The 56,383-nt window shown below is 62.6% G+C and carries 53 protein-coding genes and 4 pseudogenes (1 of these 57 cut by a window edge); 37 read left to right on the top strand and 20 right to left on the bottom strand.

The features are described from left to right. On the bottom strand, nt 1–288 hold the 5' portion of the coding sequence (locus BN32_RS07745) for a xanthine dehydrogenase family protein molybdopterin-binding subunit (protein ID WP_040426125.1). Its footprint begins 2,082 nt before the window's first position; only the first 288 of its 2,370 coding nucleotides appear in the window; its start codon is at nt 286–288; the stop codon falls past the left edge of the window. Nucleotides 289–493: 205 nt separating this feature from the next. Between BN32_RS07745 and BN32_RS07740 the strand changes: the two genes are divergently transcribed. Together BN32_RS07740 and BN32_RS07735 are read left to right on the top strand one after the other, a co-directional pair. After that, nucleotides 494–1,561, top strand: coding sequence for a Ppx/GppA phosphatase family protein (locus BN32_RS07740; RefSeq protein ID WP_019197579.1), 1,068 nt, complete (start codon nt 494–496; stop codon nt 1,559–1,561). Nucleotides 1,562–1,648: 87 nt separating this feature from the next. After that, nucleotides 1,649–2,344, top strand: a complete 696-nt coding sequence (locus BN32_RS07735; RefSeq protein ID WP_019197578.1) for an RlmE family RNA methyltransferase — start codon at nt 1,649–1,651, stop codon at nt 2,342–2,344. 215 nt (nt 2,345–2,559) lie between these two features. Here the strand turns inward: BN32_RS07735 and BN32_RS07730 are convergent, their stop codons facing one another. The 4 genes and pseudogenes from BN32_RS07730 to BN32_RS07720 all read right to left on the bottom strand — a co-directional run bounded on the left by BN32_RS07730 (nt 2,560) and on the right by BN32_RS07720 (nt 6,111). Beyond that, nucleotides 2,560–4,038, bottom strand: a complete 1,479-nt coding sequence (locus BN32_RS07730; RefSeq protein ID WP_019197577.1) for a DHA2 family efflux MFS transporter permease subunit — start codon at nt 4,036–4,038, stop codon at nt 2,560–2,562. Nucleotides 4,039–4,246: 208 nt separating this feature from the next. Next, on the bottom strand, nt 4,247–5,425 hold the full coding sequence (locus BN32_RS07725; RefSeq protein WP_040425562.1) for an MFS transporter: 1,179 nt from the start codon (nt 5,423–5,425) through the stop codon (nt 4,247–4,249). After that, nucleotides 5,418–5,764, bottom strand: a pseudogene (locus BN32_RS27610) (aquaporin family protein); the annotation flags it as partial. The gene BN32_RS07725 and the pseudogene BN32_RS27610, both read right to left, overlap by 8 nt. Further along, nucleotides 5,761–6,111 (bottom strand): ArsR/SmtB family transcription factor, encoded by a 351-nt coding sequence (locus BN32_RS07720; protein ID WP_019197575.1) that lies wholly within the window; start codon nt 6,109–6,111, stop codon nt 5,761–5,763. The pseudogene BN32_RS27610 and the gene BN32_RS07720, both read right to left, overlap by 4 nt. Before the next feature lie 124 nt (nt 6,112–6,235). Between BN32_RS07720 and BN32_RS26060 the strand changes: the two genes are divergently transcribed. From BN32_RS26060 to BN32_RS07705, 4 genes are all read left to right on the top strand, one after another. Next, nucleotides 6,236–6,400, top strand: a complete 165-nt coding sequence (locus BN32_RS26060; protein WP_082773591.1) for a helix-turn-helix domain-containing protein — start codon at nt 6,236–6,238, stop codon at nt 6,398–6,400. A gap of 391 nt (nt 6,401–6,791) precedes the next feature. Continuing rightward, nucleotides 6,792–8,288, top strand: coding sequence for an IMP dehydrogenase (guaB, locus tag BN32_RS07715; protein WP_019197574.1), 1,497 nt, complete (start codon nt 6,792–6,794; stop codon nt 8,286–8,288). A gap of 188 nt (nt 8,289–8,476) precedes the next feature. Beyond that, on the top strand, nt 8,477–9,100 hold the full coding sequence (locus tag BN32_RS07710) for a hypothetical protein (protein ID WP_019197573.1): 624 nt from the start codon (nt 8,477–8,479) through the stop codon (nt 9,098–9,100). A 137-nt stretch (nt 9,101–9,237) separates the two neighbouring features. Beyond that, complete coding sequence (locus tag BN32_RS07705; protein WP_019197572.1) at nt 9,238–10,272, top strand: NADP-dependent oxidoreductase; 1,035 nt, start codon at nt 9,238–9,240, stop codon at nt 10,270–10,272. Nucleotides 10,273–10,394: 122 nt separating this feature from the next. Here BN32_RS07705 and BN32_RS07700 read toward each other — a convergent pair whose 3' ends face one another. Beyond that, nucleotides 10,395–11,096: a hypothetical protein gene (locus BN32_RS07700; protein WP_019197571.1), complete on the bottom strand. Its 702-nt coding sequence runs from the start codon at nt 11,094–11,096 to the stop codon at nt 10,395–10,397. Between the two features lie 159 nt (nt 11,097–11,255). Between BN32_RS07700 and BN32_RS07695 the strand changes: the two genes are divergently transcribed. The 4 genes from BN32_RS07695 to BN32_RS07680 all read left to right on the top strand — a co-directional run bounded on the left by BN32_RS07695 (nt 11,256) and on the right by BN32_RS07680 (nt 16,381). Beyond that, on the top strand, nt 11,256–11,678 hold the full coding sequence (locus BN32_RS07695; protein ID WP_244438107.1) for an MAPEG family protein: 423 nt from the start codon (nt 11,256–11,258) through the stop codon (nt 11,676–11,678). A gap of 24 nt (nt 11,679–11,702) precedes the next feature. Next, a complete protein-coding gene (locus tag BN32_RS07690; RefSeq protein WP_019197569.1) occupies nt 11,703–13,001 on the top strand; it encodes an RsmB/NOP family class I SAM-dependent RNA methyltransferase in 1,299 nt (432 codons plus the stop codon). Nucleotides 13,002–13,237: 236 nt separating this feature from the next. Then, complete coding sequence (guaA, locus tag BN32_RS07685; protein WP_019197567.1) at nt 13,238–14,833, top strand: glutamine-hydrolyzing GMP synthase; 1,596 nt, start codon at nt 13,238–13,240, stop codon at nt 14,831–14,833. Between the two features lie 291 nt (nt 14,834–15,124). Continuing rightward, nucleotides 15,125–16,381, top strand: coding sequence for a tyrosine-type recombinase/integrase (locus tag BN32_RS07680; RefSeq protein ID WP_019197566.1), 1,257 nt, complete (start codon nt 15,125–15,127; stop codon nt 16,379–16,381). Here the strand turns inward: BN32_RS07680 and BN32_RS26055 are convergent. Next, nucleotides 16,335–16,631 carry a helix-turn-helix transcriptional regulator gene (locus BN32_RS26055; protein ID WP_019197565.1) on the bottom strand — a complete coding sequence of 99 codons (297 nt, stop codon included), beginning with the start codon at nt 16,629–16,631 and terminating at the stop codon, nt 16,335–16,337. The genes BN32_RS07680 and BN32_RS26055 overlap by 47 nt on opposite strands. A gap of 116 nt (nt 16,632–16,747) precedes the next feature. Between BN32_RS26055 and BN32_RS07675 the strand changes: the two genes are divergently transcribed. Continuing rightward, nucleotides 16,748–17,062 carry a type IV toxin-antitoxin system AbiEi family antitoxin domain-containing protein gene (locus tag BN32_RS07675; RefSeq protein WP_019197564.1) on the top strand — a complete coding sequence of 105 codons (315 nt, stop codon included), beginning with the start codon at nt 16,748–16,750 and terminating at the stop codon, nt 17,060–17,062. Nucleotides 17,063–17,112: 50 nt separating this feature from the next. On the opposite strand, the gene BN32_RS26050 is transcribed toward BN32_RS07675, so the two are convergent. The 3 genes from BN32_RS26050 to BN32_RS07655 form a co-directional block, all read right to left on the bottom strand. Continuing rightward, nucleotides 17,113–18,059, bottom strand: a protein-coding gene (locus BN32_RS26050) for an IS630 family transposase (RefSeq protein WP_430641896.1) whose coding sequence is annotated in 2 segments (ribosomal slippage) — nt 17,113–17,724 and nt 17,727–18,059 — 945 coding nt in all. Because the reading frame shifts where the segments join, the coding sequence is not laid out codon by codon here. Nucleotides 18,060–18,147: 88 nt separating this feature from the next. Beyond that, the gene (locus tag BN32_RS07660) at nt 18,148–18,909 is read right to left on the bottom strand and encodes a DUF4336 domain-containing protein (protein ID WP_244438106.1); all 762 of its coding nucleotides are present in this window, start codon (nt 18,907–18,909) and stop codon (nt 18,148–18,150) included. Nucleotides 18,910–18,911: 2 nt separating this feature from the next. After that, a complete protein-coding gene (locus tag BN32_RS07655; RefSeq protein ID WP_040426118.1) occupies nt 18,912–19,358 on the bottom strand; it encodes a MerR family transcriptional regulator in 447 nt (148 codons plus the stop codon). An 85-nt stretch (nt 19,359–19,443) separates the two neighbouring features. Between BN32_RS07655 and BN32_RS07650 the strand changes: the two genes are divergently transcribed. Continuing rightward, nucleotides 19,444–19,869, top strand: coding sequence for a mercuric transporter MerT family protein (locus tag BN32_RS07650; protein ID WP_019197559.1), 426 nt, complete (start codon nt 19,444–19,446; stop codon nt 19,867–19,869). Nucleotides 19,870–19,891: 22 nt separating this feature from the next. Continuing rightward, nucleotides 19,892–20,188: a heavy-metal-associated domain-containing protein gene (locus BN32_RS07645; RefSeq protein WP_019197558.1), complete on the top strand. Its 297-nt coding sequence runs from the start codon at nt 19,892–19,894 to the stop codon at nt 20,186–20,188. 23 nt (nt 20,189–20,211) lie between these two features. Here BN32_RS07645 and BN32_RS26745 read toward each other — a convergent pair whose 3' ends face one another. Continuing rightward, a complete protein-coding gene (locus BN32_RS26745; RefSeq protein ID WP_019197557.1) occupies nt 20,212–20,379 on the bottom strand; it encodes a hypothetical protein in 168 nt (55 codons plus the stop codon). Between the two features lie 49 nt (nt 20,380–20,428). Here BN32_RS26745 and merBA point away from each other — a divergent pair. Continuing rightward, nucleotides 20,429–22,692 (top strand): annotated as a pseudogene (gene merBA / locus BN32_RS07640) (bifunctional organomercurial lyase/mercury(II) reductase MerBA). 326 nt (nt 22,693–23,018) lie between these two features. Here merBA and BN32_RS07635 read toward each other — a convergent pair. The 5 genes and pseudogenes from BN32_RS07635 to BN32_RS07620 form a co-directional block, all read right to left on the bottom strand. After that, nucleotides 23,019–24,155, bottom strand: a complete 1,137-nt coding sequence (locus BN32_RS07635; RefSeq protein ID WP_019197554.1) for a cysteine desulfurase family protein — start codon at nt 24,153–24,155, stop codon at nt 23,019–23,021. A 232-nt stretch (nt 24,156–24,387) separates the two neighbouring features. Then, complete coding sequence (locus BN32_RS07630) at nt 24,388–24,567, bottom strand: DsrE family protein (RefSeq protein ID WP_244438159.1); 180 nt, start codon at nt 24,565–24,567, stop codon at nt 24,388–24,390. A 131-nt stretch (nt 24,568–24,698) separates the two neighbouring features. Continuing rightward, nucleotides 24,699–24,980 (bottom strand): annotated as a pseudogene (locus tag BN32_RS28125) (rhodanese-like domain-containing protein); the annotation flags it as partial. 114 nt (nt 24,981–25,094) lie between these two features. After that, nucleotides 25,095–26,315, bottom strand: a pseudogene (locus BN32_RS07625) (MFS transporter); the annotation flags it as partial. A gap of 3 nt (nt 26,316–26,318) precedes the next feature. Then, nucleotides 26,319–27,059, bottom strand: a complete 741-nt coding sequence (locus BN32_RS07620) for an MBL fold metallo-hydrolase (protein ID WP_040426115.1) — start codon at nt 27,057–27,059, stop codon at nt 26,319–26,321. A gap of 70 nt (nt 27,060–27,129) precedes the next feature. Here BN32_RS07620 and BN32_RS07615 point away from each other — a divergent pair, with 70 nt between their 5' ends. The 15 genes from BN32_RS07615 to BN32_RS26040 all read left to right on the top strand — a co-directional run bounded on the left by BN32_RS07615 (nt 27,130) and on the right by BN32_RS26040 (nt 43,740). Beyond that, nucleotides 27,130–27,798: an ArsR/SmtB family transcription factor gene (locus tag BN32_RS07615; RefSeq protein ID WP_040425560.1), complete on the top strand. Its 669-nt coding sequence runs from the start codon at nt 27,130–27,132 to the stop codon at nt 27,796–27,798. Nucleotides 27,799–27,823: 25 nt separating this feature from the next. Further along, the gene (locus tag BN32_RS07610) at nt 27,824–28,687 is read left to right on the top strand and encodes a nucleoside phosphorylase (protein WP_019197548.1); all 864 of its coding nucleotides are present in this window, start codon (nt 27,824–27,826) and stop codon (nt 28,685–28,687) included. A 568-nt stretch (nt 28,688–29,255) separates the two neighbouring features. Further along, entirely contained in the window at nt 29,256–30,551 is a 1,296-nt protein-coding gene (gene blh, locus BN32_RS07605) for a bifunctional sulfur transferase/dioxygenase Blh (protein ID WP_019197547.1), read from the top strand. A 4-nt stretch (nt 30,552–30,555) separates the two neighbouring features. Continuing rightward, nucleotides 30,556–30,900, top strand: a complete 345-nt coding sequence (gene bigR / locus BN32_RS07600; RefSeq protein ID WP_040425559.1) for a sulfite-sensing transcriptional repressor BigR — start codon at nt 30,556–30,558, stop codon at nt 30,898–30,900. Beyond that, on the top strand, nt 30,897–31,310 hold the full coding sequence (locus tag BN32_RS07595) for a YeeE/YedE family protein (protein ID WP_019197545.1): 414 nt from the start codon (nt 30,897–30,899) through the stop codon (nt 31,308–31,310). The genes bigR and BN32_RS07595 overlap by 4 nt, the downstream gene beginning before the upstream one ends. Continuing rightward, nucleotides 31,307–31,741: a YeeE/YedE family protein gene (locus BN32_RS07590; protein ID WP_019197544.1), complete on the top strand. Its 435-nt coding sequence runs from the start codon at nt 31,307–31,309 to the stop codon at nt 31,739–31,741. Before BN32_RS07595 ends, BN32_RS07590 begins: the two co-directional genes overlap by 4 nt. Next, nucleotides 31,738–32,514, top strand: coding sequence for a sulfite exporter TauE/SafE family protein (locus BN32_RS07585; RefSeq protein ID WP_019197543.1), 777 nt, complete (start codon nt 31,738–31,740; stop codon nt 32,512–32,514). Before BN32_RS07590 ends, BN32_RS07585 begins: the two co-directional genes overlap by 4 nt. Before the next feature lie 684 nt (nt 32,515–33,198). Beyond that, nucleotides 33,199–33,429 (top strand): hypothetical protein, encoded by a 231-nt coding sequence (locus BN32_RS26740; protein ID WP_152343654.1) that lies wholly within the window; start codon nt 33,199–33,201, stop codon nt 33,427–33,429. Nucleotides 33,430–33,543: 114 nt separating this feature from the next. Next, nucleotides 33,544–33,828, top strand: a complete 285-nt coding sequence (locus tag BN32_RS07580; protein ID WP_040426113.1) for a PepSY domain-containing protein — start codon at nt 33,544–33,546, stop codon at nt 33,826–33,828. A gap of 700 nt (nt 33,829–34,528) precedes the next feature. Beyond that, on the top strand, nt 34,529–35,863 hold the full coding sequence (locus tag BN32_RS07575; protein WP_019197541.1) for a TolC family protein: 1,335 nt from the start codon (nt 34,529–34,531) through the stop codon (nt 35,861–35,863). An 11-nt stretch (nt 35,864–35,874) separates the two neighbouring features. Then, nucleotides 35,875–37,056 carry an efflux RND transporter periplasmic adaptor subunit gene (locus BN32_RS07570; protein WP_040425558.1) on the top strand — a complete coding sequence of 394 codons (1,182 nt, stop codon included), beginning with the start codon at nt 35,875–35,877 and terminating at the stop codon, nt 37,054–37,056. A 73-nt stretch (nt 37,057–37,129) separates the two neighbouring features. Then, the gene (locus BN32_RS07565) at nt 37,130–40,387 is read left to right on the top strand and encodes an efflux RND transporter permease subunit (RefSeq protein WP_019197539.1); all 3,258 of its coding nucleotides are present in this window, start codon (nt 37,130–37,132) and stop codon (nt 40,385–40,387) included. Between the two features lie 360 nt (nt 40,388–40,747). Next, nucleotides 40,748–42,694, top strand: coding sequence for a cytochrome c/FTR1 family iron permease (locus BN32_RS07560; RefSeq protein WP_019197538.1), 1,947 nt, complete (start codon nt 40,748–40,750; stop codon nt 42,692–42,694). Between the two features lie 11 nt (nt 42,695–42,705). Further along, a complete protein-coding gene (locus BN32_RS07555) occupies nt 42,706–43,482 on the top strand; it encodes a class I SAM-dependent methyltransferase (RefSeq protein WP_321175232.1) in 777 nt (258 codons plus the stop codon). 30 nt (nt 43,483–43,512) lie between these two features. Continuing rightward, nucleotides 43,513–43,740 carry a signal peptidase II gene (locus BN32_RS26040; RefSeq protein WP_082773420.1) on the top strand — a complete coding sequence of 76 codons (228 nt, stop codon included), beginning with the start codon at nt 43,513–43,515 and terminating at the stop codon, nt 43,738–43,740. On the opposite strand, the gene BN32_RS07550 is transcribed toward BN32_RS26040, so the two are convergent. After that, the gene (locus BN32_RS07550) at nt 43,679–44,107 is read right to left on the bottom strand and encodes a MerR family transcriptional regulator (RefSeq protein WP_019197536.1); all 429 of its coding nucleotides are present in this window, start codon (nt 44,105–44,107) and stop codon (nt 43,679–43,681) included. The genes BN32_RS26040 and BN32_RS07550 overlap by 62 nt on opposite strands. A gap of 76 nt (nt 44,108–44,183) precedes the next feature. Here BN32_RS07550 and BN32_RS07545 point away from each other — a divergent pair, with 76 nt between their 5' ends. From BN32_RS07545 to BN32_RS07510, 8 genes are all read left to right on the top strand, one after another. After that, nucleotides 44,184–45,557 (top strand): phenylacetate--CoA ligase family protein, encoded by a 1,374-nt coding sequence (locus BN32_RS07545; protein WP_019197535.1) that lies wholly within the window; start codon nt 44,184–44,186, stop codon nt 45,555–45,557. A 351-nt stretch (nt 45,558–45,908) separates the two neighbouring features. Beyond that, nucleotides 45,909–48,974, top strand: coding sequence for a heavy metal translocating P-type ATPase (locus tag BN32_RS07540; protein WP_019197533.1), 3,066 nt, complete (start codon nt 45,909–45,911; stop codon nt 48,972–48,974). 191 nt (nt 48,975–49,165) lie between these two features. Then, on the top strand, nt 49,166–49,591 hold the full coding sequence (lspA, locus tag BN32_RS07535; RefSeq protein ID WP_321175239.1) for a signal peptidase II: 426 nt from the start codon (nt 49,166–49,168) through the stop codon (nt 49,589–49,591). Further along, on the top strand, nt 49,588–50,325 hold the full coding sequence (locus BN32_RS07530) for a cytochrome c biogenesis CcdA family protein (RefSeq protein ID WP_019197531.1): 738 nt from the start codon (nt 49,588–49,590) through the stop codon (nt 50,323–50,325). The genes lspA and BN32_RS07530 overlap by 4 nt, the downstream gene beginning before the upstream one ends. Nucleotides 50,326–50,452: 127 nt before the next feature. Further along, nucleotides 50,453–51,382 (top strand): lipid kinase, encoded by a 930-nt coding sequence (locus BN32_RS07525; RefSeq protein WP_019197530.1) that lies wholly within the window; start codon nt 50,453–50,455, stop codon nt 51,380–51,382. A gap of 10 nt (nt 51,383–51,392) precedes the next feature. Beyond that, nucleotides 51,393–52,265 carry an undecaprenyl-diphosphatase UppP gene (gene uppP, locus BN32_RS07520; protein WP_019197529.1) on the top strand — a complete coding sequence of 291 codons (873 nt, stop codon included), beginning with the start codon at nt 51,393–51,395 and terminating at the stop codon, nt 52,263–52,265. Nucleotides 52,266–52,287: 22 nt separating this feature from the next. Beyond that, on the top strand, nt 52,288–52,926 hold the full coding sequence (locus tag BN32_RS07515) for a cation efflux transmembrane domain-containing protein (RefSeq protein ID WP_019197528.1): 639 nt from the start codon (nt 52,288–52,290) through the stop codon (nt 52,924–52,926). A gap of 321 nt (nt 52,927–53,247) precedes the next feature. Further along, nucleotides 53,248–54,210 (top strand): LysR substrate-binding domain-containing protein, encoded by a 963-nt coding sequence (locus BN32_RS07510; RefSeq protein ID WP_051488445.1) that lies wholly within the window; start codon nt 53,248–53,250, stop codon nt 54,208–54,210. Here the strand turns inward: BN32_RS07510 and BN32_RS07505 are convergent. The 3 genes from BN32_RS07505 to trbG all read right to left on the bottom strand — a co-directional run. Beyond that, entirely contained in the window at nt 54,205–54,468 is a 264-nt protein-coding gene (locus tag BN32_RS07505; RefSeq protein WP_019197525.1) for a DUF2274 domain-containing protein, read from the bottom strand. The genes BN32_RS07510 and BN32_RS07505 overlap by 6 nt on opposite strands. A 3-nt stretch (nt 54,469–54,471) precedes the next feature. After that, the gene (locus tag BN32_RS07500; protein WP_019197524.1) at nt 54,472–55,710 is read right to left on the bottom strand and encodes a TraB/TrbI/VirB10 family type IV secretion system protein; all 1,239 of its coding nucleotides are present in this window, start codon (nt 55,708–55,710) and stop codon (nt 54,472–54,474) included. Continuing rightward, the coding region (gene trbG / locus BN32_RS07495) for a P-type conjugative transfer protein TrbG (RefSeq protein ID WP_040425556.1) at nt 55,707–56,383 on the bottom strand (677 nt) is incomplete at its 5' end. The genes BN32_RS07500 and trbG, both read right to left, overlap by 4 nt.

Genomic DNA, 56,383 nt, shown 5'->3' with positions numbered 1-56,383 from the left:
GCCGACGCTGAAGGGCGTGTATCCGGCAAGATCCTTGCCGGTCCACACACCGAGCACGCCGGGCATCGCGCGCGCGGCCTCAACGTCGATGTCCTTGATGATGCCGTGAGCGTGGCTGCTGCGGACGATCCAGGCATAAGCCTGGCCCGGCAGGTTAATGTCGTCGGTGTAAGTTCCCTTGCCCCGCACCAGGGTGTCGTCTTCCTTGCGCCGGACAGGCTGTCCGACGCCGAATTTTTGCAGTGCGATATCGTTTTCGGAAGTAACGCCGAGTGGATGATCGAGCATGAAGAATCCGCTGAAATCCCGGCCCAAGCGGCAGAAAACCGCGCTTTGACCTGATGTGTGGGCTGCATATTAAACTTAAGACGTCTGAATCGCAGTCACAATGCGTGATTGAGTATGCTTCGGTTGCGCCACGCACGTACGCTGTTAGACTTTGTTTGAACAGAGTTGCCGCGGCGCAGGGCTGACGCTGCAGGGATGGAATTGCATGACTGAGGACGTGCGGCTGCACGATGGTTCCGGACCGTCTGTCAGCCCGCTAGCAGCGACGGCCGAGGAGGCGCACGGACGCGGGGAGCCCCGCGTTCACGGTGCGGCCTATGCCGCGCTCGATCTCGGAACCAACAACTGCCGGCTGCTGATCGCGCGGGTCTCGCACGACGGATTCCGCGTGATCGACTCGTTTTCACGCATCATCCGGCTCGGTGAGGGCATCTCGACATCGGGCCGCATCAGCGATGCCGCGATCTCGCGTGCGGTCGGCGCGCTCGGCGTGTGCGGCGACAAGATTCGCGCCAAAGGCGCGAAACGGTTGCGCACGATTGCGACCGAGGCGTGCCGTGCGGCCGACAATGCCGATGCATTTCTCGATCTGATCGAACGCGAGACCGGCATCAAGCTTGAGGTCATCGATCGCGAAACCGAGTCGACATTGGCCGTAATCGGCTGCTCACCGCTACTCGACGCCCGTGCGAAGGGCGCGATCCTGTTCGACATCGGCGGCGGCTCAACGGAAGTGGTGCGGATCGAGCGTCCGGCTGGCAGCCCGCACGCTGCGCCGGCCAAAGGACCGTGGATCTCGTTGCCGCTGGGGGTGGTCACTCTGGCAGAGCGGTTCGGCGGAATGCATGTGACGCGCGAGTCCTACGGCACGATGGTCGATGAGGTCGCGGACCACCTTGCGCCGTTCGCGGCACAACACGGTCACGATTTGTCCGGCATGCATCTGCTCGGAACGTCCGGAACCGTGACGACGGTGGCCGGCATTCACCTTGGTCTGTCGCACTACGACCGGCGACGGGTGGACGGTCTGTGGATGAACGATGCCGACATGGACCGCGCCATCGCGCGACTGCTCGGCATGACCTATCAGGACCGCGCGCGAAACGCCTGTATCGGGGCCGAGCGGGCCGATCTCGTGCTCGCCGGATGCGCCATTCTCGATGCCATCCGCAAGGCATTTCCGCTGCCGCGTCTGCGGGTTGCGGACCGTGGCCTGCGTGAGGGCATGCTGGTTGAGATGATGCGGGCCGACGGCGCGATCGCGTCCTTCTGACGTCCGTTCAGATATCGTGACGGCACCGCGAAAACGTCGTAAGGGGTGCACGAGTGCGCGCCTTTGCGCGGCTGGAAGGCAATTCCTATGGCGAAAGACACCACCGGGCGACTGCATGTGACGGTGAAGTCCGGCGGCAAGCGCAAGCTGTCGTCGAAACTCTGGCTGGAACGTCAGCTCAACGATCCTTACGTCATGCAGGCCAAGCGCGACGGATTCCGCTCGCGCGCGGCTTACAAGTTGCGCGAGATCGACGACAAGCAACGCTTTCTCAAGCAGGGACAGGTCGTGGTCGATCTCGGCGCCGCACCCGGCGGATGGAGCCAGATCGCAGCGAAGCGCGTCGGCGCGCTGGAGGGTCGGGGCAAGGTCGTTGCCATCGACCTTCTGGAGATGCCGGAACTGCCCGGTGTGATCTTCGCGCAAATGGACTTTCTCGACGATCGCGCGCCCGAGAAGCTGCGGGCGATGATCGGCGGCGGCGCGGACGTGGTGATGTCGGACATGGCGGCGAATACCACGGGGCATCGGAAGACCGACCAGTTACGCATCATCGGTCTGGTCGAAAGCGCGGCGGCGTTCGCCTGCGAAATTCTCAATCCGGGCGGCACGTTTCTGGCGAAAGTCTTTCAGAGCGGCGCGGAAGCGGATTTGCTGGCGCAGCTCAAGCGCGATTTCACCACGGTGAAGCACGTCAAGCCCGCCGCCAGCCGGCAGGATTCATCCGAGCGATATGTGATGGCGCTTGGGTTTCGGGGAGATAATACGCGAACGGAAGCGTAATCTCTCCACCGGTCGTCCCCGCCAACGGGTCCGGCTTCGCCGGCCCGATGACAGGCTCCGGCGGGCACCCATACTCCCTGTTTTCGATTTGTGGGAGATGCTGAAGCGATCTTTCTGTGTTCACCGCGACATTCGGTGGTTATGGGTCCCCGCCTTCGCGGGGACGGTCGTGTGTGCTTCAATATTCCGCCTTCCCGGCCATGACAGCATAGAAATCACCCCAGTTTCTGGTCGCGCGCGTCGTGGGTGGACTCTGCGGCGGCGGCTTCGGCGGCTTGCGGGCTTTCCACTACCGGAACCCGGTGTCCGGAGATTTCGTGACCCGCATCCTCCGGCAATTTCCAGAAGGACCAGGCCGACAATGCCGACAGCACGGCGACGATCAAAAACGCCGGCCAGAAGTCGTTCGCGCTGAGTTCCGTGGAATGGTTCGCGGCCATCGTCGCCTCGACGGCAAATGCACCGACCGCGACGCCTGCCGAGATCGCAAGCTGCTGGTTGACGCTGACCAGCGTCGTCGCGCGGCTCATTTCTCCGGGCGAGACTTCCGCATAGGCCAGCGTATTGATCGCGGTGAACTGCAGCGAGCGGAAGAAGCCGCCGACAACCAGAATGATCATGATCAACAGCAACGGTGTCGCCGGTGTGAACAGTGCGCAGGCGGCGAGAAAAAACGAACTCACGACCGCGTTGATGACCATGATGTTGCGGAAGCCGAAGGTGCGGATGATCCGCGCCGCCAGCGCCTTCATGCCCAGTGCTCCGACTGCGGAGGCAAACGTTACGAGCCCCGACTTGAATGGCGAGAGGCCAAACCCGACCTGCATCAGCAGCGGCAACAGGAACGGCAGTGCGCCGATGCCGAGGCGATACATGAAACCGCCGGTCAGGCTGGCGCGCAATGTCGGATGCTTGATCAGCGTAAAATCCAGCACCGGCGAGGCGGTGCGTTTGGCGTGCCAAAGGTAGAAACCCATCGCGATGCCGCCGCCGACGATCAGCGCTGTTACGACTTCCCACGACAACAAGCCAAGCCCGGCAACCGACAGGCCAAACGCGAGACCGGCCACGCCCAGTCCCGCGAGAACCAGCCCGACAACATCGAAGCGTTCGGGATTCTCGCTCTTGATCGGGTCGATGTATTTCAGCGCGAGCCAGATGCCGAGCAGCCCGATCGGAATGTTGATCAGGAAGATCCAGTGCCATGAGAAGTAGGTGGTGATGAATCCGCCAAGCGGAGGCCCGATCACCGGACCGATCAGCGCGGGCATGGTGACCCACGCCATCGCGTTGACCAGCGCGCTCTTGTCGATGGAACGCAGCAGCACGAGCCGCCCGACCGGCGTCATCATCGCGCCCCCGATGCCCTGGATGATGCGCGCGATCACGAAATGTGTGATCGATGTGGACAAGGCGCAGCCGATGGAGCCGACAATGAACACGCCGATGGCGACGCTGAACACGGCGCGCGCGCCGAAGCGGTCGGCGGTCCAGCCGCTCGCCGGAATGAACACCGCAAGCGACAGCAGGTAGGATGTGATCGCGAGTTTCAGCGTCAGGGGACTGGTGCCGATGTCCGCGGCGATGGCCGGCAGCGACGTCGCGATCACCGTGGAGTCCATGTTTTCCATGAACAGCGCACAGGCGACGATCAGCGGAATTAAGCGCTCTCTATTCAATGCTTTAGCCGGCATGCCCACATAACATACTCGCTCCTATCAGCATGTTTTGGCACCAATCGGCACACAAATGCGGGCAAAATCCATGCACAATCCAGGGAGCAAGGTCGCCTTTTCAAGAGAGGGACGGGGTACGTCCAAACTGCATGGCTGAAAACCGCAGCGCCGAGTTGCCGACCCCTCACCGCAAACCTTAAAAGTAAGTCCCGCGTGCCTGTCAGCTTTAGGCTGAAGATTGGCTTGAGACGGGTTTTGTTGAAAATAGCATCAGCGCGACAAATGCTGAGAGTGAGATCGCGCTGGTTATCCAAAGCACGTGGATGCCGAAATGCTCGATAGCAAGGCCAAGTGTCAGCGGCGCAGCTGCGCCAGTGATACGCGCAGGCATGGCGAGCAGGCCAACACGCCGTCCGTAGCCGGCTGGACCGAAGACAGCGAGAGGCAGTGTCCCGCGAGCAATCGTTAGAACGCCATTGCCAGCGCCATACAGCACGGCAAATACCGGCGCGACAACCGGACCGCCAAAAGCAACCAAAACTGCGCCAAGAGGATGGGCCAGCGTAGCTATTCTCGTGGACGTTACGGGGTGAAGCTTCTTCAACAGGCTCGCCTCGACGATGCGCGCGGCAACCTGCGCCGGGCCAACCAATGTTGCCGACAGCAATGCAACCGCAGGGGTGGCACCGAGTTCGATGAGGAGTAACGGCAGCAATGCCGACAGCCCGACACTGATCAAACCCGTAGCGGCGAATACATACCCTATAAGCACCATGGCGCGCAGCTCCGTCGCCTTCGTGTGGACAGGGCTATCATCGGCGATCGCTTCGACATGCGCCGTTTTCGTAAAGCGCGGCAGCCAAAGATTCAGTGGCAGCGCGAGCACAATATGCACGCAGGCCCACGAGAAGCAGGCAACGCGCCAGCCATAATGGGATTCAATAACGGTTGTAAGCGGCCATCCTACCGTGCTCGCGAAGCCAGCAATGATGGTGATGCCGGTAATTGCTGAACGTGCCTGTGAACCGTAGTACCGCGTCAAGGTTGCGAACGCGGCTTCGTAGAGACCGAGCCCCATACCGACGCCGAGCAGCGCCCACGCCAGCACCAATAGCAGCGGCCCGTGCGATAAGCCGAGAACTAGCAGGCCCAGAGCAAACAAGACATTGGAGATGCACAGCAGTTCGCGGCCTCCAACCCTGTCAATCGCGCCGCCAACCCGGGGCCCAAGCAGGCCCGCGATGATAAGCGCGCCGGTTAATGCTGCGTAGATGTAGCTTGAAGGCACATCTAGCTCAGTCGCTATTGGTCGAGCCAGAATTGCAGGTAGATAATAGGTCGATGCCCAAGCGATTGTCTGTGTGAGGCCTAGTGGCAAGATGACGGCGAGCTTTTGCTTATCCATCGAAGGTTGCTGCGTTGAGGAGCCAGTTTGCCAACATGAGCGCGACAACAGCGCCGATTATCCCGGCGGTGACAAAACCCGGAAGGTCGAGAGGTCGAATACCTGCAAAGGTATTTGTCAGGCTCCGCGCGACTGCTGGGTTTGCAAACGAGGTTGATGCTGTGAACCAGTAAGCAGCAACCATGTAGAGGCTAACGAGCCACGGCAATGCAGTACGCCGAAAGCGAAGGCTGCCCAAAATTGTTAGCATTCTAATGCGGCCACGGCTTCCGCGAGCCATTGCGCGTGGCCTGTGCGCACCTTTAGGGAAAGCGCTAGCAGTGGGAGGTCGAACATCAGGTCGCGCTTGTTGCATCGGCAGGGCAGCACGGGGCTGTGAGCGGTGGCGCGCAAATGGCGGGATGACCCGAGCAGCAGTCCTGCATCAGAAAGCGGATGAGGTCGCCGATACCGACATAGGCAGCGGCGTAGATAATGGAACGAGCTTCACGGCGCTGAGTGACGAGGCCCGCGCGTTCGAGTTCTTTCAAATGAAAGGACACGTTCGAGGCGGACACGCCGACAGCGTTTGCAATGTCGCCAGCCGCGCGACCGTCAGGCCCGGCTCGCACCAGCACGCGCAGAATGCGCAGGCGGGTTTCTTGAGCAAGCGCCCCAAATCCCAACACTGCTTGGCTCTCAAACATATTTTGATAGTCCTATAAATATCAAAATAGAAACTACAGGCCGTGGCCGTTGCTGACAATCCCTGGCCGAACTAAATGCGCGGAGTCTGCTCGAAGCATCCGGCTAAGCCGCTGTTGTTCATCTATGAAGGCCGCGCAGTTCGTCCAAGCGAAGGCGCGGAGTGGCTACACTGGACGCAAGCCATCCATAGATCGTGCGAAAGTTCTTGAGTTGCACGCTACAGGACTTGGCCCAACAGAGATTGCGGACGAACTACAGATCGGCCGAGTATCGGTTTATCGCTCCTGAAGCGCCTCTGTGTGGAAAAGACCGCTGTTAGAGGGCCTTTTGCAGGTGTCCCATGCGTAAAAACCGCTGATTTCAGCGCGAAATGCTTTGAAACGTCATCCGAGTGTCCTGAATCCGAAGTTCGCTTCATTTTGCAGCGCCTTCCGTAGCGAACTTCGGATTCAAAGGGGCACTAGAAGCTATGATTCTCGTGTGGTTTCCGTTCGCAAGTCCGCAAATGGAGGTGCTGTGGAATGATGATGCGGACTTGCGAACGACCACACGAGCATGCTATCGACCACCGCCAACCCTACCGATGGGCTTCGATTCGAGCGACGCATAAGCGGTCGCCCAATCCCGCTCATCCAGAGGTGATGTCGCAGCGACAGCGTTGCGTGAAACGGAGTTGGCAATGGCAAACAGGCAGTTGGTTCAGGGTATTCGCGAAGCTTTCACATTCGACGATGTGTTGCTGAAGCCAGGCCTGTCCGACATCCTGCCGTCCGATGCCGACGTCCGCACCTTCCTGACGCGCGCGATCCCGCTCAATATTCCGATTATCGCCTCCGCGATGGATACCGTCACCGAGGCCGGCATGGCGATTGCCATGGCGCAGGCCGGTGGCATCGGCGTGCTTCACCGGAACTTCGACCCTGAAGGTCAGGCAGCGCAGGTCCGCCAGGTCAAGAAATACGAATCCGGCATGGTGGTGAACCCGCTGACCATCGGCCCCGATGCCAAGCTGGTCGATGCGCTGACGCTGATGAAGGATCACGGCATCTCCGGCGTTCCGGTCGTCACCGGCGGAGGGCCGGGCAAGCCCGGCAAGCTGGTCGGCATTCTCACCAACCGCGATGTCCGCTTCGCGACCGATCCGGAGCAGAAGGTCTCGGAGTTGATGACGCACCAGAACCTCATCACGGTGAGGGAAGGCGTCAGTCAGACCGAAGCCAAGAAGATGCTGCATCAAAACCGCATCGAAAAGCTGCTGGTGGTGGACGATCAGTATCGCTGCGTCGGCCTTATCACCGTGAAGGACATGGAAAAGGCGGTGGCCTATCCGCTCGCCTCGAAGGATGCACAGGGACGGCTGCGCGTTGCTGCCGCGACAACAGTCGGCGAGGGCGGTTTCGAGCGTACCGAAAGACTGATCGACGCAGGTGTCGATGTGATTGTCGTCGATACCGCACATGGTCATTCCATGCGCGTGCTGGAGGCGGTCACCCGCATCAAGCGGCTGTCGAATGCAGTCCAGGTCATCGCCGGTAACGTTGCGACCACCGAGGGAACGCAGGCGCTGATCGATTCAGGCGCGGATGCGATCAAGGTCGGCATCGGTCCGGGCTCGATCTGCACCACGCGCATCGTCGCCGGCGTCGGCGTGCCGCAGTTGACCGCGATCATGGATGCGGTCGAGGCCGCGAAGAAGTCGAGCATTCCGGTGATCGCCGACGGCGGCATCAAGTATTCCGGTGATCTTGCCAAGGCGCTTGCCGCCGGCGCGGATGTCGCGATGGTCGGCTCGCTGCTGGCGGGCACCGATGAGACGCCCGGCGAGGTGTTCCTGTGGCAGGGCCGTTCCTACAAGGCCTATCGCGGCATGGGGTCGGTCGGCGCGATGGCGCGCGGCTCGGCTGATCGCTACTTCCAGCAGGATATCAAGGACACGCTCAAGCTCGTGCCGGAAGGCATCGAAGGGCAGGTGCCTTACAAGGGACCGGTCGCCAACGTTCTGCATCAGTTGGCCGGTGGTCTCCGCGCGGCGATGGGCTATGTCGGCGCGAAGAACCTCGAGGACTTCCACGCCAAGGCGGAATTCGTGCGGATCACCGGCGCGGGCCTGCGCGAAAGCCACGTGCACGATGTGACCATTACCCGCGAAAGCCCGAATTACCCGGGCGGTGGCTAGACACCTTCGTCCAATTTCGGCCCCAACGGGCTGTCAAAACACGCTACGATTGCGCGGTATTTATCTTAAACTTCGCGCAATGCGGCCTGCACGCGCAGTTCGTGCGCGTTTGAGGCGCATCCCAAGTTCATTGAACCGGCAGCGAACCCGGCCACAATGTTCGCAACATCTCGGAAAAGAAGAACACCATGGTTGACTGGACAGATGACAGGATCACCGCGCTCTCGGATCAGGACCTGAAAAACCTGCTGACCAATGCGGAGCGTAAATCAGTCGCCGATGTTGCGGAGAAGTGCAGGGCAGAACTCGACAAGCGCAACGCCGCCAAGCCGCGCAAGGCGTCGAAGCCACGCTCCGAACTTAAAGAGTTCGAGCATGATATGTCCGCGCAGCTTGCCGAGATCGGCAAGGAGGTTGCGGGCAAGTACGATCTCTCTGAGGAAACCGCGAAAGCGAAGTCCGAGGGCGTGAAGGGCTTCAAGGCGCATCGGCTGCTGGATTCGAAAGGCTACGCCAAGCTGGGCGGTATGCAGCGCGATGGCTCGGTGGCTATCGAGCGCTACATTTCCTATCGCCGTGGTGACAGCACGGCTTACCTCGGAGTCTTTCTGCTGAAGGATGCGCCAGCGGACGACCACGAATTCCATGTCATCGCGCCGAAGGCGTTTCTCGAAGGCGGAAAACCAGTTGCCGAAATCCGCCCGTCGGCGACGGACAAGCAGAAGCAGCCTGCTGACAGCGGCCTCGCCTTCAAGGACCTGCCAAGCGCAGCCGCAGCCTTCGACAAGGCGCTGGCGAAGCTCACTGCCTGAAGGCTGCGACGTCGATTCTGTTTAAAACGGAGGACGGTATGGATGTCATGCCGTCCTTCGCGCATCGGTGCACATGGCCATGCGCTGTTCTCTCGGCTAAATAGCGTTCACGCTCATAAAGAAACCGAGGAAACACCATGTCCCAGTCAGCCAAGCGTATCGTTCTCGCCGCCCGTCCGGTCGGTGAACCGAAGCCAAGCGATTTTCGTCTTGAAGACTATGCCGTGCCGACGCCTGGTGAGGGGCAGCTCCTGCTGCGCACGATCTGGCTGTCGCTCGACCCTTACATGCGCGGGCGCATGGATGACGGTCCGTCATACTCCGCGCCGGTGCCGATCGGCGGCGTGATGGAAGGCGGTACGGTTTGCGAGGTCGTGGCTTCCAACAACCCGGGTTTTGCAAAGGGCGACTTCGTTCTCGCGCATACCGGCTGGCAGCAATATGCGCTGTCGGACGGCAAGGGATTGCGCAAGGTCGATCCGAAGATCGCACCGATTTCAACGGCCGTCGGCGTGCTCGGCATGCCGGGCATGACGGCCTATACGGGCCTGCTTGAGATCGGCAAGCCGAAGGCCGGCGAGACCGTCGTGGTGGCGGCGGCGTCCGGCGCGGTGGGTTCGGCAGTCGGGCAGATTGCGAAGATCAAGGGCGCGCGCGCGGTCGGCATCGCGGGCGGCAAGGAGAAGTGCGATTACGTCAAGAACGAGCTCGGCTTTGACGAGTGTCTCGACCATCGCGATCCAGACCTTGCAGCGAAGCTCAAGGAGGCTTGCCCGAAAGGTATCGACGTCTATTTCGAGAACGTCGGCGGCAAGGTGTTCGAAGCGGTGTTTCCGCGCCTCAACGATTTCGCGCGCATTCCGGTGTGCGGTCTGATCGCCGACTACAACACCATCTTCGGCAAGGATACGCCCACTCCGAAATGGGCCAACTCGATCATGCGCGCCATTCTGGTCAAGCGGCTGAATTTCCGTGGCTTCATCGTTCGCGACTTTGCTGCGATGTATCCGGACTTCATCCGCGACATGCCGCAGTGGCTGCGCGAAGGGAAGCTCAAGCACCGCGAATTCGTGACCGAGGGCATCGATAGCGCGCCTGCAGCGTTCATGGGCCTGCTCAAAGGCGCCAACTTCGGCAAGCAGCTCGTGCGCGTCGGACCCGACAAGATCTGAGAGCCCGGCTTTCCTTCACCTGTCCGTGCAGGGCAGGTGAAGGAAACAAAGGGAAAATTGTTACGTGATGAAATACGTGCTGTTAAAAATGGTTCGGTGATGAAAATCTCTAGGCCGGTGCCTCACAGCACGCGGTAACGGATGGCGAAGCTGTCGTCGGGCAAGCCGCGCGCAATCTCGATGCGTCCACCCGCAACCACACGATCGACCATGTGCCACGGCCCGAAGTCATCCGACGGGCTCGGATTGGGCGGCAGCCGCAGCTTGAAGGCGCGCGGCGCCTGGCCGGGCAGGCTAAGGATGACTATTCTGTCTGCGGTGCGGAATTTCAGCGGAACGGAGCCGCGCAACACTGCGCGCCCGTCGTCGGTCGCACGGAGGGCGTCATCGATCCGCGCAAGCGTCTGGTTCTGGTCGGTGAGCAGTTCGACCTGCGCTTCGCGCTTCAGGTCGGCGTTCGCCGCCGTCCGCGGCAGCCGGATTTCAAATTCCACGGCGGGCGCCTGGGCCATTAATCCAAGATGCTTGAACGCGGCGGCACGCAGACTGTAAGCGCCCGCGGCCAGTGCGCCGATCATCAGGACGACGCCAAGGCTACGGATGGCGACGCCACGGAACGTCCGGACATCGCCCTTGATTATGAGCGTGAGTACAACCGCGGTGATGAACCCGGCCATCGCGGCCAGCGGGCCAATGACAAAGAGCGCCGTCACGTTGTCGGTGGAGGTGGCGCCAATTCCGGCTGCGGTTGCGGCCACAAGGCCGACCACCCAGCCGCCGAACGCGCCTGCAAACCCAGCGAGAATAGCGAGAACGTAGAGCATCTCAGCACCCGAGTACGGCTCCGTCGACCTTTGCGACGGAACCTTCTGGGTATTGGTCGTTTCTGTCTGTGAGCCGGTTCACAGACCGTCGAGACAATTGTCAGGGCGGGAGGGGGCGGCTATAGCGAGGAGATTGCATGCGCATCCGGGGGATTTTTTATGTCACTTCAAATGGTTCTGTTGCCGGTCTTCATGCTGGTTCTGCTGTCCTTCATCCTGATGTTCAGGATGTTTACGGTCCGCACGGGTGCGATCAAGAACCGTGAAGTCCGGGTATCGGAGATCGCCGTCGGCCAGAAAGCGTGGCCCACCAAGACAGCCCAGGTCAGCAATGCCTATTCCAACCAGTTCGAATTGCCGGTGCTGTTTTTCGCACTGATCGCCATTGCGCTGCCGCTGCGGCAGGCCGATCTCATCACTGTGCTGCTGTCGTGGGTGTTTGTGGTGACGCGCTACATTCATGCCGGCATCTACGCCACCTCGAACAACCTGAAGGCACGCTTCTCGGCTTTCGCCGCCGGCGCGCTTGTCCTTCTCATCATGTGGGTCTATTTCGCGCTCAAGATACTGCTCGCGATCTGACACCTTCAATTCTGAAAGATCATCATGACGCCTGCCGCGCGGCTGTCCGCAGCCATTGAGATTTTGGGCGCCATCGATGCGCAGCGTATCCCGGCGCCGAATGCGCTGAAGGAGTGGGGCACTGCGCACCGCTTCGCGGGTTCCGGCGATCGTGCCGCCATCGCGGGGCTGGTGTTCGATGTGCTGCGCCGCAGGGATTCGTCAGCGTGGCTGATGGATGCCGGCACGCCGCGCGCGCGGTTGCTTGGCATGCTCAAGCTGGAGCGCGGGCTGGACGTCGATGCCGTCGCGGCGTTGTGCGACGGCGGACGCTTCGCGCCTGAGCCGTTGACGGACCTTGAGCGCGCCGCGTTCACCTCGCGCAGCCTGAAGGATGCGCCAGCGCACATTGCCGGAGATTATCCGGAATGGCTCGACCCCCAGCTTGCCGCTGTGTTCGGCGATGCGCGGGCGGAGGAAGCGGTCGCGATGGCCAGCCGCGCGCCGCTCGACCTGCGCGTCAACACGCTGAAGGCAAAGCACGAGAAGGTGCTCGCTTCGATGAAGCATCTTGGCGCGAAGGCGACGCCGTGGTCGCCGTGGGGATTGCGGATCGATCTCGGGGCGGACGCGCGCAATCCTGGGATTCACTCCGAGGAGGCTTTCATCAAGGGCGGCGTCGAGGTGCAGGACGAAGGTTCGCAACTGGCCGCATTCCTGACCGGCGCGAAGCCCGGCGAGCAGGTCATCGACATGTGCGCAGGGGCAGGCGGAAAAACGCTGGCCCTTGCCGCGATGATGCAGGGCAAGGGTCGGCTTGTCGCGACGGATCATGACAAGCGTCAGCTTGCGCCGATTCACGAGCGGCTGTCGCGCGCGGGCATTCACAATGCTGACGTGCGCACGCCGAGAGGCCCGGACGATACGCTCTCCGACATCAAGGCGTCGGCCGATCTCGTGGTGATCGACGCGCCATGTACCGGCACCGGAACGTGGCGGCGTAATCCGGATGCCAAATGGCGCATGCGCCCCGGCGCGCTGGAGGTTCGCACCAAGGATCAGATCGCCGTGCTGGATCGCGCGGCTGGTCTGGTGAAGCCCGGCGGACGGATCGCCTACATCACCTGTTCTGTCCTGCCGCAGGAGAACAACGAGCAGGTGCGCGGTTTCACGAACCGCCATCCGGACTACACGGTGGTTCCGCCGACACAGGTCGCATCGGTGTTGTGGGACAAGGCTGATGACTTCACCGCCGCCACGCTGCAATCGCCGGAAGGGCTGTTGATGACCCCGCGCCGGACCGGGACGGACGGGTTCTTTGTGTCGGTTCTCAGGCGGGGCTAGATAGAAGATTTCATGTCGTCCCGGCGAAGGCCGGGACCCATCATCCCTGTCAGTGCTTTTGCACGTGAAAGTCCAACCATTCTGCTCAATTGAGAATCTGGTGGTTATGGGTCCCGGCCTTCGCCGGGACGACGAGGTTGAGGGACGTGGCTTGCCGCCCCAAAACCTGCCGATAAGCCCGGTTTTGCAGGCGATCCGGGGTTGCGACTCCGTCCCCTGTCGCGTATTTCCTCTCCATGACAGCACACAGCCAGACCGCTCCAGCGACGCCCGATGTGGCGGCCGCTCACGAAAAGATTCTCATCGTCGATTTCGGCTCCCAGGTGACGCAGCTGATCGCGCGGCGTGTCCGCGAGGAGGGTGTCTACTCCGAGATCGTGCCGTTCCAGAAGGCCGAAGCGGCCTTCAAGGCGATGCAGCCCAAGGCCGTGATTCTCTCCGGCGGCCCGGCCTCCGTGCTCGATCAGGATGCGCCGTCCGCGCCGATGTCGATCCTCACCGCTGGCGTGCCGGTGCTCGGTATCTGCTACGGCGAACAGACCATGGCGCAGCAGCTCGGCGGCACGGTCGAGGCCGGTCATCACCGCGAGTTCGGCCGCGCACTGATCGAGGTCACCGATAACTGCGCGCTGTTCGACGATGTCTGGAAAATCGGCGAAAAGCATTACGTCTGGATGAGCCACGGTGACCGCGTCACCAAGCTGCCGGACGGTTTCCGCGGCGTGGCCAAGGCGCCGGGTTCGCCGATCTCGGTGATCGCCGACGACAAGCGCAAGTTCTACGCCATGCAGTTTCACCCCGAGGTGGTGCATACGCCGGATGGCGCGAAGCTGATCAAGAATTTCGTGCGCAAGGTCGCAGGGCTGAAAGGCGACTGGACCATGCGCGCCTTCCGCGAGGAAGCGATCGAGAAGATCCGCGCGCAGATCGGCAAGGGCAAGGTGATCTGCGGCCTGTCGGGCGGCGTCGATTCATCCGTGGCCGCGATCCTGATTCACGAGGCCATCGGTGATCAGCTCACCTGCGTGTTTGTCGATCACGGCATGCTGCGCAAGGACGAGGCCAAGACCGTCGTCGATCTGTTCCGGCATCACTACAACATTCCGCTGGTTCACGTTGACGCCTCAAAGACATTCCTCGGCGAGCTCGACGGCGTTACCGATCCGGAAGTGAAGCGCAAGACCATCGGGCGTTTGTTCATCGACGTGTTCGATGCGGAAGCGAAGAAAATCGGCGGCGCGGATTTTCTCGCACAGGGCACGCTCTATCCCGACGTAATCGAAAGCGTGTCGTTCACCGGCGGTCCGTCGGTGACGATCAAGTCGCATCACAATGTCGGCGGCTTGCCCGCGCGCATGAACATGAAGCTGGTCGAGCCGCTGCGCGAACTGTTCAAGGACGAAGTGCGCGCGCTCGGCCGCGAACTCGGCCTCCCGGATGTGTTCGTCGGCCGGCATCCGTTTCCGGGACCGGGTCTCGCGATCCGCTGTCCGGGCGAGATCACCCGCGAGAAGCTCGACATCCTGCGCGAGGCCGACGCGGTCTACATTGACCAGATCCGCAAGGCGGGTCTTTACGACACCATCTGGCAGGCGTTCGCCGTGCTGCTGCCGGTAAAGACCGTCGGCGTGATGGGCGACGGTCGTACATATGACTTCGTTGTCGGCCTGCGCGCGGTGACATCGACAGACGGCATGACCGCCGACTTCTATCCGTTCGACATGAAATTCCTTGGCGAAACCGCGACCCGCATCATCAACGAGGTCAAGGGCGTCAACCGCGTGGTCTACGACGTGACGTCGAAGCCGCCGGGGACAATTGAGTGGGAATGATTTTGGCCCATCCGGACGTAACCGAAACCACGCCAAGATACGACGTAACACACTGAATAAAAATAATTTTTCGTCCTATAGCTTTCGATGGCTATCGGGGGGCAGGGATTGCGCGTGACGGGCCGCCTGACGGTATGCCCACATCTTGCGCAGGCGCTAAAACGCGAATACCGTCAGGCTCAACTGGTGCCTGACGGTATTATTTTTCGTCTAATCAATTGAAAGAATTAGCGAAAAGGTGCGGACGGCACCCCAGAAACACCTGACGGTATTTTTGAAAGGAGGCGCCTGATGCTTACCGACGTTGCACTCAAGGCATTGAAACCAAAGGATAAAGCCTACAAAATAACTGATCGCGACGGAATGTACGCGCATGTTTCTCCAGGCGGTAACGTCACCTTCCGGTTGGACTACCGCCTGAATGGTCGCCGAGAGACGGTGCTGCTGGGCAAGTATGCGCCCGACGGGCTTTCGTTGGCGCGCGCCCGAGAGAAATGCATCGACGCGCGGCGGGCCGTGAGCGAGGGTCGTTCGCCGGCGATAGAGAAGCAGCGCGAGAAGCGCCGCCTGAAAGAAGCGAAGAGTTTTGGCGAATTCGGGGAAAAGTGGCTCACAGCGGCGCCGATGGCTGATAGCACGCGGGCCATGCGGCGTTCCATCTTCGAGCGAGAGCTTCTGCCGGTCTGGCGCAATCGTCTCCTCACGGAGATCACGCCCGATGACCTTAGAGCCCACTGCGGCAACATCGTTGAACGCGGCGCTCCGGCAACAGCCATCCACGTGAGAGACATCCTGAAGCAGATCTACGGATTCGCGATCCTGCACGGTGAGAAAGTCAGCAACCCCGCTGACGAAGTGGGACCGGCGTCGATCGCCACCTTCGTGCCGAAGGACCGGTCGCTTTCGCCTTCCGAAATTCGAGTGATGCTGAAGCAGCTCGAGCACATCGCCACGCTTCCGACGATCCGCTTGGGAATGCGGCTCTACTTGCTCACGATGGTGCGCAAGAGCGAGCTGCAGGACGCGGTGTGGGACGAAGTCGACTTCGAGAATGCGGTCTGGACGATCCCGAAGGAACGAATGAAGCGCTCGAAGGCGCATAACGTCTACCTGTCGCGCCAGGTGCTCGACATCATGATCGCCCTGAAGACCTGCGCAGGCAATTCGAGATACCTTCTGCCATCACGGTACGATGCGGATGCTCCGATGTCGCGCGCGACCTTCAACCGGGTGACCTACGCTGTCGTCGAGCGGGCGAAGGCGGAAGGTTTGCCCCTGGAGCCGTTTACGGTTCATGACCTGCGGCGAACAGGTTCCACTCTGCTGAACGAACTCGGCTTTAACAGCGATTGGATTGAAAAGTGCCTGGCGCACGAGGACGGACGCTCGTCGCGTGGCGTCTATAACAAAGCCGAGTATGAGGTGCAGCGTCGGCACATGATGCAGGAGTGGTCGGACATTGTGGATGCCTGGGTGGACGGCAAGAAATACGTCCCCACGCTCATCCCGCCCTCGATGCCGATCTTGGAGCCCGATCCGGCTCTTTGACCGGACGGGCCCGGCGCTGCTTCACGTCGGGGCCTGCGGCGCGGGCAATCGGTTTCGAGCGACGGGCAGCGAGCCATGCTTGGACCTCGCCCAGATCCCAAACGACGCATCGTGGGGTCAAGGCGAAGCGCCGAGGGAATTCTCCGCGCTGCTCCATTTCATAGATGGTGCTATCGGCAAGTGGCACCATCTCGCGAAGCTGTTGCCGCCGGATGGTTTTCTTGACCGCGGTATCTAGTTCACCGTGCATTTCGATCTCCTCGAGAGTTGATGTCTCAATAGAAAGCGATAGCCCTTGACGATTGGAAGGTCTTTCAGCACGGGGTAGGGCTAGGGCGAGCCGACGGATATAAATAGGACGGATCGATGCCGAACGCCGCACCCGGGATCGGCGAAGATGCGAACTACGAATACTCGATTCCGCTACGCCGCGCTGCGCCAGGGGCGCGCCCAAAAATGCGCGAGCGAGACCGGGACCGCGTAGAAGCGCTGCGCCTTGCGGGCGGTCCGAAGCTCTCATTGAGGGACCGAGCCGTCGCCTTGGCCACCGAACGCGGCGTGGTGAGAACTCGTGAACTGACGGACATTCCTCGCTGCTATTTGGCCCGGATGTGTGAAGAGGGCCTGCTCGTAAAGATTGGCTATGGCGTCTACCGCGCAGCCAAACGTCAGGCTGCTTAGGCTATTGCCCGAAGAACTGATCTCTGGCGCAATCCTAGAGCGGAATCCCATCAGGTCGGGTCGTACCCGGCGGCGGCGAAGTAGTTGGCGCATTCGGACGGGGTGAAGGTGTCGATGAGACGTCCGATCGCGTTCCAGAGGCGTTCGATGGAGCGCTCGGCGGCCTTGCGCAGAAGCGCCTTGAGCTTGGCGAAGGCGTTCTCGATCGGGTTGAAGTCCGGACTGTAGGGCGGCAGGTACAGCAGAGTGGCACCGGCGCTCTCGATCAAGGCTCGGACGCTTGGCCCCTTGTGGCTCGACAGGTTGTCCATGACGACCACGTCGCCTGCGCTCAGCTCCGGCACGAGCACCTTCTCGACGTAGATCTCGAATGCCTCGCGGTTGATCGGGCCGTCGAGCACGAAGGGCGCGACGAGGCCGGTGAGCCGCAGCCCGGCGACGAAGGTCGTCGTTTTCCAGTGGCCGTGAGGCACGCTGGCGCGGAGGCGCTGGCCACGAGGCGCTCGTCCATAACGCCGAGCCATGTTGGTCGAGGCCCAGGTCTCATCGATGAAGACGAGCCGTGCGGGGTCGAGGTCGAGCTGCTCGTCGAACCACTCCTGCCGTCGTCTCAGGATATCGGGCCTGTCCTGTTCGGCGGCGTGGGCCGTCTTTTTTTGCGCGTGATCCGCCGCCGGGCAAAGAAGCGCCACACCGTGCCGTACCCGACCGCCACGCCACGAGCCGCGAGCGCAGTGCGCAACTCCTCGAGGGTGATGTCTGGCGTCTCCTCGACAAGGGAAAGGATCAAGCCCGCGCGCGCCTCGATGCGGCCTGAGCGCCGGTCGCCGCCGAGAGCCTTCGGCCGCGCGTCGCCTTGCCGGCGCTCCAAAGCGCGCCAGCGGATCGCGCTGGAGGCGCTCACGCCGAACCGCTGCGCGGCCTCGCGGCATGAAAGCCCGCCGCCAATGGCGGCGAGCACACGGGTCCTGAGATCGAGCGAGAGTGCCTTCGACATGTCTGCCGGCCTCCGCCCGGCAGACAGTGTGAATCATCGATCTGCTGATTTGGGAATCGCCCCCGAGTCACTCAGCTCGGATCACGCTCTAGCGCCAATTGTCCAGTTCATCGTCATTTGAATATTCGACGAATGACCTCATCAGCGTTCTCATCGAAGCAGCGCCCATGGCTGAGCACAATACGCTCTGGACGCCACGCCTGGATCTTTTTGATCGCCGTCTCCGCTTTCTTCTTCTGGAGTTGGAGCGGCAAACGCATGCCGAAAAAATCTGGCCGTGCGGATAGTACATGCCGCTGAGCTTCGTGAAGGCTCGCCATGGCTGGGTGATCTTGTCGAGTTCGAGATTGATGATTGTGTCGGTGAGGACGAGCGTTCTGGATGGTTCGTGAAAGAAAGCGAACTCCTTAAAGATACCTCCGGGAATAAGGGTTTGATCGATATCTCGACACCATTCTTCAGGTGGGTGCGAGTCGAGGTCTTTTGTGAAGTTGACGTCCACATGCCGCGCACGAGCTCTCTGACGCGCGCCGGGTGATGCCCAAGCGATCGCATCCGGAAAGGCCTTCGCCCATTCCCCAATATGGGCGTAGTGGAATTGATTAGGCGAGACGAGGTGGCGAACTGTCCCGAGCGCGCGTAGCTCCGCTGCTAGCTTTTCATTGAACGCAATCGGCGAGTGAAGAAAGAGGTCGCCGTTCGCAAGACAGATCACAGTCATCCGGGTCGTAAACGGCAGCGGCAGCCTTATACCGGCGACTGTCAGATACTCGAATGGACCGTCCACAATGCCGATATTCAGCGCCAGCGGCTTATAGACGTTAATGGGTTCGTAAAGAGTGGCACCCACCGTTACATCCGCCGGTTTGGCTGTCGAGCGATACTCCCACGGAAGAGTGACTCAAGCAGAGCGCATTCCGGCCGCGTGCCGTCGGCGCATTGCGCGACCACGTCCCTCAGCACCCGCTCCATGCGTTTGAGGTCGGTGATCTTCGCCCGCACGTCGTTGAGGTGGGCTGCGGCGACGGCGCTTGCCTCGGCGCAGGGCTGTTCGCGCTCATCGACGAGGCGCAACAGTTCGCGAATCTCGTCGAGCGAGAAACCGAGCTCGCGCGCCCGTAGCACGAAGCGAAGCCGCCGCTCGTGCGTCGTGTCGTAGCTGCGGTAGCCAGCCGTTGTGCGCGGCGGCTCGGGCAGAAGGCCGACCTTCTCGTAGTAGCGCACCGTTTCCAGATTGCTGCCCGTCCGCCGGGCGAGCTCAGCCCGGTGCAGGCCTTTAACGCCTGCGTGATCGCGCATCGCAAAAAACCCCTTGACCCTGTAGTTGCTACAGACCGCATGATACTGCGCAATGAGGAATTTGGCAAGGAAAGCGAGGTCGGACATGGGTGCAGCGCGATCGGGAACGGCGGGGGCAGCGTCGGCCGAAACAGGCAGTCCCGCGTCGGAGCGGAGTGAGATCGGACGACATCGTCTGGTCGCGGTCGGCGGCATTCTCGGCGCGCTCGCCGCCTCCTCCTGCTGCATCGTGCCGCTCGTGCTGTTCAGCCTCGGCATCGGCGGTGCCTGGATCGGCAATCTGACGGCGCTCGCGCCTTATAAGCCGCTCTTCGTGGGGGGGACAGCAGGCGTCCTCGGTTATGGCTTCTACCTCGTCTACTGGAAGCCACGACGAGCCTGCGCCGATGGTGCCGCCTGCGCGCGCGCCATCCCTAGCCGTCTTGTTCAACTCGCGCTCTGGATCGCGACAGCGCTCGTCATAGCCGCCTTCGCCTTCGACTACGTCGCGCCGCTGCTGCTTCGCGCCTAACACCAAGAGGAGACCCCACCCTATGAAGAAGACCTTGAGCGCTATCGCCCTGATCGCGTCGGTTATGACTGCGCCTGCCGCGTTCGCTGCCGAACGCACTGTCACTTTCGCTGTCGAGAATATGACCTGCGCCTCGTGTCCCTACATCGTGAAGACCTCGATGGCCGCGGTCCCCGGCGTCGCGAAGGTGACCGTCTCCTTCGAGGCCAAGACCGCGACCGTGACCTTCGACGACGCGAAGACGACTCCCGACGCCATCGCGGCCGCCAGCATGAATGCCGGCTATCCGGCCCGCCCGACACAGCAGCAAGGTAGCTGACATGAACGACCGCGCCCTCATCTTCACGGCACGGTGGGCGCGATCGTCGCCGCGATCTGCTGCGCCACGCCGATCCTTGCGGTGGTTTTGCCGATGTTTGGCCTAGGGGCTGGCCTGCAGGAGCGGACATGACCGCGCTCCCTCAGCTCTTTGCCTTCCTCGGGGTTCTCGTCCTGAGCCTCTATCGCCATCGCACAACGATCCGGTGTGAGAGCAAGCCTTCAAGGAAAGCCTAAAGCCATGAACGATTGCTGTGCATCCTCTTCATCCTTGGACAAGGTTGCTGCTTCCGCATCCGCGACGCTGCCCAGCTATGCCGTGCGGCCGGGCGTGACGCTACCCGACTGGTCGGTCGTCACGTCCGCTGCAGTCAGGAAGGCCCTGCTAGCTATGGCCGGCTCCGACCATGCACTTGATCGCTGGAGCGGCTATGACGCTGCCACGGATCGGGTTCGCGCCACGGTGCTCCAGTTCTTCGTCGAGCACGGACGAGCCCCGACTATGCGCTTGCTCGCGGAGCGCGCGGGGTTGAGCGAGGCGGCCATCCCGCCGCTGCTCGAGGAACTCCGCCGTCGAGACCTCGTCGTGCTCGACGGCGACAAGATCGTCGGTGCCTATCCCTTCAGCGACAGCGACACGGGCCACCGGGTCACGCTGGATGGACGACCCCTCAATGCCATGTGCGCAGTCGACGCGCTTGGCATCGGCGCCATGACCGACCGCGACATCACGATAGCCTCGCGCTGCCGCCATTGTGGCGCCCCGATCCGGATCGCCACGCGGGACCGGGGGCGGGCGCTGGCCGACGTCGAGCCGGGGACGGCAGTCGTATGGCTCGGCATCCGCTATGAAGCCGGATGCGCCGCGAACTCGCTGTGCAAGGCAACGTCCTTCTTCTGTTCCGATGATCACCTCACCGCGTGGCGTGACGAGCGTCAATCCGATGAACCGGGATTCCGGCTCTCGATCGAGGAGGCGCTGGAAGCCGGTCGGGCGGTCTTCGGGCCGAGCCTCGCCGGCCTCGATGCGGCATCACGACCGTCGGTCGATCCGGCATCCAAGAGCACTACAGTCGCGAACCGTCCCTTCCGCGCGAACGGTCGCAATGGAGGCGCCTACGATCTCGTGGTGATCGGCGCCGGCTCGGCCGGCTTTTCGGCCTCGATCACGGCCGCCGATCAAGGCGCACAGGGGCGCTCATCGCTAGCGGCACTATCGGCGGCACCTGCGTCAATATCGGCTGCGTGCCGTCGAAGACCCTGATCCGCGCCGCCGAGACGCTCCACAATGCGCGCGCAGCAGCACGCTTCGCCGGCATCACGGCCCAGGCCGAATTGACCGACTGGCGGGGAACCGTTCGTCAGAAGAACTCGCTTGTCACAGAGCTTCGCCAGGCCAAATACATTGACCTGCTCCCGGCCTACAACGGCATCGCCTACCGTGAAGGCCCTGCGCACCTCGTGGAAGGCGGTGTCGAGGTGGACGGCACGCGCATTCCTGCCGGCAAGATCATCGTCGCGACCGGCGCAAGGCCTGCTGTTCCCGCCATCCCCGGCATCGACGCCGTGCCTTATCTGACGAGCACGACCGCGCTCGATCTCGAGGAGTTGCCACGGTCGCTGCTCGTGATCGGCGGCGGCTATATCGGGGCGGAGCTCGCCCAGATGTTCGCTCGCGCTGGCGTCAAGGTGACGCTCGTGTGCCGGTCCCGTCTGCTGCCGGAGGCCGAGCCCGAGATCGGCGCGGCGCTGACCGGGTATTTCGAGGAGGAAGGGATCACCGTCGTCTCCGGCATCGCCTATCGTGCGATCCGCAAGACCGAGAATGGGGTTGCTCTTACGGTCGCGCGCGACCGCCAGGACGGTGCGATCCACGCGGATCAGGTGCTGATCACCACTGGGCGCACGCCCAATATCGAAGGACTCGGGCTCGCCGCGCACGGCATTGCCGTCTCGCCCAAGGGGGGCATCGTCGTCGACGACCGCATGCGCACGACCCGGGCCGGCGTTTATGCGGCCGGCGACGTCACCGGCCGCGACCAGTTCGTCTATATGGCCGCCTATGGGGCCAAGCTCGCGGCCAAGAACGCGCTCAACGGAGATAGCCTGCGCTACGACAATAGCGCTATGCCGGCTGTCGTGTTCACCGACCCGCAAGTGGCGAGCGCGGGCCTCACCGAGGCCGGGGCGCGCGCGGCCGGGCATGCAGTCCGCGTTTCGACGATCGGTCTCGACCAGGTGCCGCGCGCGCTCGCCGCCCGCGACACACGCGGCCTCATCAAGCTCGTGGCCGACGCCGGCAGCGGCAGGCTGCTCGGCGCGCATATCCTCGCGCCGGAAGGTGCTGACAGCATTCAAACCGCAGCGCTCGCGATCAAGCAGTGCCTCACCATCGACGACCTCGCGGATACGATCTTTCCGTATCTCACCACCGTCGAGGGCCTGAAGCTCGCGGCGCTGTCGTTCGGAAAAGACGTGGCCAAGTTGTCGTGTTGCGCTGGCTGAGCAGACGCGTGGGAGCGCGCAAATCCGGCCGCAAGATCGCACGCTTCGTGGCAGTGTGTGGAACCTTTCCCAAGCGCCACATCGCGCAGGCGCCCCTTACGGACATCGGCATTCCCCGCTGCTACCTGACCTGATGTGCGACGAGGGCCTACTCATCAAGGTCGATTACGGACTCTATCGCGCCGCCGAGCGCAAGGCGGCTTGATCTGATCGTGGTCGGCTTCCGACAAATGGCAACGCCAATGATGGCCTGATCGGAGAAATAGAAGCCACGGCGTGGAATCGGCGTGCTTGTCCTGAGTACCGCAAAGGCCTCAACTGGCGGTTCATGACGCCGATCGAGCGAAAGTTCCTCCGAGCAGCGCGATGATTGTGTCGATTTCCGCATCTGTCGTTTGGCGTCCGAGACTGAAGCGGACAGCGCCCATGCCGATCTTCTCCGGGATGCCCATGGCGGCGAGCACAGGGGAGAGTTCGACGCGGCCAGCGTGGCACGCCGAACCGGTGGATGCCGCAACCCCATCGAGACTCGCTAGCACCTCTGCGCCAGCCACGCCGACGAAAGAGACGTTGAGAGTATTGGGCAAGCGATACTCGACGTGGCCGTTCAGTACGACGCGGTCGCCGAACCGGTCCTGCAGGGCTTTCCAGAAGCGGTCTCGCAGAGCACGGACATGGGTCATCGGCGCAAGATCCTGCGCCAGGGCACAGGCCGTGCCGAGACCGACGGCGAGCAGTGCGCTTTCGGTGCCCGCGCGGCGACCCTGCTCATGCCCGGCCCCATGAATAAGTGGCTCTAACGTAGTGCCGCGGCGAACATAGAGCGCGCCGACGCCCTTAGGAGCGTAGAGCTTATGGCCGGCGATCGTGAGCAGATCGACGCCAAGCGCGTCGACCCTGGTCGGCACCTTGCCGACCGATTGGGCTGCGTCGATGTGGAAGCGGATGCCGTGCTCCCGCGCGATGACGCCGATCTCCTCGATCGGCTGGATCGTGCCGACCTCGTTGTTGGCATGCATGACGCTGATCAGGACAGTGCGCGGCGTGATGGCGCGACGAACGGCCTCGGGATCGACGCGGCCCGTCGCGTCGACGGGCAGATATGTCACGCCCGCGCCGAGCCGCTCAAGAAACCGGCATGGGGCGAGAACGGCGGGATGCTCGACGGCCGTCGTGATGATGTGCTCCCCTTTGTTTTGGAGCGCGAAGAACGTCCCCTTGATCGCAAGGTTATTGGCCTCGCTGCCGCCGCTCGCGAACACGATCTCGTCGGGCGCGCAGCCAAGTAGCGTCGCGACTTGGGCGCGGGCCTGCTCCAGAGCGGCCTTTGCCGGCGTGCTCGCCCAATGCCCGCTGGCTGGATTTCCGAAGGCCTCGTCCAGGAATGGACGCATGGCCGCTGCGACTGCCGGATCGATCGGTGTGCTGGCGTTGTAGTCGAGATAGATCGAAACCATGCTCATCCGCGTCCCGACATGAGGTACTTCACCAGCGCCGCGATCCCAAGGACGAGGAGGATCAGGACGAACGGACCAATAAGGCCTATGCCCCAGCCCATGCCTTGCATGCCATCCATCATTGCGGTCGTCTCCTTGGCATCGGGTCAGAACACGAGTACCTGGTCGGCCGCGATCGTTGCTGCTGCAAGATCGTCCATGGAACTGCGCCGCGCGCCCGCCATTACTTCGGCTTCGGTCAGCCCGGGGCGTCCATGCAAGTGCCGCACAGCAAGACGTCGCCCTTGCCGGTCAGCACGCGCTTTAGCATGCGCTCGACGTTGTAGTAGCCGTCCGGCGTCCTCTGGTTGGTTTTCGCGGCAAGCACCGCGTCAGCCATCAGAAAGACCGTAATCTGGCCGTCCGGATTCTTCTTGATGAGTGCGCTCGCGAGCCGAAGCGCATTGTACCAATGCTCTGTAACCGCAAGGCGGATGGTTGAAAATGAAGAGGGCTGTCACGGGTCCTGTCCTTCTTCTGGTGCTCCAGCGGCTTTACGTGGCCACGGACTCATTCGGGGTCCCGATCCTCCTGCCAGCCGCAGGCGCCACCTCGAAGCGGCAAAGCGTTGCTGTAGCCAAGGCCCCGAAGCTGTTCGGCGGCTCCGCAAGATCGCGCGCCGCCCAAGGTACAGACAGTGACAATAGTGGCGTCGCTCGGAATCTCGCCAATTCGCGCAGCCAACTCGCCTTCTGGAATATTGATCGCGCCATCGACGTGACCCGAATCGAATTCCGCAGTCGATCTTACGTCTATTAGGATCAGTTCCTCACCTCGCTTCAATCTTTCTCGTAGCTCATTTGCTTCCATGTATTGCTTGTCCCCACTGGTCCTGACCATGACTGCGCTCCTAGGAGGGTTTAGAGGTTGGATGGAGTAATTGGCGTCTTTTCCGAGCCGCCAATACAGCGCACCCGAGAGAAAGGTCAGCGCTGCGATTGAAGTGATCGCCCATGAGAGGCCGAAGCGGTCAGCGATGAGGCCCGCTGAGAGGGCGCCGATTGCGTATCCGAGATCCCGCCAGAACCGGTAGACGCTGAGCGAACGGGCGCGCCAGGTTGGATGCGAGGCGTCGGAGACGGCTGCGATCAGGCTGGGATAGACCATCGCCGTGCCAAGGCCGAGCAGCAAGCTACCGACGATCCACCACTCGAAACGGGCCGTCGCCGCGGTGAGGAACAGGCCGGCGGCCTGGACCCACATGCCCGCGACGATCAGGCCCTTGCGCCCCCATCTGTCACTCAATGGACCGGTGGCGATCTGCAGGATGCCCCAGGTCGCGGGATAGATCGCCTTGAGGATGCCGATGCGTTCGACGCCGAGGCCGAAGGAGGCAAAGAACAGCGGGAAAATGCCCCAGCTCATGCCGTCGTTGAGGTTGTTGACGAGACCGGCCTGGGAGGCGGCGAACAGATTGCGATCGCGGAATGAGGTCAGTGCGAAGACTTCGCGGAAGCTGATCGGAGCGGACTGCTGCGAATGGGACGAGGCCTCCAATCGGACGTGGTCGCGCGTGTCGCGGACGAGCAGGATCGACAATACAGTACCCACGATTGCATAGCCGATACCGAGATAGATCGGCACGGGGCGCAGCCCGTATTGCGAGGCGACATAGCCGGTGAGGAATGCCGTCACGCCGACGGCGAGATAGCCCGCGAACTCGTTGAGGCCAACGGCGAGGCCACGCGACTTCGGCCCGACGAGGTCGACCTTCATTATCACCGTCATCGACCAAGCTAGCCCCTGGTTGACGCCCAGAAGCACATTGGCGGCGATGACCCATTCCCAGCTCGGCGCCCAGATGATCATGAACGGGACCGGGAGGCCGAATAGCCATCCCAGGACGAGGACGCGCTTGCGCCCCCACACGTCGGCGAGCTGGCCAGAGACGAGATTGGCAAAGGCCTTGATGACGCCGAAGCTGACGATGAAGGAAACGATGAGCGTCGTCGAGACGATGCCGAACTCATCCGCACCGATCAGCGGCACGACCGTTCGCTCGATTCCGACCATGCCGCCGACGAAGGCATTGATCAGGACGAGCAATGCGAACTGCTGCCAGTTTTCCTTGAGGCCTAGCTTGACCGGCGATTCTGCTAGCCGTGAAACTGATGCCGCTTCGCTCACCGGTCAGGCCGCCTCAGCCGCCAGGCCGGAATTGGTGGCCCGGAGCACTGCGGCCTCGGGCGGCGGCTGCGGAATCTCGGCAAGCATGAAGTGGACGAATTCAGCCTCGTCCTCGATCCGGAAGGCCTCGTTGTGGCGCTTCTCGAAGCCGATGGTGGACCAGGGCTTGCTGCTCAAGCGGCGACCGCAAACCGAGCCCGCATAGGCTCCGGGGAGTACCTCGATGTAGTCCGGAAGAGCCTTGAGCCGGCTGATGCTTCGAAACAGGTCCTTTGCGCCTTCGTCGGCGCTTACGGCGAGCTCGGTGCGGCCGAGATCGCCGACCATCAGGGTGTGGCCGGTGAGAACGAACCACGGCTCGTCAGCCCGCGTCCGGTCGCTCACCAGGAGACAGATATGCTCCGGCGTGTGGCCGGGCGTGTGCAGCACCGTCGCCACGACGTTGCCAAGCGGGAGAATCTCTTCGTCGCGCACGCCTTTGAACGGGAACGCAACATCCGCCTTCTCTGAGAGGACATACGCGGCGCCCGCCGCTTCGGCGAGCGCGCGGCCGACGGAGCGATGGTCGGCGTGAACATGCGTGTCGATGACGAAGTGAATGCGCATACCGGCGGTTTCGGCCGCGCGTAGGTAAAACTGGATGTCGCCAACCGGATCGACGACTGCCCCGGCGGCCTTGCCGCCGCAGCCGAAGAGATAGGAGATGCCGATCGGATCGGTGTGCAGGAATTGACGGAGGATCATGGGCTTGCGCTCCTCGTTGCGAAAGGATAACATTCAATCATTCTGCTGAATGTTCCACTAAGGAGTTGCCGTGTCAAGCACTGGACCGAAACAGGCGATCTACGGGAGCCTCGCCGAGGTGGCGCAGGCGCTTGGTCACGCGCACCGGCTTGAGTTGTTGGAGCACCTCGCCCAAGGAGCGCGCAGTGTCGAGGAGCTCTCCGCGAGAGCGAGCCTCACGTTCGCCAACACGTCGCGACACCTACAGATCTTGCGGCGCGCGCGCCTCGTCGAGACGGAACGCCGCGGCAAGCATGTACTTTATAGCCTCGCCGGCGACGCCGAGGTGGTAGCCTTGATGCAGGCGCTCGGCCGCGTCGGCGAGCGAAACGTGGCGGAGGTCCACCGCGTTATGGCGGACTACTTCCGCGCTCGTGACGCGCTGGAGCCCGTGTCTCGAGAAGACCTGGTCTCAAGGCTGCATGACGGCCTTGTCACCGTTCTCGACGTCCGGCCGGAGGATGAGTTTGCGGTCGGACATCTTCCCGGCGCACTCAACATTCCGCTTGCCGAGCTGGAACGTCGCCTGAGCGAGCTTCCGGCAGACCGGGAGGTCATCGCCTATTGCCGCGGCCCATATTGCGTTCTCTCCTTCGAGGCGGTGTCGGCGCTCAGGGCTCGCGGCTATCTCGTCCGCCGGCTCGAGGACGGCTATCCCGAATGGAAGGCCGCCGGCTTGCCGATCGAAGCGGTCGCCTGAGGTGAGCACGGTTCGGCCAAATCCGATGGAAGACAAAACACGCGACAAGCGGCTTACAAACGCAGCGTGGCCGATCGTGTCAGGCAAGGATCACAAGGCTCCCTCCGTGTTCCGGCCGGAAGCCCTGCTCCGTGAGGCACGTCGGCAAAAGGGGCTACCGCTCGTCGCGGTTCCTCCTGTCTGCGTGCTCGATCCGGATGGCGACGTCGTGCGCCACCTCAAGCGTACCGGTGCCGGTCGAGGCCATGAGGGGTGGGCCTGCTACCACACCGAGCTTCTCACCTTCGACGTGGACGGTGTCGGCGAGGTGGGCATCATCGGCTACGCGGTGGGGGCCTCCTTTGCGGTTCTGATTGCTGAACAGCTCTTCGCGTCCGGCTGTCGGCTGCTCATTAGCGTTACGTCCGCCGGCCAAATCGCCAACAACGGACCCACGCCATACTTCGTCCTGATTGACCGCGCGCTGCGCGATGAAGGGACGAGCTACCACTACCTTCCACCGGCGACGTTCGCCGTAGCGCCCAACGCAGCACTGCTCACACGTGTCGAAGAAGCTCTCTCCCGGATCGCCGACATAGTGGTCCATCGTGGTGCGACATGGACGACGGATGCTCCTTATCGGGAAACCGAAGCCGCGATTGTGTCGGCGCGGGATCTGGGCGCGCTCGCCGTAGAGATGGAAGCGGCAGCTTTGTACGCGTTTGCCGCAGCTAGACGCCGCTCTGTCGTCTGCCTTGCGCATGTGACAAATGCCATGGCTCAGACCATCGGAGATTTCGAGAAGGGCGAATCGGACGGTGCGACGGCAACACTCGCACTGATTGTCGCAACGGCGCGTGCCTGGTCGTCCGGTAGCCATGATCAGAGCGTTACGCCAACTTCCTCCTGACTTCATCGGCTTCTCTATCCTCTGGCGACGGTGCCAACATGATCGAAACGGGGCTCAACGTAGAGAAAAATCGCATTGTCGCGTGCAGCGTCGGGCTCTGGCGTAGAAAAGACGATGGCTCGCTAGGATCGGTAAAACGCGAACAACGAATACGCAATTCCCCGACCGCTACGCCGCAGGTGCCAAACGTGACCGCGAGCGCGCCGAAGCGCTACGCCTTGCCGGCGGCCCCCAAGCTCTCACTGCGGCAGCGAGCAGTCGCACTCGCTCTTGAGAGGGGAACCGTTCGAACGCGCGATCTCTCACGGATATTGGAGTTCCGCGCTGGTGTTTAGCCAGAGTGTGCGACGAAGGTCTGCTCATTAAGGTGGGCTACTGACTCGACCGAGCTTCCCAACGTGAAGCTGCCGGATCCGAATTTGCGAGGCCGGCCGCCGCGCCAATGTGAGCACCGGAGTCCATCCAGCCAGTTAATCGCGCGACGAGAGGCGAAGGCGCCACGAAGGGGTTGCGCTTTCAATATACATTCTTATATTATTTATATCGTTATATTAAAAAGGAACTCAGAATGAACCCGGTTCGGATTTCAGACAAACTTGCAGTCGCCGGGCAACCTGCGCCCGAAGCGTTCCGGCAGCTCAAGACCGACGGCTTCACGGCCGTCATCAACAACCGCCCCAATGGCGAAGATGCACTCCAGCCCGGCTCGGCGGCCGAAAAGAGCGCGGCGGACGATGCCGGCCTTGACTACAGCTTCATTCCCGTTGCTGGCCCGCAAATCACCGAAGCCGACGTGCGCGCCTTTCAGGAGGCGGTCGCCGCTGCGCCTGGGCCGGTGTTCGCCCATTGTGGGAGTGGCACGCGCTCGCTAACGCTCCACGCGATCGGCGAAGTGCTGGACGGGCGCATGAAGCCCGAGGACGTAGGCCCGTTCGGTCAAAGGTTTGCCTTGAACTTGACGATGGCCGAACAATGGCTTGCGCGGCGCGGGCGGCAGCGGGCCGTCGTCAGGGGCTTCTTCGACGCCCGAACGTCCAGCGTTCAATACGTCGTCTCTGATCCCGTTACGTTGAAATGCGCGATCATCGATCCGGTGCTCGATTTCGATGAGAAGTCGGGCAGCACCGCGACGTGGAACGCCGATGCGATCCTGGCCCATGTCGCCGATGAGGGTTTGACAGTCCAATGGATTCTCGACACCCATCCTCACGCCGACCATTTCTCCGCCGCGCCTTATCTCCAGGGCAAGACCGGCGCCCCGATGGCGATCGGCGAGCATGTGCGCGACGTGCAGCAACTTTGGGCGACGACCTATAACTGGCCGACGCTAGCGAGCGAAGGGCGGTTCTGGGATCACCTGTTCACCGATGGCGAAGTTTTCGAGATCGGCGCACTTGAGGCGCAGGTTCTGTTCTCGCCGGGCCATACGCTTGCTTCGATCACCTATCTGATTGGTGATGCTGTTTTCGTGCATGACACGCTGTTCATGCCGGACAGCGGCACGGCCCGCGCCGACTTTCCGGGCGGGAATGCAAAGCAGCTCTGGCAGAGCATTCAGACCATACTTGAGTTACCGGATGAGACGCGCGTGTTCACCGGCCACGACTACCAGCCGGGCGGCCGTCATCCGCGTTGGGAAAGCACGGTGGCCGAGCAGAAGCGCTTGAATACACATATCGCGGACAAGACCGAGGACAGCTTCGTCAACCTGCGCGAGGCGCGCGACCGCACCTTACCGATGCCGAAGCTCATTCTACCTGCGCTGCAAGTCAATATTCGCGGCGGGCGGCTACCAGCGCCGGAAGACAATGGCCGGAGCTATCTGAAGATCCCGCTCGATGCCTTTTCCGGAACTGTGTGGTGAAGCGATGACCGGACAGAACGCCAAGGCTGGCAAGGCGGGCATGACTCTCGCCGATATGGAAGCGCGGTCCGTTGAGGTGGCGGCGATCCTGAAAACCCTCGCGCATCCGATGCGATTGATGCTCGCCTGCTCGTTGGTGGAGGCGGAATACTCGGTTGGCGAGCTCGAACAGAAGCTCGGTATTCATCAGCCGAATCTCTCGCAGCAGCTCCATGTCCTGCGAGAATCCGGGATCGTCGAGACACGGCGCGACGGCAAGCAAATCTTTTACCGGCTGACGCAGGAGAAGGCCGCGCGCCTCATCGAGGCGCTCTTCTCGATCTACTGCGCGCCGGAGGGCGAGCCATGACCTTCCCCTATTGGCCCTCACTTCTCGGCGGCATGCTGATCGGACTCTCGGCCGCCATGCTTCTCTTGCTCAACGGCCGTATCGCCGGTGTCAGCGGTATTGCCGGGCGTCTCGTGCAGGGCGCGCAGCTTTCGGCCAATGCAGCCTTCGTGATCGGGCTCGTGATGGGGCCGCCGCTCTATCTGGTCCTGTTCGGCCATTGGCCTGCCGTCACGATAACTGCCTCGATGCCGACCATCGTCATCGCTGGGCTGCTTGTCGGCTTCGGTACGCGCATGGGATCCGGCTGCACCAGCGGCCACGGCGTCCTCGGCCTTGCAGGCTTCTCACGCCGATCAATGGCAGCGGTCGCCGCCTTCCTCTTGGCCGGGATCCTTACGGTCACATCGATGCGGATGGCGGGGCTATGACGAATCGCATTTCGCAAGGTGCCGTTGCGCTCGGCGCCGGGGCAGTCTTTGGCATTGGCCTCTCACTATCGGGGATGCTTGATCCAGCTCGCGTGCAGGGCTTCCTAGATGTGTTCGGAGCCTGGGATCCCAGCCTTGCCTTCGTACTCGGTGGCGCCGTCGCCGTCGCCATGATCGGGATGACGCTCAAGCGCCGCATGGCGCGTCCGATGCTGGATACGGTCTTTCATCTGCCGATCTCGACGAAGATTGACGCGCGCTTGGTCATTGGCTCCGCGATCTTCGGCGTCGGCTGGGGCCTGGCGGGTCTTTGCCCCGGCCCGGCGCTGTCAGCCCTGTCACTCGGCCTCATGCCGGTCGTAGCCTTCGTCGTTGCCATGGTGATCGGCATGGTCGTTCATGACCGCCTCGCTCAGGGGCGAGCGGCGTGAGCGAGGCCGTGTTTCTTGCCCTTGGTGCGGGCGCGCTGATCGGCTTCACCCTTGGCTTGATCGGCGGGGGTGGTTCGATCCTGGCAACACCGTTGCTGCTATATGTCGTCGGTGTCGCCAATCCACATGTGGCTATCGGCACGGGCGCGCTTGCCGTCTCGGTGAACGCCTATATCAATCTGATCGTCCACGCCCGAAATGGGCATATCTGGTGGCGCTGCGCGATCCTGTTCGCTTTGGTCGGGACGATAGGCGCCCTTGCCGGATCGACGCTCGGAAAGGCGATCGACGGCCAGCATTTGCTGTTCCTGTTCGGCCTACTGATGATGGTGGTCGGCGGTCTGATGCTGCGTCCGCGCAAGAACGAAGGTGGTAGTCCGCGTCGCGTCGATTGGCGCATGTGCGCGGTGACGGGCATAGTTGCTCTGATTGCTGGCGGCGTCTCCGGTTTCTTCGGCATCGGCGGGGGCTTCCTGATCGTCCCCGGACTGATCCTTGCCACCGGGATGTCCACGATCTCGGCAATTGGTTCCTCTCTGCTCGCAGTCGGCACCTTCGGACTGGCGACGGCGATCAACTATGCAGCCACAGGGTTGGTGGATTGGACGATCGCGACCGAGTTCATCGTGAGCGGGATCGCCGGCGGTGCGATCGGAACGCTTGCCTCGACACATCTCGCGTCTCGCACGGGTCTGCTCAATCGGGTTTTCGCCGGGCTGATTTTCGTCGTTGCGGTCTATGTGATCTACCGCAGTTCGGGCTCGCTGAGATGATGCAGTAGTTCCGATCGCGCCGCCGGCGAGCTGCCCGGAGCTAAGAACAATTTGATTCTGTAGTGGCTACAGGGAGCATATGCCCGCTAAACCCCGAGTCGCGAGTGGACGGATGGCATATGACGCATTGTCAGATCTGGGCTTGATTTGGCCGCGCCCATCCATGGGTGACCCTGCTGTGCTGGATGGCGCCGGCACGGTGCGCTCTAGTGATGGTGATGCGACGCGTCGCTCTAGGGCGAGCCTGTGGCGGTGAAGGCAAACGAATCTTCGGCGAGCACAACGCTGCAAAGATGTTTGTCTCGCTCCATGTCCGTTGGCGCTCGCCTGGTGGTACTAGTCCTCCTTGCCGGCTTTGCCATCGCCATGACGCCATGTTCAGCGACGGCAGCACCTGTCAGCGGTGAGACTACGGTGAGTAGCGGTGGTCTGAGCGATGAACATCAACGCGATCGACCCGCAACGCGCTTGGCGCCTTGTCCGGGTTGTCCTTGCATAGGGGGCTTTACGGCCCCATCGGCGGCTGCCGCGAGGCCGTGTGTCAGGAGCCAGGTCGGCTGGACTAGACCTCCCGAGGATCGCCTGTCGCCTGGGCCGACTTATGCCGCCTTTCACCCTCCGAAGCCGGGACGCCACCAAGCGAGTGCGACACCGCAGTGACATCCTGAACCTTCGGAGAAGATTATGCTCAATTATCGACCGATCGCCGCCGCGCTCATGGCTGCGACAACGCTGGCGCTATCGGCGTGCGCGACTGGCCATGACGGCCCTCGTGCATCGACAGCCGCCGACGAGAAGCGCTGCCTGCGCCAGTTCGGCCCGCCCGGGAAAGTGCCGGGCGTCTATGTGCGGTGTGGTCAACAACCAGACACCAATGGACGCCCCACATCTAGGGCGCGTGGTCCGCGTGGCTGAGTTCGGCGCGTCGGACGAGACCAGCCCCTTCAATTCAAACCCTAGGCGCGGTCCAGCATGTCCGAGACGCTCTGGCCCTTGGGCCGCAAATCGTTTTTGAAAGGGAATGTTATCATGTTCTCCACAGTCTTTGCTCGAGCGGCATTCGGCGCATCCGCTGTCTTGCTTTCGGTAGTCTCCACTTCGGCGACTGCACAGACACGGTCCCAACCAGCCCGGCTCTCGATTGGCGAGATCGCGGCTCGCGTCGAGGCCCAGGGTTATCGCGATATCGAGGAGATCGAACGCGAAGGATCGTCATATGAGGTCTGCGCCAAGGACGCGTCCGGAAAGGAGGTCGAGCTCACCGTGAACGCCGCGACCGGCCGCGTCGAGAAAGTGGAGCCCTGTGAGGATTGAAGAAGTCGTGTGGTCCATCGTGGAGCACTCGACGCGATGATCGGCTTCGTCAGACCGGATGCACGCGCTCAACGCAGCGCGTGCATTCGAGTTCTGTTCGCTGTGACAAAGCCGCATTGTGCAGAAATCCCTTGATCCTGTAGTCACTACAGAAGGCATATCCATCGAACCTCGAGTCGAGAGTGGATGGATGGCGCTTCAAGAATGCAGATCGCATAGCCTCAGGGCACGCCCACGGTGCGCGAACGTCGGCGGCGTTGCCGGCGGTCTCATTCCTGTTCTGCGGGGTCGAGCTGCACGATTGGGGTGCTTGAGGTGACCCGCCCACATTTTCTCGTCTGCTTGGTGTTGGTCATCTCGTTGTGCGCCGGCGGTGCGGCACACGCAGCGGCGCCATGGGATTGCGTGAAGTCACCCATTGTCAGTGTCTCTCCCCTCGCTGTCGACGTTCTACAGAGCCATTCTGATAAGGGCGGCACGAGCGGTCGGTGCAACGATCGTTGCCAATGGGCCAACGTCCCTTTGCAGGAATTGAGGAGCGTGTGTTCGCGACCAGGACCCTCGCAGCAAGACGTGATGATTGCTGAGGAGGAGCGTCGTCCAAGCGCTGATCCGGCCGAGACGTTGCGGCCACCTAGAGCCTGACAGTCGCATTTGAGCCCGGCCCGCTGTGGGTCACGACATCTGTCAGGAATCGTCAATGAACATCATAAATGCGGCTACCAGCGCCGCAGCTCTAGCGATTATCAGTTTCCCAGCGTCGGCGCAGGTCAGCGGGCCGATTGCCGCGCCAGTGGGGCGACCGGAACCGCCGCAGGCGCCCGCCACGACAGCTGGACCTTCCGCGCCGCCTCGTTCGCTTTCTTCAGCGGACGTCCGTTCGGGGCCACTCCCAACTACGCTCAGCGTTGCCGACGCACTTGCGGAGGCAATCGCTCGATCCCCGACCATCGTGGCGGAGCAGGCAGAGGTCGACGCGGCCCGCGCAAGGCTGCGGCAGGCAGGAGTGCGACCCAATCCGGAGTTGAATGTGGAGGTCGAGAACTTCGCTGGGACCGGCCCTTACTCTGGCCTAAACGGCACCGAGACGACTGTGTCGCTCAATCAGCGCCTCGATATTGGTGGCCGTCGGCGAGCGCGAGTATCGGCCGCCGAAGCTGCGCTCGCGGTCCAGGAGTTGCGATTGGCGATCGCCAGGGCAGACCTTTTCCAGAACGTCCGAAACGGGTTCGCCGCCGCCTTGGCGGCGCGTGATCGTCTGGAACTGGCGCGAGGCAACCATCAGCGGGCGACCGACCTCGCGCGTATCGCTAACGAGCTGGTCGACGCCGGCCGCGAGCCACCTCTCCGCGCGCTTCGTGCGAGCACTGCGTTGGCGCAAGCTGACGCCGCCCTTCGGGCAGCAGAGGCCGACGAGAGCGCGGCACGGTTGTCTTTAGGTGTCCTCCTCGGCGGTCGGGTGGCCCCTGCAGTTTTGCGCGATTCCCCGTTCTCGAGCGCTGCTGCCGCCTTGGATCCTCTGCGAACATTGGAAGTTCGGCTCGCCGATGCGGAACGCACGGCGGCCGAAGCCGGCGTAGCCCAGGAGCGCGCCGCCACCCGGCTCGATCCGTCCATCGGCTTCGGCGTGCGTCACATAGCAGAGACCGGTGATCGTACCCTTCTCGCCGGCGTGTCCGTGCCCCTTCCGCTCTTCGACCGAAACCGCGGGAACATCGCAGCCGCTCGGGCGGGGGTTCGGGCCGCCGAAGCTCGGCGGGAAGCTGCGGTCGCTCAGGCCGCGGCAACGATTAGTAATGCTGAGACGGCGCTCGCGGCCGCCGATGCACGGGTCCAAGCATTTGAAACTGCGGCAGTGCCCGAAGCGCGGGAAGCGCTTCGTTTGACCGACCTTTCGTACAGGGCGGGTCGGAGTTCGCTTCTTGAGCTGCTCGACGCGCAGGAGGCCTTCGCAACGGCACAGGGCGAGTTGATCGAGGCGCGGCTTGCTCGCGCCACCGCCGCGGCAGCGCTCTCCCGCGCCGCCGGCCAGTGAGGAGCAAGTCCATGATCTTTATCAATCGTCGCAGACGAATGCTGGCGGCGGCGGCTGGATTGGCCGTCGCTATCGGCGCCGGCGGCGTCATGCTCGGTCGGACCGTCCTCGCTCCCAGCGGTGATGCGCCCGCCACAGCAAAGATGGCTGACGAGACAGCCGAAGGCGCGAGCAGCCCCGAGGGGTTCGTGCCCGTTGAGGCCGCGCGATCGGCTGCGCTGGGCATCCGTACGGAGCGTGCGATTCTCGGCTCGATAGCTGCCGAGATCCTCGCGCAAGCCAATGTCACTGCGTCTCCGCAGGGAGAGGCGGCGCTCACCGCGCGGGTGGACGGCGCCGTCGTGCGGATCAACAAGCGGCTCGGTGAGCCTGTTCGCGCTGGGGAAACCGTGGCAGTGCTGGAAAGCCGTGAGGCTGCGACCATCGCCGCCGAACGCGCCGCAGCCAGCGCGCGGTCCACTGCGGCGCGCCAAGCGTACGCTCGCGAGCAGCGGCTCTACGGCGCCCGGGTCACGGCGCGGCAAGATTTGGAGGCCGCGCAGGCTACGCTCACGGAAGCCGATGCGGAACTTCTGCGAACGCAGCGAGCTGCTGCCGCCGCCCGACTCAGCGCCGATGGTCGATCCATTGCGGTTTCCAGCCTAATCTCGGGTCGGATCACGAAGGTCAGCACCGAACTCGGAGCTTATGTTTCGGCCGGGGCAGAGCTATTTCGTGTCGCTGACCCCAGCCGCATCCAGGTCGAAGCTGCGGTCACGTCCGCTGATGCGCGCCGCATCCGACCTGGTGATCGAGCGACGCTGGAACTCGGCAACGGCGAGACCCGCCGCGCGATTGTCCGAGCGCTTACACCCAGTGTTGACGCGGAGAGCCGGGCGGCGACCGTGGTTCTTGTTCCCGACGGTGTCGACGGGCTCACACCCGGTCAGGGTCTGCGGGTTCGCATCACGCCGCAAGCCGCGCCCCGCAGTGACCGGATCGTGCTTTCCGAAGGCGCCATTCAGTCGGTGGAAGGCCGCGAGGTCGTGTTCGTCCGGACAAGGGGAGGCTTCCAGGCGACACCGGTGACGATCGGCGCGCGAAGCGGCGGACGCGTCGAGATTCTCGCCGGTTTGAGGCCCGAGGCCGAGGTGGTGACTGCGGGAGCATTCCTCCTCAAGTCTGAACTCGGCAAAGAGGAGGCGGAAGAGTGAAGTCCGCACGTCGCCCCGCCCTCTCTTTCGTTGGCCGGCGCGTCGCAGCGCCCGTAGCAAAGGCCGTGCAGTCATGATTTTGCGCCTTCTCGACGCTGCCATCCGTTTTCGTTGGGCGGTCGTCTTCATCACGCTCGCCGTCGCCGCTTACGGCGTCGTGCAATTGACACGGCTTCCGATCGACGCAGTTCCCGACATCACCAACAAGCAGGTGCAAATCAACACTTCTGCGCCCGCTTTCGGTCCGCTCGATATGGAGCGACTGGTGACGTTTCCTATCGAAACGGCAATGGCTGGCATTCCCGGCCTGCAATCTACGCGCTCGATTTCGCGGAACGGCTTCAGCCAAGTGACGGCTGTCTTCGCTGACGACGTCGACCTGTACTTCGCGCGTCAACAGGTAGGGGAGCGTTTGTCTCAAGCGGGCGAGAGCCTCCCGGCAAATGTTGAGCCTCGAATGGGACCGATCTCAACGGGACTGGGCGAGGTGCTGATGTGGGGGGTTGATTATGCCTCGGCTGGATCCAAGGCTGTTCCCCGCGTCGCTGGACGGCCTGGGCCGCAACCCGACGGCAGTTTCCTGACGCCGGAGGGTGAGCGACTGACCGATGAGGTGGCAAGGTTAGCGTACCTCCGCACCGTCCAGGACTGGATTATCAGGCCGCAGCTTCGAGGCGTCAAAGGCGTGGCCGGCGTCGACTCGATAGGCGGTTACGAGAAGCAATACCTCGTGCAACCCGATGCCGCCCGGCTCGCCTCGTACGGGGTCTCGTTCTCGGAACTCGCCGAAGCGCTCGAGAGAGCGAACATATCGGTTGGCGCAAACTTCGTGCAGCGCGCAGGTGAAGCATTCCTGGTCCGAGCGGATGCTCGCATCCGCTCGATTGACGAAATCGCGCGCGCGAATGTCGCGACGCGTAATGGAGTTGCCGTCGCTGTCCGCGATGTTGCCGATGTGCGGATTGGCGGCGAGTTGCGTACCGGCGCAGCCTCCATGAATGGTCGGGAGACAGTGATAGGCACCGCGCTCATGATCGCCGGAGGCAACAGTCGGGTCGTCGCGCGTGACGCGGCCGAACGTCTGGACGCGGTGCGCCAGACTTTGCCCCCAGGCATAACGGTTACGACGCTCTACGATCGCTCCGAGCTGGTCGACGCCACCATCGGGACGGTCGAGCGCAATCTGGTAGAGGGTGCGCTGCTCGTCGTCGCGGTGTTGTTCTGGCTTCTCGGTAACATCAGGGCCGCGCTCATCGCGGCGGCGGTCATTCCACTCTCATTCCTGCTGATGGCCATCGGCATGAACTACTACGGGGTTTCAGGAAATCTGATGAGCCTAGGCGCTCTGGATTTCGGTCTGATCGTCGATGGCTCGATTATCATTATCGAGAACTGTTTGCGACGGCTCGCCGAGCGACAACACCAGGAGGGGCGGCTGCTCAACCTGCCCGAACGGCTGCATGAAGTGTTCGAGGCGTCACGGGAAATGGTGCGCCCTACCATCTATGGCCAGGCGATCATCTTCCTTGTCTTCGCGCCGTTGCTGACCTTCACCGGGGTCGAGGGCAAGACCTTCTCGCCGATGGCGATCACGGTTATGCTGGCGCTTGCTGGTGCCTTCATCCTCTCGTTGACGTTCGTTCCAGCGATGGTGGCGCTCTTGATCCGAGGTCGCGTGGCCGAGAAGGAGGTCAAGGCGATCGCCTGGACCAAGAAGCGTTATGAGCCGGTTCTGCGGGGAGTGGTAAATCGGCCCTGGCCTTGGATCGGGGCCGGCGTTGGCACGTTTCTGGTCGCGGCCACCTTGTTCACCTCCCTCGGACGCGAATTCATCCCGCAGCTGGACGAGGGCGATCTTTCCGCGCTGTTCGTCCGTGTACCTTCCACCTCCCTGGAGCAATCGCTGGCCATGGAGAGATCGCTTGAACGATCAATCTCGGCGCTCCCCGAAGTCGCGTACGTTTATGCCCGGACCGGAACGGCCGAGGTGGCGGCCGACCCGATGCCGCAGAACTTCTCCGACGCGATTATGATCCTCAAGCCGCGAGAGGCGTGGCCTGACGGGGTTGATACGAAGGCGGAGGTGATCGAGCGGGTCGAGCGCACGTTGAAGGGTGCGCTCGGAACGGGTTTCGAACTCAGTCAGCCGATTGAGCAGCGCTTCAACGAGCTGATCGCCGGGGTCCGCGGGGACGTTGCGGTCAAGCTGTATGGCGACGACCTCGACCAGATGAGCGTCACTGCAGCCGAGATCGCCAGAGCACTCCAAGCCGTGCCGGGAACTGCCGACCTCCGGGTCGAGCAGACCGCCGGTTTTCCCACGCTCGAACTGCAGTTCGATCGTGACGCCATCGCCCGTTTCGGACTGTCTCTCCAAGAGGTGACGGACACGGTCGCCGCAGCGCTTGGAGGCCGAGAATCGGGGTTGGTCTTTGAAGGCGACCGCCGCTTCGACGTTGTCGTGCGTCTGAGCAATGCCACCCGCGACGACCTTGACGCCGTTGGTGCGCTCCCCGTCATGCTGCCGGATGATGGCGCCGGGTCGCGCGCGTCGGTGCCGCTGCGCGAGCTTGTCCGATTCGGCTTTTCCGAGGGGCTTAATCAGGTCAGCCGGGAGAACGGAAAGCGGCGCGTTGTGATCCAGGCCAACGTGCGGGGTCAAGATCTCGGCTCGTATGTTGCTCAGGCTCAAGATCGGGTTCGACAGGGCGTCCAGCTACCGCCTGGCATGTATGTGGAATGGGGCGGTCAGTTCGAGAATCTGCAAGCGGCCTCTGCCCGGCTCTCCATCGTTATTCCTATCGTGTTCGTCGCCATCTTTGTCATCTTGATGGTAGCACTTGGCGGAGTGGCGCCCGCTCTCGCGGTATATTCGGCGATACCGTTGGGATTGGCCGGAGGCGCCTTCGGGCTGTTTTTCGCGGGATTGCCATTCTCGATCTCGGCCGCCGTCGGCTTTATCGTGTTGTCGGGTGTGACGGTGTTGAACGGTCTCGTCGTGATGACAAGCATTCGGCAGCGCATTGAGGCTGACCGCCCGCTCGACGAAGCCATCGTTGAGGGGATGATGGAACGTGTTCGCGCCGTGCTGATGACCGGCATTGTGCCGGCGATCGGCTTTGTGCCGATGGCGATAGCCACAGGCACCGGCGCCGAGGTTCAGAAGCCGCTCGCCATTGTCGTGATCTTCGGTCTCGTCACGGCGACGCTGCTTACGCTCTTCGTGCTGCCGGCCATCAGCCGGTTGATTCTCGGCCGCCGCGCCCGACATCACCAGACCGGCGACTACACCGACGTGGGACCGCTCGGCACCGCGCTGCCGGCGAAGTGAGGCGCTTGCGATGCCTTTCACAATCAAGAAGACTGCAAAAAGAGCGAGGGCGCATCGTCGAGAATGTGTGCAAGTATCGCATCACTCGTGCGCTGACTCTGTCCTGGCGGCGATCGCGCAGCATCGGGGTGACACTCGCTGAATATCCTCGTCGTATCGTGAGGCAGAGTAGCGTCTGACGATCGGCCGATCGGGCCTGGTGATGCAGGATATCGCGACGAGCTGAAGGGCGGGGCGTCCTAGGCCCCGCTATTGCGAGTCAGAAACAGGTTGCTTCTGTAGCTGCTACAGAAGCTATCTCATCGTCTACGCGTCGTGCCGTCGGCGCGCCGGCGCGGATGAAGGCGAGGGATCGGACCGTTGCACAGACTGCAGATCGCGTTGTTGGCGCTGCTTGTTGCGCTCGTTGGCGGCGTTGGCACACCCGCATCGGCAGCCCGGGAGGCCACTGATGCGGCGACGGCGTGGCGTCTGCTTGACTATATCGCGGTCGATTATCCAGGAGCGGTTTCGGCGGGAAAGATCGTCAGCCCAGCCGAATATGCCGAGATGGTCGAGTTCAGCCGGTCGGTCGGGGAGCGGATCTCCGTTCTTCCGGCGACGCCGGCTAAGCCGGTGCTCGCGAGGCAGGCTGAGGAGCTGAACCGCGCGGTCGCTGCGAAGGATTCGGCGGACCGGGTGGGCGGGATTGCTCGCGCGCTCGGCCGCGACCTGCTGCGAGCCTATCCGGTGCCGTTGGCTCCCTCGACGCTGCCCGATCTGTCGCGGGCAGCCTCAATATATCGGCAACAATGTGCGGCTTGTCACGGGCTGGCCGGGCGAGGAGACGGCCCGAGTGCGGCGGGCCTGGATCCGCCGCCGGTCGCATTCACGAACTTGGCGAGAGCCCGAGAGCGCAGCGTCTTCAGTCTCTATCAGGTCATCAATCAAGGCCTCGACGGAACGGCGATGTCGAGCTTCGCGCATCTCGACACTGCCGACCAATGGGCGTTGGCCTTCCATGTCGGCGCCTTCGCGTTCTCAGAAGCGGACGCGCGGCGAGGCGAAGCCCTGTGGCGCGCTGATTCGAGCCTTCGCCAACGTTTTCCTGATATGGAGGCGCTAACGCAAATCACCCCAGCGAAGCTGGCACAGGAGGTCGGCGAGGAGAGGTCTCGCGCCCTCGTCGCATTTCTCCGCCGGACGCCGGAGGGGGTGACGACTGGTTCCGGCGGTGCGCTTGATACCGCCCGAGCGCGGCTGCTCGAAAGCGTGCAGGCCTATGCGTCGGGCGATCAGGACAGGGCGTCTGACTTGGCTCTGTCGGCCTATTTGGACGGGTTCGAGCCGCTGGAACCAGTGTTGTCGGTGCGCGATGCCGGGCTGTTGGCGCGCGTCGAACGCTCGATGGGCGATCTCAGAGCCGCAATCGCCCGGGGCGCGCCGCCGGCTGACGTCGGCCGACGTGTTGATGAGCTCAACTCGCTCTTCGACGAAGCCGATGGACTTCTCGCCACACGATCGGGAAGCTGGATTTCGAGTTTTGTCGGCGCCCTGATGATATTGTTGCGCGAGGGTCTGGAGGCACTGCTGATCATCGTGGCGATGGTGGCGTTCTTGCGCAAAGCCGATCGAAATGAAGTGCTTCCGTATGTGCATGGAGGCTGGCTCGCCGCGTTGGTCGCGGGTGTCGCAACCTGGTTCGCCGCCACCCGACTGATCGCCATCAGCGGTGCGAGTCGGGAGCTGACGGAGGGATTCGGTTCCCTGCTTGCGGCGGCGGTGCTCGTATCCGTCGGGGTGTGGATGCACGGGAAGGGCCAGGCCGGAGCCTGGCAAAGGTACGTCAAGGAAAGACTGGCGAGCGCCTTATCCCGCAGGTCGGCTTGGTTCCTGTTCCTGCTGGCGTTCGTTGTGGTCTACCGCGAGGCCTTCGAGACGATACTTTTCCTGACCGCGCTCTGGGCGGAAGGCGGGGCGACGGGCATACTGGCAGGTGTCGGAACAGCCGCGATGATCCTGGCCATCGTCGCCATGGCGCTGCTTCGTTACAGCCGCCGCCTGCCGATCGCGGAATTCTTCAAGCTAAGTTCGCTGCTCATTGCGGCTTTGGCGATTGTGCTCGCAGGCAAGGGCGTCGCGGGACTGCAGGAAGCCGGACTGCTCGGCGTGTGGCCTCTGGAGGGACTTCCACGCGTCGCAATGCTTGGGATCTACCCAACGCGAGAAGGCCTGTTCGGCCAAATCGCGACACTGGCGGTGTTGTTGGTCGGCTACTGGTTCTACGGTCGAATTGAAGCGCGCAAGGCGCATCCGGCGGCGATCTAGCCGATCCAAAGATGCATGCAGGCCTCGACGGCCGATACCTAGCAACCAAATCGCTTGACCCTGTAGCGACTACAGGAAGTAGCATCCTGACGCTGAGGAGAGATGCGATGATGTCGAGCCGTTCTGAAAGCGAGGGTGCGCCGTTTACGCCTGCGGCGGGCGTCCATTGGCTAACGCCATTCTATGATTTGGGCGTCGCGGTCTTGACCCGAGAGAGCCACTGGCGGAACCGATTAGTGGCGCAGGTGCGACCGTCGCCGGACGACGTGATCGCCGATCTTGGATGCGGCACAGGATCGCTGCTCGTTAAGCTGGGGATGGCTGCCCGAGGGGTGAAGCTGGTCGGCATCGATCCCGATCCGACCGTGCTGGATCGGGCTCGTGCGAAGACCAGGCGTGCGGGAGTTGCGGTGGACCTGATTGAAGGATTCGCGCGCGACGCCAGTTCACTGCTGCGCGGTCGGGCGGTGACGAAGATCGTGTCGAGCCTCGTGTTCCACCAAGTGCCGTTGTCGGAAAAGTCGGCGGCGCTCGGCGCTGCGTATGAAGCCCTTCCTTCAGGCGGCGAGCTCCATATTGCCGATTATGGCCTTCAACGCACAAAGCTGATGCGGAGGCTCTTTCGGGCCACCGTGCAAAATCTCGACGGGATGGAGAATACGGAGCCGCAGGCGCGCGGCGTATTGCCGGAACTGATCCGCTCTGCCGGCTTTTCCGAGGTCGTCGAGGTCGAGGTAGTCCCAACCTCGACCGGATCGATTTCCCTGATTCGAGCTTTGCGTCTGTAATTTCTCGCGCGTCAGGCCGGCCGGTCGGTTTTGGCGGTTGCGTTGCTAGCGCTTGCCTTAATCAGACGACAAAGTTCGTGGCGCTCGGTACGCTATCGGCGATCGGGTCACTATCTCGACTTTCACGCCTGGGGCTATCACTGGCCAGCGTTCAATATTGCCGATGCTGCGATCTTGGTAGGCGCGACCCTGCTCGTCATGAGGAGTTTTGGCCGGGACGGGCGACCAGCGAAACGTGATCGGCCATCACTTCGATGATCCGGCAATCGGCGACCTTTCCGTTCGCGCAGGATCCGATCATGCGGGTCAGCTCGTCCTTCAAGCCCAGCAGCCGTGCGATGCGATCGTCGACCGCTGCGAGTTGATCTTGGGCGATCCGGCTGACTTCTTCACAGGAGGCATCGGGCATCTCCCGCAGCCCGAGCATCGTGCGAATTGTCGCGATCTCGAATCCAAGTTCGCGCGCGTGACGGATGAAGGCGAGCTGCTTAACGTCCGGTGTCCCGTATCGACGCCGCCCACTCTCCGTTCTGCCAGGCTTCGGCATTAGCCCGATCCGCTCGTAATAGCGGATCGTTTCGATATTGACCCCAGTGCGTCGGGACAAGTCTCCGATAGCGATCATCGGGGGGTTGCTCCTGTAGTGGCTACAGGAAGTACGTATAGCAAGTGGTCGGAGGTGTGTGAACCTGGGAAGGATCATGACCGAGCATGTCATAGGCCTGATCTGGGACGCCTGGCGCACACGAAGGAAGGGCGTCAGCGCAATCGCGCAACGCCAGCAGGCCCGCCTCGCCGACATGGTCGCCCATGCTCGCGCCAACTCGCCGTACTACCGTGAGCTGTACCGTGGTTTGCCGGATAGGGTCGAAAGCGCCGAGCAGCTTCCTGTCACCGACAAGAAGACATTGATGGCTCGGTTCGATGACTGGTGCGTCGATCGAGAGATAACCCTGGAAAGAGCGAAGGCGTTTGTCGAAGACCCGAACCTCATCGGCGAGCGCTTCCTCGAAAAATACACGCTGCTGACGACCTCGGGCACGACGGGGACGCGCGGAGTCTTCGTGCTCGATGACCGGAGCATGGCCGTTACCAGTGCGATGGCCTTTCGCATGCTGACAACCTGGCTCGGTGCAGGGGATTTCATTCGGATCATCGCGGGCGGAGGGCGCATGGCGATGGTCATGGCGACGGGCGGCCACTTCGCCTCGGCGGTGGCTGCGGCACGCTTGAAGAAGAGCCGAGGACGACGGCTCGAAGTGCTGTCGGTGCACATGCCTTTGCGAGAGCTCGTGACCCGGCTCAACCAGTTCCGGCCGGTGCTCCTCGCACCTTACGCGAGCATGGCTGCTCTGCTTGCGAGCGAACAGGAAGGCGGCCGTCTGCACATCAATCCAGTGTTATTGGCGCTCTCCGCCGAAGGGCTGCCGGAAGGCGAGTACGATCGAGTCGCCCGAGCATTTAGAGCAAAGGTCGGCAACAGCTACGCCGCAACCGAGTGTCCGTTCTTCAGCTACAGCTGCGAGCACGGTTGGTTGCACGTCAACAGCGACTGGGTGGTGTTTGAGCCCGTTGATGCGGATCATCGGCTGGTGCTGCCGGGCGAGCCGGCCCACACCGTGCTCATCAGCAATCTCGCCAATCGAGTGCAGCCCATTCTGCGCTACGATCTGGGCGACAGTGTCTTGCAGCAGGCCGGGCCTTGCCGGTGTGGGAATCCATTTCCATCGATCCGTGTGCAAGGGCGATCTGCCGAGGTTCTCACCTTCCGCACCGATGGCGGCGATCGAGTGACTGTCGCACCATTGGCCTTTGGCACTTTGGCCGATCGTATTCCCGGACTGCAGATGTTTCAGATCTTGCAGACCTCCCCGACGAGCCTACGCGTACGCCTGCAATCCCACGGAACTGATTTGGATCGCGTTTGGGAAGCGGTGCAGGCTGGGATCGGGCGTCTACTTGCTGAACATGGCCTCGATCACGTCGCCTTAGAGCGTGCCGCGGAACCGCCAGAACAGTCCAAGGGCGGCAAGTTTCGTCAAGTTATTCCGCTCCCGGATAAGACCCGGTCGTAGATCACCACACTCCTGGAGGCGGACCGATGATGGGGGCGGGATGATGTGGGGCATGGGCGTTTTCGGCCTCCTCGTCATCGTCGTTCTGGTGCTCGGGGCGATAGCTCTCGCCAAATACGTCTTCTCGCGGAAGTGAGCAGGGCCGTGCTTCGCCCGAGCCATCGTAACTGGCGCATCTGGCTGAGCCCAAGGGGCCTGAGCCCGGGAATCTGGCATGGCAAAATTAAAAGATCAGAAAGAGCCGCTTGCTGCAGCGCCGCCCTTGATTCTGTAGTGACTACAGGATGTAGGGTTAGCAAGAGAGTAAGAGAGCTTGGAGTCGAGTTCAATGACAACAGTGAGGGGGCCGTGATGACTGCTCATGCCGCGACGATGGGCCATTCAAGCAGGCTGCGCTTTAAAGTCGACGGCCTAGATTGCCAGAACGAGGTTCGCGCCCTTCGCGCCGCGGTGGCGCCGCTTGTCGGCGGCGACGACAAGCTGTCCTTTAATACTCAAGCCGGAGTCATGGAGGTGATATCCGAGAACGCTCCGACGATCGACGCTATTCAACGGGCGGTCGCGACGACCGGCATGCAAGCGCATTTTCTTAGGGAGCCAGCGCAGCAACCTGCATCGGCACTGCTGTTTCGGGTCGAAGGGCTCGACTGCAAGAATGAAGTCGCGACGCTCAAGCGCGAGATCGGTCCGCTGGTTGGGGGCGAGGCTTGGCTGACGTTCGACACCGCGAAGGGGTTGATGACGGTCGGGCCGCAACGACAGGCGACCATCGACGACATTATCGCCCGCGTTACCCCGACCGGCATGCGTGCTTCCCTTGTTGAGGTTGGCACGGCCGAGACGATGCTCTTTCGCGTCCACGGCCTCGACTGCAAAAACGAGGCGGCGGCCCTCGCGCGGGAACTGGGCCCGCTTGTCGGCGAGGACAACCTCGCCTTCGACACCGCTCAAGGCATGATGACCGTGGCCCCGCAGAATCGGGCGGCGCCCGACGCGATCGGGGAAGCCGTGGCTCGAACCGGCATGCGCGCCGAGCCTTGGTCTCCGCCGGCAGTCTTGCTCAGCGCGGCCGAGCGCGCCGGAGTGCCTGAAGATGCGGCGTGCATCTGTGCCGCGGAGGTGGAGGAGGCACTCAGTCCGCCGATTCCGACATGTTTGCCCGGCCAAGTCGTGTTTCGCATTCACGGCATGGACTGTGCCGACGAGATCGCGGCGTTGAAGCGCGAGGTTGGGCCGTTGGTCGGGGAAGACAAGCTCGCCTTCGATCTCCTGAACGGCCGCATGTCGATCGACGTGACGCCGGATGCGGCGCTCGAAGCCCGCATCGAGAAGGCGGTGGCTCGTGCTGGTCTACGCGCCGAGCGCTGGATCGAAGGCGACGCTAGCGAAGCCGCGCAGGCTGAAGGGCGGCGAAAGCGGGTGCAGTCGTGGCTGACAACCGCAAGCGGCGTGCTCACGGCGTTGGGCTTCGCGGTCCACGCTTGGCTCGGGGGCGGCGTCATCGCAGCCTTCGAGGCAGGCGAACACGCTTTGGCTTCGACCCCGTTGCCGAGCATGGTGCTTTACGCGGTCGCGGTGCTTTGCGCGGCGCGCTATGTCGCGCCCAAGGCGTGGCTTGCGGCCAAACGGCTTCGTCCCGACATGAATCTGCTGATGATGGTCGCGGTCGCGGGCGCCATCGGTATTGGCGCCTGGTTTGAGGCCGCTACAGTCTCGTTCTTTTTTGCACTGGCGCTGGCGCTCGAGGCTTGGAGCCTCGGTCGCGCGCGCCGGGCGGTTGCCGCCCTCATGGAACTCGCGCCGCCGACAGCGCGCGTCAAGCTCGAAGACGGCTCCGAGCGCGACGTTCCGGCGGCTGAGGTTCGGGTCGGTGCGCATATCATCGTCCAGCCAGGAGGCAAGGTGCCGCTCGACGGCCGGGTTGCCGCTGGCGAGAGTGAGGTCAATCAAGCGCCGATCACCGGGGAAAGCGTCCCCGTATTCAAGGCAGAAGGCGACGAGGTCTTTGCCGGCACCATAAACGGAGAGGGTGCACTTGATGTCGTGACCACCAAAGCGGCGAATGACACGACGCTCGCCCAGATCATCCGCATGGTCGGTTCGGCGCAGAGCCGACGCGCGCCCAGTGAGCAATGGGTCGAGAAGTTCGCGCGTGTCTACACGCCCGTGGTGATGGTACTCGCCATTGCGATCTTTCTCGCTCCGCCCTTGCTCTTGGGCGGTGCCTGGGACGTCTGGTTCTACCGGGCTCTCGTGCTCCTGGTGATCGCTTGCCCCTGCGCCCTCGTGATTTCGACGCCGGTGACGATCGTGGCGGCACTCGCCGGCGCGGCGAAACAGGGCGTCCTCGTGAAGGGCGGCACACATCTCGAAACGCCTGCGCGCCTCAAAGCCATCGCCATGGACAAGACGGGCACTCTCACCGAAGGGCGGCCGCAGGTCGTCGAGATCGTGCCGCTTGGAGGCCGCAGTGAAAGAGAGCTGCTTGGCTTGGCCGCGGCGCTGGAGGCGCGAAGCGGACATCCGATCGCTCGCGCCATCCTGGCGAAAGCCGCCGAACTGAAGATCGCCGCCGAGCCTGCGGAGGCTGTCCAAGCCATCACCGGTCGAGGCGTCATCGGTCGAGTCGCCGGCCGTGAGATGTGGCTCGGGTCGCGCCGCTACATTGAAGAGCGAGGCATCAACTCATATTCAGTTCTGCAGCGGGCCGATGAACTTTCAAGCGCCGGTCGCACCATCGTCGCGGTCGGCGATGGTCAGGAGGTCTGGGGCCTCGTCGCTGTTGCCGATGCCGTCAGGCCGGAAGCGAATGACATTGTTTCTTCGCTTCACCTCGCCGGCATCAAACACGTCGTGATGCTCACGGGGGATAACCGGGCGACGGCAGAGGCGATTGCGAAGCAAACCGGCATCGACGAGGTCCGGGCTGAACTGCTGCCTGGCGACAAGGTGGCGGCCGTGGAAGATCTGGTCCGGCGCTATGGGTCGGTTGCCATGGTCGGCGACGGTGTCAACGATGCTCCCGCGATGGGACGTGCCAATCTCGGCATCGCAATGGGTGCCATGGGCAGCGACGCCGCTATTGAAACGGCCGATGTGGCACTGATGTCGGACGACCTCTCGAAGCTTCCTTGGCTGGTGAGGCATTCGCGCGCGACGCTCGCGGTGATCCGGCAGAACGTTGCGTTCTCCATTGCTGTGAAGCTTGTGTTCACAGCGCTGACGGTGATTGGCCTCGCATCGCTATGGGGTGCCATCGCGGCCGACGTCGGTGCGTCGCTGCTGGTCGTTCTTAACGGCCTGCGCCTGCTCAACCGCGGTCAGACCAGCACTCAACAGGGTGGCCCCTCCGGCGGCCTCGGCGTTTCGGCGCACCGGCGTCAGACTCTCGCGATCACGCAGACGGTCCCGGCGTAGCTAGTTCAAGCCGCTCCGGTACGATTTCGACCCAGCACAAATGCACTGGCCGCCGGGAACGGCTGAACAATGAGGACTGATTGATCGTGGGGTATCCGAGTTTGATTCGACGAACTGCATTGGCCGTTGGTTCCCTTGCTGCCGCCCTTGCGGTCGATTTCGTCACGAAATCGCTGATCGTCAATATTGTGATGGTGCCGCCGCGCACGATCGAGATCGCGCCATTTTTCAATCTCACGCTCGGTTTCAACACGGGCGTCAGCTTCGGGATGTTCCGCGACCTTTTCGTGGAGCGGCCACTGTTGCTCGCCGGGATCGCAGTCGTGATCGCGGCAGGACTCCTCGTCTGGGCCGTGCGAACCGCAAAGCGCATTGAGACATTCGCCTTGGGCCTGATTGCCGGCGGTGCTGTAGGCAATGTGGTGGATCGGGTGCGCCACGGAGCGGTGACCGATTTCCTTGATTTCCACGTCCGCGATTGGCACTGGCCCGCCTTCAACATGGCGGATGTCATGATCACTATCGGCGTCGTCCTATTGATCACAGGCTCCCTTTGGCCGGCGCGATCGATGGTCTCGGTCCGGAAGCAACCGAGTCGAACCGGGCACTCACGATGACGCTCATCGACGTGTCTTTACTGGGTTTGGCAACGGCAGCGACGGCGGGCGCCATTTCCTTTGTCTCGCCCTGCGTGCTGCCGCTTGTCCCGGGCTATCTGTCCTACGTCGCGGGAGGAGCCGACGGTACCGTCGGCGACGGCAGGACACGCCAGCTCCAAGTTCTCGGACCAGCGCTCCTGTTCGTGCTCGGCTTTACCACCGTCTTTATTCTACTCGGGCTCAGTGCGATGGCCCTCGGCGGATTCCTGCAACGCTACCAGATCGAAGCGAACCTGATCGGTGGCGCGCTGGTCGCGGTTTTCGGTCTCGCGATGACGGGGCTGCTACCCGTGCCGGTCGCGCTTATGGCGGATCGGCGCTGGCGAGGGCCGAAGCAGATCGGAGGCACTTTCGGGGCCTATCTTCTCGGCATAGCCTTTGGTTTTGGCTGGACGCCCTGCATCGGCCCGGTGCTCGGCTCGATCCTCACCGTGACGGCAACCTCGGCCGGCAATGGAGCGGTGCTCCTCGGCGCCTACGGTCTCGGCCTCGGCATCCCGTTTTTGCTTGTAGCGCTGTTCTTCGGCAGCGCGGCCGTGGTCCTGAAACGCCTGCGGCGCGCCGGAGCGGTCCTCAATATCGGCGCTGGGGCAGTGATGGTCGGCGTCGGCATTCTGATGATGACCGGTCGCCTGCAGGAGATCGCCATCTGGATGCTGACGACGTTCCCAGCGCTCGGCAACATCGGTTGAGGTGCGTGGCCGCAAACGATCGCTCGGTCGGGGCAGACGGGCCGCGAATTCGTCCTCGGGCATTCGATCCGCCGCGCGACGGCTCCGTCCTGCAGGCAACACTGTCATTTGGCCTTCAAGGAAAAACATGGTGGATTATCAACCAACAAAAAGGCGCGCGCTGCTCTTCTTGAACCCGCGAAGCCGCAGCGGTGGCAATCGCGCAGCTGATGGCGCTGTCAAGCAGCTTGAGGCTGGCGGATTTATATTGACGCACGGGCTGTGCGCTCAGTCGGCAGATATGACCCGCGAGGTCCATCGGCTTGCGCACGAGGTCGATCTCGTGATCGTCGGCGGCGGCGACGGGACTGTCAACGCCGTGCTCAAGGGCGTGCTAGAGACTGGCTTGCCGCTCGGCATCCTACCGTTCGGCACGGCGAATGACCTTGCCCGGACACTTGGTCTTCCGGGTGAACCTGCAGCGGCGGTCGCGGTCATCGTCGCGGGCTGCACGAGGCGGATCGACGTCGGCCAAGTCAATGACCAGTTCTTCGTCAATGTGGCGAGCATGGGCCTGAGTGTTGAACTCGCGCGTCGTATGACCGGCAACCTGAAGCGGCATTTGGGGCGGCTTAGCTATCCGCTGGCTGCGCTAAAGACAGTGTTTTACACGAGGCCGTTCACAGCCGAGGTGGCGAGCGCCGATCGCACGATCCGGCTCCACAGTCTTCAGATCGCAGTCGGAAACGGTGTGTTTTACGGCGGCGGTATGGCCGTCTACGAGGCTGCAGCTATCGACGACCAGTGCTTGGACTTCTACAGCGTCGAGCCGCGACGATTTTGGCAGTGGCCGCTGTTCCTGACGGCATTCCGGCGCGGTCGTAACCGAAATCTTGTCGGCATGCGCGCCTTCTGCAGCCCTGGCCCCCTTGAGATCCGAACTGACCCGCCGCTACCCGTCAACACTGATGGGGAAATCACGACAATGACGCCCGCCCGCTTCAATCTCTTGCCGCGTGCGTTGTCAGTCTTCGTACCAGCAGGTGACCAACGCCTTCGAGCAGCGCTCGCAAATTGAAGGAGCCTGCATGACGGAAGCTTGTACTCAGGGCGTCGACACTGGATTCGTGACGTTGGGCTACACCAAGGTCGCCGTGCTGGGCGTTGTCCAGGGGATCACCGAACTGCTGCCGATCTCGTCGACGGCGCACATGCGGATCGTGCCTGCGTTGCTCGGTTGGCAGGATCCCGGCTCCGCCTTCTCCGCCGCCATGCAGCTCGCAGCACTGGCTGCCGTCGTCAGCTATTTTTGGGCTGACGTGAGCCAGTTGGCCACGAACTCGCTCCGCGCCGTTGCGCATCGGGACTTTCGGGACCGACACTTCCGCTTCTCGGTGTGGATCGGACTCGCGACGATCCCGATCGGCGTGGCTGGCTTGTCTTTGTCGGGAATGCTGAACGCCTGCAGTTCTCCTTTGCGCAGTCTCACCGTGATCGGCTGGGCCTGCATCGTAATGGCCGTCCTCCTGGCGTTGGCGGAGATTCATGCCCGCCACAGACGAACACTTGAGAATGTGTGCCTTATCGATGCAATGATTGTCGGCATCGCGCAGATCGGCGCTTTGATCCCGGGAGTGTCGCGCTCAGGCTCCACCTTGACTGCCGCACTTGCGCTCGGCCTGAAACGGGAAGAGGCGGCGCGATTCTCCTTCCTCCTTGGCCTGCCGGCAATTGCGTTGGCCGGCTTCAAAGAACTTTGGGAACTCTACAAAGCTCAGTTGTCTCTCGACGGGTGGTCTATCCTTCTCGTTGGGCTCGCGGTGGCTTCTATTTCAGCTTTCTTCGCGATCTGGGGACTGATGCGCGTGCTTGAGCGTTTTTCGGCCTGGCCCTTCGTGGTTTATCGAGGCGCGCTCGGCATTTTTCTCATCACCGCCATTGCATTGGGCCGACTCACCTGATTTGCGAACGTTGGAAATCTGCATGAGTGCGAACGACAACAAGGAAGAATCCGAAATCGAGCTTGACGCGAGTAACGCAGCCGAACGCAAGACCTTGCTGTGGGTGCTCGGCATCAATTTCCTGCAAGTGATTGTCGCGGGGCTCGTAGGAGTTCTTGCAGATTCCACCGGTCTGCTGGGTGCCGCCCTCGATAATTTAGGGGATGCCGGTGTCTATGCCGTCAGCATCTATGCCGTTGGGCGGACGATTTTGGCCAAGGTGCGTGTCGCACGGCTGTCCGGCCTCCTTCTGATCGTTTTGGGCCTGGCGCTGCTCGTGGAGGTCCTTCGACGTTTCTTCGTGGGCGCTGAGCCGATCGGTTTAGCCATGATTGTTACGGCCATCGCAAACGCTGCGACCAATCTGCTTTGCCTGCGGTTGCTGCGCTCGCATCGAGACCAAGGCGTGCACTTGAAGGCGTCCTGGATTTTTACGACTAACGACATGCTGGCCAACGCTGGGATCGTTGTTTCCGGCGCTGCAGTCATGTTCTTCAGGTCACCGCTTCCCGATTTGATCATAGGGCTGGTGGTTGTTGGGATCGTTCTCAAGGGCGGCTGGGATATTCTGAAGGAAGCGCGCGAGGCGCAACGGGAGGGATTGTCGGTTCCCGAAAACTGATAAGCGAGCGGTCCCTCCGCGCCTTGCTTGGACCGTACTCGCGACTTGAGGCAACAGCCTGACTTGCCTGCCACGAATGGCTACCGCAGCATTTCTTCCTCGGCCCCGTAAGAGTAGGTTCCGATGTGAGTGGGTGGCGACGAAGACGACAAGGCTGCGGATCATTCCGCTGTTCAAGCCTAGAGAACGAACCTCCGATCTCGATCACATTTTTCTTGATCCTGTAGTGGCTACAGCATGTACCTTTCCGCTCGGTCTTGCACGGCTCGATGACAAAGGAAGCGGGTACGCCGTGATCGTAGCAGCCTCCTAGAAGCAAGAGTGGCCCGCATAATTCAGGCCACGGGAGGTAGCACCCTGACGATCGAAGTGCGCCATCTTCGCTACGTTGTTGCAGCCGCCGAGCGCGGAAGCTTTCGACGCGCGGCAAGGGCGCTGAAAGTTCAGGAGTCTGCCATCAGCCGACGTATCCGGGATCTCGAAGACGAGATCGGAGCCGCGCTTTTCGTTCGTCACCATGGCGGCGTTCACCTCACCCAGGCGGGCCAGAGATTCGTTATGCGCGCGCGTCGGGCTCTGAGCCAGATTGGCCACGCGGCCATCGATGCGGGTTCGTTCGGTCGCGGTGAGACAGGTGTGGTGCGCATTGGGATATTTTCTTCGCTCGCTTCTGGCTTTCTGTCCGATCTGCTCCGCGCCTATGTCGGAGCGAACCCCGAGGTCCGCCCCGACCTCATCGAAGGGGCCCCGACCGACCACATCGCCTCGGTTCAAAGACATCGGCTGGATATCGCCTTCCTGACAGGTCAGCCAATCGCGGATGGCTGCGATCTGGCCCATCTCTGGAATGAGCGGGTCTATGTGGCATTGCCCAGCGATCATGAACTAGCGCGAAAGCGTGAGATCGCGTGGGGGAATCTGCGAGACAGACACTTCATTGTGAGTGAGACCGATCCCGGACCTGAGATCCACGACTACCTGGTGAAGCATCTGGCCGATCTTGGCCACCATCCAAGCGTCGAACGCCACGGCGTGGGCAGGGACAACTTGATGCATCTTGTAGCGATCAGACAAGGTCTTACTCTTACAAGTGAAGCGACGACGGCAGCGCGCTTTCCCGGCGTGGTTTACCGCCCGCTATCCGAGGAGATCCTGCCATTCTGCGCAATATGGTCGCCACAGAACGACAATCCGGCGCTGCGACGGCTTCTCAGTCTGGCGAGAACTATGTCGAAAGCTGCTTTGCCGGGCTTGCTCCCCGATGATGGGACTGACGGACTATGAGTGGTCCGCCTCCTTTGGGGCAATTTGCCGCTGAGACGACATCACGGCTCGCCGAGCCTTTGCGAACACCCGATCGGTCGCCATAAAGCGCTCGATCATCGGTGAGATCAGCTTGACCGGGTCCCCAATCGGCCGTCCGGTCTCGCGGGCGAGTACCTGCGAATAGGCCACGAGGTCGCGGTGAACCGACGCCGGCAGTTCGATTGAGATCTTGACGGGCTTGTCATCGTCAATGACCCCGAGCTTCAGCTTCACCATTGGTCAACCTCCGTAGGGTTCGAGGACAAGGTCTCGCGTGACGATGACGCGGACGGGGAATCCCGGACGGACGGTCAGCGTCGGCGCGACGTTCAACTGGCGACGGACGATCTGCTGGCCAGCATCATTGATCGTGTTTTGCCCGCCGTTGCGGATTGCCTGGATCAGGCGGTCGTCGTCGTTCGTAGCCAGCTCGGCCCCGATGCTCAGCAGCGTGGAGAGCCCCGCTGCTTTGGCCAGATCCCACCAGTGATAGTCGACGCCGTCCTGCAAGCCAGCATAGCCCTCCGCGTCGGCGCCTGGCTGGCGCTCGAGCACGATCGACCGCCCGTTCGGGAAAATCAGCCGGTTCCAGACCAGCAGCACACGGCTTTGGCCGAACTGAACATTGTTGTCGTATTGGCCGATAATGCGTGTGCCCTGCGGCACTAATAGAATGCGGCCGGTCGGGCTGTCATAGATGTTTTCCGTAACCTGGGCCGTGATCTGGCCGGGCAGATCGGAGCGGATGCCGGTGATCAGCGCCGCCGAGATCACCGCGCCGGCCTGAAGAATGTTCGGCGATGCCGGCGCCGCGACGCGATCCGGCGAGACCGTCCGCCGATCGGCGGCGGCATTGAGAAACGCGAGCTGGCGCTCCTGCGCGGTCGGTGTGGCCGGCTGCGGCGCGAGGCCGAGGCTCGTTAGATCGGGCAGAGGCAGTTGGGGACTGGCGGGCGGTGTTCCGCCTGGTGAGGCCGCCGCTGGCGTCGTGGTCGTCCGGGTTTCCGTCGAAGCGAACAGCCGCGCCGTCCGTGCCGCCTCCAATTCCTGAAGCCGGCGCTGTTCCTCGGCGCTGAGGCCGGGACTGGGCGCCGCCATGCCAGGAACCGGGACGGGTTGGCCCCGGTTCTGCGCGTCGAGGATGGGGCGGCCGAGATCGCCGGGCAGTGGTGGCCCGAGCACCGGCCCCGTATAATCACGCGGCAGGCCGGCAAGGCCATCAGCGGTCGCGCGATTGTCGGTCGAATACAGCTCTTCATTCGGGCGGCCGCCGTCGCGGGTCTGGAGCGCGTAGATCAACGCTCCACCGATCCCGACGCTGGCGACGAGACCGAGGCCAGCAAGCACCTTCCTTGACAACCGCGTGACGCGCGGCGCCTCGGCGCGCAGCCGCATCGGCGGCGCCGGCTCGCCGATCAGGGGCTGCTCGACGTTCTCCGGCTCTGCCCCTTCCTCTTTCCGGGAATCGATGTCGCTCACGATGCCGGCCTCCCGTCGGTGCGGGTGATGCGCACGCGCTTTTGGCGATCGCCCGCGCCGAAGCGCAGCTCGGCGGCGGCGAACAGGCGATCGACGATCATGTGGTTCCCGCGGACCCGGTAGTTCACCAGCTCGGAGGTGTTGCCTTCCGGCCCGACGACGAAGAGCGGCGGCATCTCGCCCTGACCTATGCCGCGTGGAAACTCGATAAAGACCTGGCGGCCGTCGTCGAAGGCACGGAGCGGACGCCACGGCGCACGGTCACCGTCGATGTCGTAGCGGAAATTGACACGGGACAGGTCGATGCCGGTGGCGACCGGCTGGGCGGCCTGCGCTTCGGCGTTTTGACGGCGCAGCGCGATGAGCTGATCCTGCGGATATTGCCAGGAGACCGAGGCCATATAGGTGCGCTCGGTCGAGCGCAGTTCCATGTGGTAGGTGCGCAGGTTGGTATTGATGACCAGGTTGGTCATCAGCTCGGCGCGCGTTGGTTTCACCAGGATGTGGATCTGTCGCGTCGCGCCGGATCCACTCTCGGTGTCGCCGATGATCCAGCGCACGGTGTCGCCGGCAGCGACCGGTCCGGAGCCCACGAGCTGCTCGCCGGGCTGGAGGGCGATGTCGGTGATCTGCCCGACGGCGGTGTAGACCTGATAGAGCGCGCCTTGTGTGA

The sequence above is a fragment of the Afipia birgiae 34632 genome, from assembly GCF_000308295.2.
GTDB classification, from domain to species: domain Bacteria; phylum Pseudomonadota; class Alphaproteobacteria; order Rhizobiales; family Xanthobacteraceae; genus Afipia; species Afipia birgiae.
The sequence above is the reverse complement of the archived record's forward strand: the minus strand, read 5'-3'. Positions and strand labels throughout refer to the sequence as shown.

Excerpts from the sequence above, each read along its gene's own strand:
- BN32_RS07740 (WP_019197579.1), top strand. The coding sequence starts at position 494 with ATGACTGAGGACGTGCGGCTGCACGATGGTTCCGGACCGTCTGTCAGC.
- BN32_RS07735 (WP_019197578.1), top strand. The coding sequence starts at position 1,649 with ATGGCGAAAGACACCACCGGGCGACTGCATGTGACGGTGAAGTCCGGC.
- BN32_RS07730 (WP_019197577.1), bottom strand. The coding sequence starts at position 4,038 with ATGCCGGCTAAAGCATTGAATAGAGAGCGCTTAATTCCGCTGATCGTC.
- BN32_RS07725 (WP_040425562.1), bottom strand. The coding sequence starts at position 5,425 with ATGGATAAGCAAAAGCTCGCCGTCATCTTGCCACTAGGCCTCACACAG.
- BN32_RS07720 (WP_019197575.1), bottom strand. The coding sequence starts at position 6,111 with ATGTTTGAGAGCCAAGCAGTGTTGGGATTTGGGGCGCTTGCTCAAGAA.
- BN32_RS26060 (WP_082773591.1), top strand. The coding sequence starts at position 6,236 with ATGAAGGCCGCGCAGTTCGTCCAAGCGAAGGCGCGGAGTGGCTACACT.
- guaB (WP_019197574.1), top strand. The coding sequence starts at position 6,792 with ATGGCAAACAGGCAGTTGGTTCAGGGTATTCGCGAAGCTTTCACATTC.
- BN32_RS07710 (WP_019197573.1), top strand. The coding sequence starts at position 8,477 with ATGGTTGACTGGACAGATGACAGGATCACCGCGCTCTCGGATCAGGAC.
- BN32_RS07705 (WP_019197572.1), top strand. The coding sequence starts at position 9,238 with ATGTCCCAGTCAGCCAAGCGTATCGTTCTCGCCGCCCGTCCGGTCGGT.
- BN32_RS07700 (WP_019197571.1), bottom strand. The coding sequence starts at position 11,096 with ATGCTCTACGTTCTCGCTATTCTCGCTGGGTTTGCAGGCGCGTTCGGC.
- BN32_RS07695 (WP_244438107.1), top strand. The coding sequence starts at position 11,256 with ATGTCACTTCAAATGGTTCTGTTGCCGGTCTTCATGCTGGTTCTGCTG.
- BN32_RS07690 (WP_019197569.1), top strand. The coding sequence starts at position 11,703 with ATGACGCCTGCCGCGCGGCTGTCCGCAGCCATTGAGATTTTGGGCGCC.
- guaA (WP_019197567.1), top strand. The coding sequence starts at position 13,238 with ATGACAGCACACAGCCAGACCGCTCCAGCGACGCCCGATGTGGCGGCC.
- BN32_RS07680 (WP_019197566.1), top strand. The coding sequence starts at position 15,125 with ATGCTTACCGACGTTGCACTCAAGGCATTGAAACCAAAGGATAAAGCC.
- BN32_RS26055 (WP_019197565.1), bottom strand. The coding sequence starts at position 16,631 with ATGCACGGTGAACTAGATACCGCGGTCAAGAAAACCATCCGGCGGCAA.
- BN32_RS07675 (WP_019197564.1), top strand. The coding sequence starts at position 16,748 with ATGCCGAACGCCGCACCCGGGATCGGCGAAGATGCGAACTACGAATAC.
- BN32_RS07655 (WP_040426118.1), bottom strand. The coding sequence starts at position 19,358 with ATGCGCGATCACGCAGGCGTTAAAGGCCTGCACCGGGCTGAGCTCGCC.
- BN32_RS07650 (WP_019197559.1), top strand. The coding sequence starts at position 19,444 with ATGGGTGCAGCGCGATCGGGAACGGCGGGGGCAGCGTCGGCCGAAACA.
- BN32_RS07645 (WP_019197558.1), top strand. The coding sequence starts at position 19,892 with ATGAAGAAGACCTTGAGCGCTATCGCCCTGATCGCGTCGGTTATGACT.
- BN32_RS26745 (WP_019197557.1), bottom strand. The coding sequence starts at position 20,379 with ATGGCGATAGAGGCTCAGGACGAGAACCCCGAGGAAGGCAAAGAGCTG.
- BN32_RS07635 (WP_019197554.1), bottom strand. The coding sequence starts at position 24,155 with ATGAGCATGGTTTCGATCTATCTCGACTACAACGCCAGCACACCGATC.
- BN32_RS07620 (WP_040426115.1), bottom strand. The coding sequence starts at position 27,059 with ATGATCCTCCGTCAATTCCTGCACACCGATCCGATCGGCATCTCCTAT.
- BN32_RS07610 (WP_019197548.1), top strand. The coding sequence starts at position 27,824 with ATGGAAGACAAAACACGCGACAAGCGGCTTACAAACGCAGCGTGGCCG.
- blh (WP_019197547.1), top strand. The coding sequence starts at position 29,256 with ATGAACCCGGTTCGGATTTCAGACAAACTTGCAGTCGCCGGGCAACCT.
- bigR (WP_040425559.1), top strand. The coding sequence starts at position 30,556 with ATGACCGGACAGAACGCCAAGGCTGGCAAGGCGGGCATGACTCTCGCC.
- BN32_RS07595 (WP_019197545.1), top strand. The coding sequence starts at position 30,897 with ATGACCTTCCCCTATTGGCCCTCACTTCTCGGCGGCATGCTGATCGGA.
- BN32_RS07590 (WP_019197544.1), top strand. The coding sequence starts at position 31,307 with ATGACGAATCGCATTTCGCAAGGTGCCGTTGCGCTCGGCGCCGGGGCA.
- BN32_RS26740 (WP_152343654.1), top strand. The coding sequence starts at position 33,199 with ATGCTCAATTATCGACCGATCGCCGCCGCGCTCATGGCTGCGACAACG.
- BN32_RS07580 (WP_040426113.1), top strand. The coding sequence starts at position 33,544 with ATGTTCTCCACAGTCTTTGCTCGAGCGGCATTCGGCGCATCCGCTGTC.
- BN32_RS07575 (WP_019197541.1), top strand. The coding sequence starts at position 34,529 with ATGAACATCATAAATGCGGCTACCAGCGCCGCAGCTCTAGCGATTATC.
- BN32_RS07570 (WP_040425558.1), top strand. The coding sequence starts at position 35,875 with ATGATCTTTATCAATCGTCGCAGACGAATGCTGGCGGCGGCGGCTGGA.
- BN32_RS07565 (WP_019197539.1), top strand. The coding sequence starts at position 37,130 with ATGATTTTGCGCCTTCTCGACGCTGCCATCCGTTTTCGTTGGGCGGTC.
- BN32_RS07555 (WP_321175232.1), top strand. The coding sequence starts at position 42,706 with ATGCATGCAGGCCTCGACGGCCGATACCTAGCAACCAAATCGCTTGAC.
- BN32_RS07550 (WP_019197536.1), bottom strand. The coding sequence starts at position 44,107 with ATGATCGCTATCGGAGACTTGTCCCGACGCACTGGGGTCAATATCGAA.
- BN32_RS07545 (WP_019197535.1), top strand. The coding sequence starts at position 44,184 with ATGACCGAGCATGTCATAGGCCTGATCTGGGACGCCTGGCGCACACGA.
- BN32_RS07540 (WP_019197533.1), top strand. The coding sequence starts at position 45,909 with ATGACTGCTCATGCCGCGACGATGGGCCATTCAAGCAGGCTGCGCTTT.
- lspA (WP_321175239.1), top strand. The coding sequence starts at position 49,166 with ATGGTGCCGCCGCGCACGATCGAGATCGCGCCATTTTTCAATCTCACG.
- BN32_RS07530 (WP_019197531.1), top strand. The coding sequence starts at position 49,588 with ATGACGCTCATCGACGTGTCTTTACTGGGTTTGGCAACGGCAGCGACG.
- BN32_RS07525 (WP_019197530.1), top strand. The coding sequence starts at position 50,453 with ATGGTGGATTATCAACCAACAAAAAGGCGCGCGCTGCTCTTCTTGAAC.
- uppP (WP_019197529.1), top strand. The coding sequence starts at position 51,393 with ATGACGGAAGCTTGTACTCAGGGCGTCGACACTGGATTCGTGACGTTG.
- BN32_RS07515 (WP_019197528.1), top strand. The coding sequence starts at position 52,288 with ATGAGTGCGAACGACAACAAGGAAGAATCCGAAATCGAGCTTGACGCG.
- BN32_RS07505 (WP_019197525.1), bottom strand. The coding sequence starts at position 54,468 with ATGGTGAAGCTGAAGCTCGGGGTCATTGACGATGACAAGCCCGTCAAG.